Source organism: Pseudomonas sp. CFII68 (assembly GCF_000416195.1).
Classification (GTDB): Bacteria; Pseudomonadota; Gammaproteobacteria; order Pseudomonadales; family Pseudomonadaceae; genus Aquipseudomonas; species Aquipseudomonas kilonensis.
In genome coordinates this window covers 57,672-115,342 of the sequence record NZ_ATLN01000017.1, presented here as the reverse complement: position 1 = coordinate 115,342, position 57,671 = coordinate 57,672, and the positions used below count along the sequence as shown (strand labels likewise).

46 protein-coding genes and 1 pseudogene (1 of these 47 only partly in view) are annotated in these 57,671 nt (G+C 61.0%); 29 read left to right on the top strand and 18 right to left on the bottom strand.

Annotated elements, in window-relative coordinates; translation table 11 throughout:
• Positions 1 to 82: 82 nt before the first annotated feature.
• The 4 genes and pseudogenes from CFII68_RS28110 to CFII68_RS24985 form a co-directional block, all read left to right on the top strand.
• Positions 83 to 1,276 (top strand): annotated as a pseudogene (locus tag CFII68_RS28110) (HAMP domain-containing protein); the annotation flags it as partial.
• 102 nt (positions 1,277 to 1,378) lie between these two features.
• The gene (locus CFII68_RS28105) at positions 1,379 to 2,134 is read left to right on the top strand and encodes a methyl-accepting chemotaxis protein (protein WP_371103353.1); all 756 of its coding nucleotides are present in this window, start codon (positions 1,379 to 1,381) and stop codon (positions 2,132 to 2,134) included.
• Positions 2,135 to 2,229: 95 nt separating this feature from the next.
• Complete coding sequence (locus tag CFII68_RS24980) at positions 2,230 to 3,399, top strand: efflux RND transporter periplasmic adaptor subunit (protein WP_018600532.1); 1,170 nt, start codon at positions 2,230 to 2,232, stop codon at positions 3,397 to 3,399.
• Positions 3,400 to 3,402: 3 nt separating this feature from the next.
• Complete coding sequence (locus CFII68_RS24985) at positions 3,403 to 6,501, top strand: efflux RND transporter permease subunit (RefSeq protein WP_018600530.1); 3,099 nt, start codon at positions 3,403 to 3,405, stop codon at positions 6,499 to 6,501.
• Positions 6,502 to 6,767: 266 nt separating this feature from the next.
• Here CFII68_RS24985 and CFII68_RS24990 read toward each other — a convergent pair whose 3' ends face one another.
• From CFII68_RS24990 to CFII68_RS25005, 4 genes are all read right to left on the bottom strand, one after another.
• Positions 6,768 to 7,616: an ureidoglycolate lyase gene (locus CFII68_RS24990; RefSeq protein WP_018600528.1), complete on the bottom strand. Its 849-nt coding sequence runs from the start codon at positions 7,614 to 7,616 to the stop codon at positions 6,768 to 6,770.
• Between the two features lie 31 nt (positions 7,617 to 7,647).
• Entirely contained in the window at positions 7,648 to 8,388 is a 741-nt protein-coding gene (locus tag CFII68_RS24995; RefSeq protein ID WP_018600526.1) for an SDR family oxidoreductase, read from the bottom strand.
• Complete coding sequence (locus tag CFII68_RS25000; RefSeq protein WP_018600524.1) at positions 8,385 to 9,767, bottom strand: MFS transporter; 1,383 nt, start codon at positions 9,765 to 9,767, stop codon at positions 8,385 to 8,387. The genes CFII68_RS24995 and CFII68_RS25000 overlap by 4 nt, the downstream gene beginning before the upstream one ends.
• Positions 9,768 to 10,046: 279 nt before the next feature.
• Entirely contained in the window at positions 10,047 to 10,997 is a 951-nt protein-coding gene (locus CFII68_RS25005; protein ID WP_018600522.1) for a LysR family transcriptional regulator, read from the bottom strand.
• Positions 10,998 to 11,110: 113 nt separating this feature from the next.
• On the opposite strand from CFII68_RS25005, the gene CFII68_RS25010 reads away from it, so the two are divergent.
• The 3 genes from CFII68_RS25010 (at position 11,111) to CFII68_RS25020 (ending at position 14,483) form a co-directional block, all read left to right on the top strand.
• On the top strand, positions 11,111 to 12,292 hold the full coding sequence (locus CFII68_RS25010) for a fumarylacetoacetate hydrolase family protein (RefSeq protein ID WP_018600520.1): 1,182 nt from the start codon (positions 11,111 to 11,113) through the stop codon (positions 12,290 to 12,292).
• Positions 12,293 to 12,341: 49 nt separating this feature from the next.
• Positions 12,342 to 14,126, top strand: coding sequence for an IlvD/Edd family dehydratase (locus CFII68_RS25015; RefSeq protein WP_018600518.1), 1,785 nt, complete (start codon positions 12,342 to 12,344; stop codon positions 14,124 to 14,126).
• Positions 14,127 to 14,264: 138 nt separating this feature from the next.
• Entirely contained in the window at positions 14,265 to 14,483 is a 219-nt protein-coding gene (locus CFII68_RS25020) for a 4-oxalocrotonate tautomerase family protein (RefSeq protein WP_003200762.1), read from the top strand.
• A gap of 91 nt (positions 14,484 to 14,574) precedes the next feature.
• Here CFII68_RS25020 and CFII68_RS25025 read toward each other — a convergent pair whose 3' ends face one another.
• The gene (locus CFII68_RS25025) at positions 14,575 to 15,252 is read right to left on the bottom strand and encodes a TetR/AcrR family transcriptional regulator (protein ID WP_018600493.1); all 678 of its coding nucleotides are present in this window, start codon (positions 15,250 to 15,252) and stop codon (positions 14,575 to 14,577) included.
• A gap of 148 nt (positions 15,253 to 15,400) precedes the next feature.
• On the opposite strand from CFII68_RS25025, the gene CFII68_RS25030 reads away from it, so the two are divergent.
• A complete protein-coding gene (locus tag CFII68_RS25030) occupies positions 15,401 to 16,282 on the top strand; it encodes a DAPG hydrolase family protein (protein ID WP_018600491.1) in 882 nt (293 codons plus the stop codon).
• 19 nt (positions 16,283 to 16,301) lie between these two features.
• Here CFII68_RS25030 and CFII68_RS25035 read toward each other — a convergent pair whose 3' ends face one another.
• On the bottom strand, positions 16,302 to 16,928 hold the full coding sequence (locus CFII68_RS25035) for a TetR/AcrR family transcriptional regulator (protein ID WP_018600489.1): 627 nt from the start codon (positions 16,926 to 16,928) through the stop codon (positions 16,302 to 16,304).
• A gap of 419 nt (positions 16,929 to 17,347) precedes the next feature.
• Between CFII68_RS25035 and CFII68_RS25040 the strand changes: the two genes are divergently transcribed.
• From CFII68_RS25040 to CFII68_RS25065, 6 genes are all read left to right on the top strand, one after another.
• A complete protein-coding gene (locus CFII68_RS25040) occupies positions 17,348 to 18,430 on the top strand; it encodes a hydroxymethylglutaryl-CoA synthase (RefSeq protein WP_018600487.1) in 1,083 nt (360 codons plus the stop codon).
• Between the two features lie 31 nt (positions 18,431 to 18,461).
• On the top strand, positions 18,462 to 19,658 hold the full coding sequence (locus CFII68_RS25045; protein ID WP_024618313.1) for a thiolase family protein: 1,197 nt from the start codon (positions 18,462 to 18,464) through the stop codon (positions 19,656 to 19,658).
• 10 nt (positions 19,659 to 19,668) lie between these two features.
• On the top strand, positions 19,669 to 20,109 hold the full coding sequence (locus CFII68_RS25050) for a Zn-ribbon domain-containing OB-fold protein (protein ID WP_018600485.1): 441 nt from the start codon (positions 19,669 to 19,671) through the stop codon (positions 20,107 to 20,109).
• A gap of 157 nt (positions 20,110 to 20,266) precedes the next feature.
• The gene (locus tag CFII68_RS25055; protein WP_018600483.1) at positions 20,267 to 21,316 is read left to right on the top strand and encodes a type III polyketide synthase; all 1,050 of its coding nucleotides are present in this window, start codon (positions 20,267 to 20,269) and stop codon (positions 21,314 to 21,316) included.
• Between the two features lie 131 nt (positions 21,317 to 21,447).
• Positions 21,448 to 22,713 carry an MFS transporter gene (locus CFII68_RS25060; RefSeq protein ID WP_018600481.1) on the top strand — a complete coding sequence of 422 codons (1,266 nt, stop codon included), beginning with the start codon at positions 21,448 to 21,450 and terminating at the stop codon, positions 22,711 to 22,713.
• Positions 22,713 to 23,636 carry a hypothetical protein gene (locus CFII68_RS25065; RefSeq protein WP_018600479.1) on the top strand — a complete coding sequence of 308 codons (924 nt, stop codon included), beginning with the start codon at positions 22,713 to 22,715 and terminating at the stop codon, positions 23,634 to 23,636. Before CFII68_RS25060 ends, CFII68_RS25065 begins: the two co-directional genes overlap by 1 nt.
• Positions 23,637 to 23,692: 56 nt before the next feature.
• Here the strand turns inward: CFII68_RS25065 and CFII68_RS25070 are convergent, their stop codons facing one another.
• Entirely contained in the window at positions 23,693 to 25,909 is a 2,217-nt protein-coding gene (locus tag CFII68_RS25070; protein WP_033062328.1) for a TonB-dependent siderophore receptor, read from the bottom strand.
• A 245-nt stretch (positions 25,910 to 26,154) separates the two neighbouring features.
• Here CFII68_RS25070 and CFII68_RS25075 point away from each other — a divergent pair, with 245 nt between their 5' ends.
• From CFII68_RS25075 to CFII68_RS25120, 10 genes are all read left to right on the top strand, one after another.
• Positions 26,155 to 27,381 (top strand): MFS transporter, encoded by a 1,227-nt coding sequence (locus tag CFII68_RS25075; RefSeq protein WP_018600475.1) that lies wholly within the window; start codon positions 26,155 to 26,157, stop codon positions 27,379 to 27,381.
• Between the two features lie 85 nt (positions 27,382 to 27,466).
• Positions 27,467 to 27,982 carry a sigma-70 family RNA polymerase sigma factor gene (locus CFII68_RS25080; RefSeq protein ID WP_018600473.1) on the top strand — a complete coding sequence of 172 codons (516 nt, stop codon included), beginning with the start codon at positions 27,467 to 27,469 and terminating at the stop codon, positions 27,980 to 27,982.
• Positions 27,983 to 28,960: a FecR domain-containing protein gene (locus CFII68_RS25085; RefSeq protein WP_018600472.1), complete on the top strand. Its 978-nt coding sequence runs from the start codon at positions 27,983 to 27,985 to the stop codon at positions 28,958 to 28,960.
• Between the two features lie 99 nt (positions 28,961 to 29,059).
• Entirely contained in the window at positions 29,060 to 31,471 is a 2,412-nt protein-coding gene (locus tag CFII68_RS25090) for a TonB-dependent receptor (RefSeq protein ID WP_018600470.1), read from the top strand.
• 64 nt (positions 31,472 to 31,535) lie between these two features.
• The gene (locus CFII68_RS25095) at positions 31,536 to 32,720 is read left to right on the top strand and encodes an ABC transporter substrate-binding protein (protein ID WP_018600468.1); all 1,185 of its coding nucleotides are present in this window, start codon (positions 31,536 to 31,538) and stop codon (positions 32,718 to 32,720) included.
• Complete coding sequence (locus tag CFII68_RS25100) at positions 32,717 to 33,778, top strand: iron ABC transporter permease (RefSeq protein ID WP_018600467.1); 1,062 nt, start codon at positions 32,717 to 32,719, stop codon at positions 33,776 to 33,778. The genes CFII68_RS25095 and CFII68_RS25100 overlap by 4 nt, the downstream gene beginning before the upstream one ends.
• A complete protein-coding gene (locus CFII68_RS25105) occupies positions 33,772 to 34,527 on the top strand; it encodes an ABC transporter ATP-binding protein (protein WP_018600465.1) in 756 nt (251 codons plus the stop codon). Before CFII68_RS25100 ends, CFII68_RS25105 begins: the two co-directional genes overlap by 7 nt.
• Positions 34,528 to 34,787: 260 nt before the next feature.
• Positions 34,788 to 35,585: a MipA/OmpV family protein gene (locus tag CFII68_RS25110; RefSeq protein WP_018600463.1), complete on the top strand. Its 798-nt coding sequence runs from the start codon at positions 34,788 to 34,790 to the stop codon at positions 35,583 to 35,585.
• Positions 35,585 to 36,271, top strand: coding sequence for a response regulator transcription factor (locus CFII68_RS25115; protein ID WP_018600461.1), 687 nt, complete (start codon positions 35,585 to 35,587; stop codon positions 36,269 to 36,271). Before CFII68_RS25110 ends, CFII68_RS25115 begins: the two co-directional genes overlap by 1 nt.
• 13 nt (positions 36,272 to 36,284) lie before the next feature.
• Positions 36,285 to 37,610, top strand: a complete 1,326-nt coding sequence (locus CFII68_RS25120; protein WP_256211696.1) for a HAMP domain-containing sensor histidine kinase — start codon at positions 36,285 to 36,287, stop codon at positions 37,608 to 37,610.
• 139 nt (positions 37,611 to 37,749) lie between these two features.
• On the opposite strand, the gene CFII68_RS25125 is transcribed toward CFII68_RS25120, so the two are convergent.
• The 4 genes from CFII68_RS25125 to CFII68_RS25140 form a co-directional block, all read right to left on the bottom strand.
• Positions 37,750 to 39,006, bottom strand: a complete 1,257-nt coding sequence (locus tag CFII68_RS25125) for an MFS transporter (RefSeq protein WP_018600457.1) — start codon at positions 39,004 to 39,006, stop codon at positions 37,750 to 37,752.
• Between the two features lie 273 nt (positions 39,007 to 39,279).
• Positions 39,280 to 40,533 carry an OprD family porin gene (locus CFII68_RS25130; RefSeq protein WP_018600455.1) on the bottom strand — a complete coding sequence of 418 codons (1,254 nt, stop codon included), beginning with the start codon at positions 40,531 to 40,533 and terminating at the stop codon, positions 39,280 to 39,282.
• A gap of 95 nt (positions 40,534 to 40,628) precedes the next feature.
• Positions 40,629 to 41,933, bottom strand: coding sequence for a CitMHS family transporter (locus tag CFII68_RS25135; RefSeq protein ID WP_018600453.1), 1,305 nt, complete (start codon positions 41,931 to 41,933; stop codon positions 40,629 to 40,631).
• Between the two features lie 55 nt (positions 41,934 to 41,988).
• Positions 41,989 to 43,071: a 4-oxalomesaconate tautomerase gene (locus tag CFII68_RS25140; protein ID WP_018600450.1), complete on the bottom strand. Its 1,083-nt coding sequence runs from the start codon at positions 43,069 to 43,071 to the stop codon at positions 41,989 to 41,991.
• Between the two features lie 168 nt (positions 43,072 to 43,239).
• On the opposite strand from CFII68_RS25140, the gene CFII68_RS25145 reads away from it, so the two are divergent.
• Complete coding sequence (locus CFII68_RS25145; protein ID WP_003200706.1) at positions 43,240 to 44,130, top strand: LysR family transcriptional regulator; 891 nt, start codon at positions 43,240 to 43,242, stop codon at positions 44,128 to 44,130.
• On the opposite strand, the gene CFII68_RS25150 is transcribed toward CFII68_RS25145, so the two are convergent.
• The gene (locus CFII68_RS25150; RefSeq protein ID WP_139213112.1) at positions 44,055 to 45,296 is read right to left on the bottom strand and encodes an MFS transporter; all 1,242 of its coding nucleotides are present in this window, start codon (positions 45,294 to 45,296) and stop codon (positions 44,055 to 44,057) included. The two genes, CFII68_RS25145 and CFII68_RS25150, sit on opposite strands and share 76 nt — an antisense overlap.
• Before the next feature lie 311 nt (positions 45,297 to 45,607).
• Between CFII68_RS25150 and CFII68_RS25155 the strand changes: the two genes are divergently transcribed.
• Complete coding sequence (locus tag CFII68_RS25155; RefSeq protein ID WP_018600437.1) at positions 45,608 to 46,063, top strand: helix-turn-helix domain-containing protein; 456 nt, start codon at positions 45,608 to 45,610, stop codon at positions 46,061 to 46,063.
• Positions 46,064 to 46,106: 43 nt separating this feature from the next.
• On the opposite strand, the gene CFII68_RS25160 is transcribed toward CFII68_RS25155, so the two are convergent.
• From CFII68_RS25160 to CFII68_RS25170, 3 genes are all read right to left on the bottom strand, one after another.
• Entirely contained in the window at positions 46,107 to 50,531 is a 4,425-nt protein-coding gene (locus tag CFII68_RS25160) for a response regulator (protein WP_033062327.1), read from the bottom strand.
• A 57-nt stretch (positions 50,532 to 50,588) separates the two neighbouring features.
• Complete coding sequence (locus CFII68_RS25165; protein ID WP_018600434.1) at positions 50,589 to 51,746, bottom strand: two-component system response regulator; 1,158 nt, start codon at positions 51,744 to 51,746, stop codon at positions 50,589 to 50,591.
• 148 nt (positions 51,747 to 51,894) lie between these two features.
• On the bottom strand, positions 51,895 to 52,770 hold the full coding sequence (locus tag CFII68_RS25170) for a LysR family transcriptional regulator (protein ID WP_018600432.1): 876 nt from the start codon (positions 52,768 to 52,770) through the stop codon (positions 51,895 to 51,897).
• A 143-nt stretch (positions 52,771 to 52,913) separates the two neighbouring features.
• On the opposite strand from CFII68_RS25170, the gene CFII68_RS25175 reads away from it, so the two are divergent.
• Positions 52,914 to 53,783, top strand: coding sequence for an NmrA family NAD(P)-binding protein (locus tag CFII68_RS25175; protein WP_018600430.1), 870 nt, complete (start codon positions 52,914 to 52,916; stop codon positions 53,781 to 53,783).
• Positions 53,784 to 53,892: 109 nt separating this feature from the next.
• Here CFII68_RS25175 and CFII68_RS25180 read toward each other — a convergent pair whose 3' ends face one another.
• Together CFII68_RS25180 and CFII68_RS25185 are read right to left on the bottom strand one after the other, a co-directional pair.
• The gene (locus tag CFII68_RS25180) at positions 53,893 to 54,507 is read right to left on the bottom strand and encodes a LysE family translocator (RefSeq protein ID WP_018600428.1); all 615 of its coding nucleotides are present in this window, start codon (positions 54,505 to 54,507) and stop codon (positions 53,893 to 53,895) included.
• A 113-nt stretch (positions 54,508 to 54,620) separates the two neighbouring features.
• A complete protein-coding gene (locus CFII68_RS25185; RefSeq protein ID WP_018600426.1) occupies positions 54,621 to 55,403 on the bottom strand; it encodes a helix-turn-helix domain-containing protein in 783 nt (260 codons plus the stop codon).
• 108 nt (positions 55,404 to 55,511) lie between these two features.
• On the opposite strand from CFII68_RS25185, the gene CFII68_RS25190 reads away from it, so the two are divergent.
• On the top strand, positions 55,512 to 56,429 hold the full coding sequence (locus CFII68_RS25190; protein WP_018600425.1) for an amino acid metabolite efflux pump: 918 nt from the start codon (positions 55,512 to 55,514) through the stop codon (positions 56,427 to 56,429).
• 49 nt (positions 56,430 to 56,478) lie between these two features.
• Here CFII68_RS25190 and CFII68_RS25195 read toward each other — a convergent pair whose 3' ends face one another.
• Positions 56,479 to 56,748: a YceK/YidQ family lipoprotein gene (locus tag CFII68_RS25195; protein ID WP_018600423.1), complete on the bottom strand. Its 270-nt coding sequence runs from the start codon at positions 56,746 to 56,748 to the stop codon at positions 56,479 to 56,481.
• Between the two features lie 454 nt (positions 56,749 to 57,202).
• On the opposite strand from CFII68_RS25195, the gene CFII68_RS25200 reads away from it, so the two are divergent.
• Positions 57,203 to 57,671: the beginning of a multidrug effflux MFS transporter gene (locus CFII68_RS25200; RefSeq protein ID WP_018600421.1), read on the top strand. It continues 746 nt past the right edge of the window; the window shows 469 of its 1,215 coding nt (coding positions 1–469); its start codon is at positions 57,203 to 57,205; its stop codon lies beyond the right edge, outside the window.

Sequence of the window (57,671 nt, the reverse complement as noted above, 5' to 3'; positions counted from 1 at the left end):
CTGCCGCAAGATAGCCTCGCCCGTCCTTCAAACAGTGCTGGGCCCAAAACAATAAAAGCCCCTAAGCGCAGGAAACTTCAGCATGTTCTTCGCTCGTCTCTCTATCCAATGGCGAATCACGCTCTTGAGTGGCCTGTGCCTGCTCGCCGTCGTCGGCGCACTGACCGGTGCCTCCCTGTATCAGAACCAGCAAGGCGCGACGCTGCTCAAGCAGCAAAGCAGTCAACTGCTCGGGCGCTCGGCCCTGGAAGGTTTGCAGGCACAGGGCCTGGCCCACGGTCAGCGGGTGGAACGCTTTTTCAGCGAAACGGCGATCTATGGGGAGGGCTTTGCCCAGCAGGTCTTGCAACTGCGCGCCCAAGCGTGGAGCGGGCGACTGACGCCAGGGCAACTGCGCCGGGACCTGATCGCCGCGACCCGCCAAACCCTTCAAAACCGCGAAAAAGTCCTCGGCTTCTACGTGGTGCTGCTGCCCGACGCGCTGGTCGGTGAAGATGCCGCTTTCACTGGCCAACGCGATCTGGCCGGCAATGAAAAAGGTCGCTTTGCCCTGTACTGGTCGCAAAGCCAACCCGGCCATTTGGTGCAAGAGGTGCTCAGCGAAGCCCAGATCAGCGCCAACACCGCACCACCGGGCAGCGAGCCGGAGAATGCCTGGTACGTCTGCCCGCAAACCCAGGGGCGCACCTGCGTGACAGAGCCCTACGCGATCGAGGTCGAAGGCCAGAAGACGTTGATGAGCAGCATCTCCATACCGTTGCTGGACCAGGGTAAAGTCATCGGCGTGGTGGGCATGGACATCAGCCTCGATACCCTCCAGCAACTCGCCGCCAGCCTTGCCAACGACCTGTATCCCGGCCACAGCGAGATCAACATTCTTTCCCCGTCAGGGCAAGTTGCCGGCCATAGCGGCACGGTTGACGGCACCTCCGTCGACGCTCGACAAGCCGTGCAAACCGTCCCCGACAATCCCCCCTGGCAATTGCAGATACGCGTGCCCGAAGCACTTGTGCAAGCACCGGCCCTGCACATGCAGGCACAGTTGGACGACAAGCATCGCCAGGCCAACTGGTTCAACCTCAGCCTGGGCTTGCTGGCTGCCGGCCTGGGCCTGTTGCTCATCTGGCTCACCGCTTACGGCGTGACCCGGCCGCTGCTGCGGGTGGCGCATATGCTCGATGCGATTGTCGACGGCGACGGCGATCTCACCCAGCGCCTGCCCAACGACCGCCACGATGAATTGGGCCTACTGGCGAAGGGCTTCAATCGCTTTCTCGACAAATTGCAGCCCATCATCCGCGATATCCAGCAAGCCTCCCTGGACACCCGCAACACCGCCGACACGTCGGCTCAGGTGGCCCGGGAAGTCAGCGCGGGCATGCACACGCAGTACCGGGAAGTCGAACTGGCGGCAACGGCCTTGCATGAAATGAGCACCAGTGCCCAGGAAGTGGCCCGCCATTCCCACCAGGCGGCCGATGCCGCCACCGTCGCCGAAAGCGCCAGCCGATCGGGGCGTGAACTGTTCGCCAACGCGGTCTCCAGCATCGACAGCCTGGACCGGCGCCTGGAGACCACGCTTGAGCAAGTGCAGGCGCTGGCCGGCAACAGTCAACACATCGGCCAGGTGCTGGACGTGATCTGCGCCATTGCCCAGCAGACCAACCTGCTGGCCTTGAATGCCGCCATCGAGGCCGCCAGGGCGGGTGAACAGGGCCGTGGCTTCGCGGTGGTGGCCGACGAAGTGCGGCATCTGGCGAGTAATACGCAGAATTCGGTCGAACAAATACGCTCGGTGATCGAAGCGTTGCAGCAACTGAGTCAGGACGTCGTGCACAGCACCCAGTCGAGCCGCGAGCTGGCCAGGGACAGCGTCGCTCACGTCGACAAGACCCAGGCAGCACTGCAGCGCATCACCGACGCAGTGGAAGTGATCGAACACATGAACCAGCAGATCGCCAGCGCTGCCCTGGAGCAAAGCGCTGTGGTGGAAGACATCAGCCACCGCGTCAGCGACATTCGCGGGATCAGTGAAACCTTGACCAGCCGCATGGGAGAAGCCTCGCAGGCGAGCCACTCGTTGCGTGCGATGGCCAATCATCAACAGCAACTGGTCGGTCACTTTCGGATTTAGGGGCCATTACACAATTTCACAGAGCGCCTACAAAGCTTCACCCCTGTCGTTGGACTCGATCCCTACCATGGGCAGCTCAATAGTGGGGAAGCACCATGTCCAAGATTCCTTTCGTCACACTGGGCCTGTTGGTCGGGGCGCTGCTGCTCGGTGGCTGTGATAGCACCTCGACCCCAGAGGCATCCGCTCCGCTGGCAAGCGTGCGCGTCGAAACCGTCCAGGCCCGGCCACTGTCGATCAGCAACGAGCTGAGCGGCCGGATCGCCGCGCCGCGGGTGGCCGAAGTCCGGGCGCGGGTGGCCGGCGTGGTCTTGCAGCGGGTGTTTCGTGAAGGCCGCGACGTCAAACAGGGCGAGGTGCTGTTTCGCATCGATCCGGCACCGTTCAAGGCCGACCTGGACAGTGCCGAAGCGGCGTTGCGCAAGGCCGAGGCCAATGCGTTCCAGGCCCGTTTGCAGGCACAGCGTTATGCCCAGTTGATCGATGACAAGGCGATCAGTGGCCAGGATTACGACAACGCCCGGGCCAGCGTGCGCCAGACCGCCGCTGACGTCGCGGCCAGCAAGGCCGCGGTGGAACGAGCGAAGCTGAACCTGGGGTACGCCACGGTGACCGCGCCGATTTCCGGACGGATCGGTCGCGCCCTGGTGACGGAAGGCGCCCTGGTCGGGCAGAACGAAAGCACGCCGTTGGCATTGATCCAGCAGCTGGACCCGATCCACGCCGACCTCACGCAGTCGACCCGCGAACTCAACGACCTGCGCCGCGCCTTTCGCACAGGGCTTTTGCAAGCGGTCGGCCAGGGCCAGGCCAAGGCCACGTTGATTCAGGACGATGGCAGCCCCTATCCGCTGCCCGGCAAATTGCTGTTCACCGACCTCAGCGTCGACCCGAGCACCGGCCAGATCACCCTGCGCAGCGAATTCCCCAACCCCGACCTGGACTTGCTGCCTGGCAGTTTCATTCGCGTGCGCCTGGAACAGGCGGTCAACAGCCAAGGCATCACCGTGCCGCAGCGGGCGATTTTGCGAGACAGCGCCGGAGTCGCCCAGGTGTTGCTGCTGGATGCCGAGCAGAAGGTCAGCCAGCAACCGGTGCAACTGGGCGCCGCGCAAAACGATCGCTGGGTCGTCACGCAAGGTTTGAAGCCCGGCGACCGCCTCGTCATCGAAGGCCTGCAACACGCCCGTCCCGGCGAGCAGGTCCGGGTCGACGATTCCCCACTTCCCCTCGCCCAGGTTCCCGGGCCACAGGCAGGACACTAAGCCATGCCGCAATTCTTCATCGACCGCCCGGTGTTCGCCTGGGTCGTCGCGTTGTTCATCCTGTTGGCCGGTATCCTGGCCATCCCGCAACTGCCGGTGGCGCAATACCCGGTCGTGGCCCCGCCACAAATCGAGATCTACACCGTCTACCCGGGTGCTTCGGCGCAAACCGTGGACGAAAGCGTGGTCAGCCTGATCGAGGAAGAACTCAACGGCACCGACAACCTGCTGTATTTCGAGTCCCAGAGCAGCCTGGGCAGCGCCACCATCACCGCGACCTTCCAACCCGGCACAAACCCGGAACTGGCCCAGGTCGACGTGCAGAACCGCCTCAAGGCCGTGGAGTCGCGCCTGCCGCAAGCGGTGACCCAGCAAGGCTTGCAAGTGGACAAAGTCTCCGCCGGCTTCCTGCTGCTGATCACCCTCACCTCCAGCGACGGCAAGCTCGACGACGTGGCCCTCAGCGACTACCTGGCGCGCAACGTGATGAACGAGATCAAGCGCCTGGACGGTGTCGGCAAGGCCCAGTTGTACGGGGCCGAACGGGCCATGCGGATCTGGATCGACCCGCAGAAACTCGTCGGCTTCAACCTGACCCCGGCCGACGTCAATGCCGCCATCGTGGCGCAGAACGCCCAGGTATCGGCCGGCAGCCTGGGCGATTTGCCGAGCCGCAGCACCCAGGAAATCACCGCGACCATCGTCGTCAAAGGCCAGCTCAACACGCCGCAGGAGTTCGCCGACATTGTGCTCAAGGCCAACCCCGATGGCTCGACGGTGCGCATCGCCGACGTGGCACGGGTGGAAATCGGCAGCCAGGAATACCAGTTTTCCACGCGCCTGAACGGCAAGCCGTCCACTGCCGTGGCGGTACAACTGTCGCCGGGCGCCAACGCCTTGAACACCGCGACCCTGGTGCGCAACAAGATGGACGAGCTGTCGCGCTACTTCCCGGCCGGCGTGGAGTACAAGATTCCCTATGACACGTCGCCGTTCGTCAAGGTCTCGATCACCAAGGTGATCTACACCCTCGGCGAGGCGATGTTGCTGGTGTTCGCGGTGATGTTCCTGTTCCTGCAGAACATCCGCTACACCCTGATCCCGACATTGGTGGTGCCGGTGGCGCTGATGGGCACCTTCGCGACGATGCTCGCGCTGGGGTTCTCGATCAACGTGCTGACGATGTTCGGCATGGTGCTGGCCATCGGCATCCTGGTGGACGATGCCATCGTGGTGGTGGAGAACGTCAAGCGGATCATGGCCCAGGAAGGCTTGTCGCCCAAGGAGGCCACGCGCAAGGCCATGGGGCAGATCACCGGGGCGATCATCGGCATCACCCTGGTGCTGGTGGCGGTGTTCATTCCGATGGCCTTCATGCAGGGCTCGGTGGGGGTGATCTACCAGCAGTTCTCGCTGTCGATGGCGACCTCGATCCTGTTCTCGGCGTTTCTCGCCCTGACCCTGACCCCGGCGCTTTGCGCGACCTTGCTCAAACCGGTCGCCAAAGGTGATCACCACGCCAAGACCGGTTTCTTCGGCTTGTTCAACCGTGGGTTCGACCGATTCGGCGAGCGCTATCAAGGGTGGGTGGCCTATGCGGTAAAACGCAGCGGCCGTTATCTGCTGATCTACGGCGTGTTGCTGGTGGGCATGGGCCTGCTGTTCAGTCGCCTGCCCTCCTCGTTCCTGCCGGTGGAAGACCAGGGCTACACCATCACCGACATCCAGCTGCCACCGGGTGCCAGCAAAAACCGGACGGTGCAGGTGGTGGAGCAGATCGAAGCCCACAACGCCGGCGAACCGGGAGTCGGTGACAGCACGATCATTCTCGGTTTCAGCTTTTCCGGCAGCGGGCAGAACGCGGCCCTGGCCTTCACCACCCTCAAGGACTGGTCGCAACGCGGCGCCGATGATTCGGCGGCGTCCATCGCCGACCGCGCCAACCTGGCGCTGAGCCAGATCAAGGACGCCATGGCGTTCTCGGTGCTACCACCGCCGGTGGACGGCCTGGGCACCTCCAGCGGTTTCGAGTTCCGTTTGCAGGACCGTGGTGGCCTCGGCCATGCCACCTTGATGCAGGCCCGCAGCGAATTGCTCGCCGCCGCCGACAAAAGCCCGATACTGATGAATGTGCGTGAAAGCGCCCTGGCGGAGGCGCCGCAGGTGCAATTGGAGGTCGACCGCAAGCAGGCCAATGCCCTGGGCATTTCCTTTGCCGACGTCGGCAGTGTGTTGTCCACGGCAGTGGGTTCGACCTACATCAACGACTTCCCCAACCAGGGGCGCATGCAACGGGTGGTGGTCCAGGCCGAGGGCGACCAGCGCAGCCAGGTCGAAGACTTGCTGAAGATTCATGTGCGCAACAACAGCGGAAAAATGGTCCCGTTGTCAGCCTTCGTCCAGGCCCGCTGGACCCAGGGGCCGGCGCAATTGACCCGCTATAACGGTTATCCGGCGGTGAGCATTTCCGGTGAGCCGGCACCGGGCTACAGCACCGGGCAAGCCATGGCCGAAATCGAACGACTGGTGGCCCTGGGGCCGACGGGCCTGGGCCAGGAATGGACCGGGTTGTCGTTGCAGGAACGTTTGTCCGGCAGCCAGGCACCCATCCTGTTGGGCCTGTCGCTGCTGGTGGTGTTCCTGTGCCTGGCGGCGCTGTATGAGAGCTGGTCGATCCCGACCTCGGTGTTGCTGGTGGTGCCGCTGGGTGTGCTCGGCGCGGTATTGGCGGTGTCGTTGCGCGGCATGCCTAACGACGTGTTCTTCAAGATCGGGCTGATCACCATCATCGGCCTGTCGGCGAAAAACGCGATCCTGATCATCGAGTTCGCCAAGAGCCTGTACGACGAAGGCCACGACCTGATCGACGCCACGCTCCAGGCTGCACGCCTGCGCCTGCGGCCGATCATCATGACCTCGCTGGCCTTCATCCTTGGGGTGGTACCGCTGGCGATTGCCACGGGCGCCAGTTCGGCAAGCCAGCAGGCCATCGGTACCGGAGTGATCGGCGGGATGATCACCGCGACGCTGGCGGTGGTGTTTGTGCCGGTGTTTTTTGTGGTGGTGATGAAGCGTGTCAGGCGTGTTGATCCCAAGGGATGATGCAAACTGACCCACCGCTATCGCGAGCAAGCTCGCTCCCACAGTGGATCTTCAGCGGGCACAATATCCGCGTACATCCGCAATCCTCTGTGGGAGCGGGCTTGCTCGCGAAGAGGCCAGCACATTCAACATCTTCATTAACTGTGACGCCGCCTTCGCGAGCAAGCCCGCTCCCACAGGGGCCTGCGAGGCACATGAATTTTGTGCCTGTCGAAGATCCACTGTGGGAGCGAGCCTGCTCGAGATGACGGCAACGAGCCCGATGATCAGTCCGCCTGCACCGTGACCTGACGCTGCTCGCCCAACCCCTCGATCCCAAGGCGAATGGTCTGTCCCGGCCGCAGGAACACCGGGTTGGGCTTGATGCCCAGGCCAACACCCGGTGGTGTGCCGGTCGAGATGACGTCGCCGGGTTGCAGGCTCATGCACCGGCTCAGGTAGGCAATCAGTTGCGGCACGCTGAAGATCAGCGTTCGGGTATTGCCGTTCTGATAGCGGTGTCCGTCGACCTCCAGCCACAGGTCCAGCGTATGCGGGTCGGCAATGTCGTCCCGGGTCACCAGCCACGGCCCGAGGGGGCCGAAGGTGTCGAAGCCCTTGCCCTTGTCCCAGGTGCCGCCGCGCTCCAGCTGCCACTCGCGCTCGGACACATCGTTGATGACGCAGTAGCCGGCGACATGCTCCATGGCATTGGCTTCGTCGATGTAGCGCCCGCCTTTACCGATGACCACGCCCAGTTCGACTTCCCAGTCGGTCTTGAGCGAGCCGCGCGGGATCTGGATGTCGTCGTTCGGCCCACAAATGGCACTGGTCCATTTGTTGAAGATGATCGGCTCCTTGGGCACCTCCATATTCGACTCGGCCGCATGGTCGGCGTAGTTCAAGCCAATGCAGATGAATTTGCCGACCTGGCCGACGCAGGCACCGATGCGCGGCTGGCCGGCCACGATCGGCAGGCTGCGCGGGTCGAGGGCGGCGAGCGCTGCCAGGCTGTCCGGGCCAAGGACCTGCCCGGCGATGTCCGGCACATGGCCCGAGAGGTCGCGGATCTGATTGTCGGCATCCAACAGCCCGGGTTTTTCCGAACCTTTTTCGCCGTAGCGCAATAGTTTCATGTCGTGCTCCTGCTCAAGTGAAGACCGGGGTTCAGATGCTCATGCCACCGTCGATGATGTGGATGGCACCCGTGGTGTAGGCGGACGCATCGCTGCCCAGGTACAACGCCAACTGCGCGATCTCTTCAGTGTGGCCGATGCGGCCCATGGGCTGGCGGTCGAGAAATTGCCGGTAGACCTGCGCCTCATCGACGCCCTGCTGCGTGGCCTGATCGGCGATGCGCTGGCGCAACGAGGGTGAATCCACGGTGCCTGGGCAGATCGCGTTGCAGCGGATGCCCTGGCTGACGAAGTCGATGGCGACGGCCTTGGTCAGGCCCACGACTGCAGCCTTGCTGGTGGCATAGGCGAAGCGATTGGGCACGCCCTTGACGCTGGAGGCCACCGACGACATGTTGATGATCGAACCGCCGCCACGGCCCAGCATGCCCGGCAGGAACACATGGATCATCCGGTACATGGCCGTGACATTGAGGTCCATCGAACGTGCCCAGGCGGCTTCGTCGCAGTCGAGGATGTTGCCGCTGTGCACAAAGCCTGCGCAGTTGAACAGCACGTCGAGCCCACCGATGCGTTCGCAGGCGGCGCTGATGGCAGCGGGCGACGTGACATCCAAGGGCATGGCGGTAATCCCTTCGATCCCCGCCAATGCCTGGATATCGATGTCAGTGGCGAACACCTCGGCACCGGCTCGGGCGAAGGCAATGGCGCTGGCCAAGCCAATGCCCTGCCCCGCTGCCGTCACCAGTACGCGCTTGTTTTGTAGGTTCATGCGGTCTCCAGTTGGGCTGCCGTGGTGGCGTGCTTGGGTGTCCTGCCGAGCATCGAGGCGGGAATGGCCAGGATCAGTCCACCGCTGACCAAAAGACACAAGGCCAGTACATAGGTGCCGTTGTTGATGTTGCCCGTGAGGGTTTCGGCCACGGCGGTGATCATCGAACCGGTGAAGCCCGACAGGTTGCCGATGGCGTTGATCATGCCAATGCCGGCAGCGGCAGCGACGCCCGACAGCACGGTGCCCGGCAGGGTCCAGAAAATCGGCATCAGGCTGAGGATCCCCGAGGCGGCGACGCTGAGAAAGAGCACCGACAGCACCAGGTTGTCAGCGAAGAAAGCACTGAGGATCAGGCCGACACCGCCAATGAAGGCTGGGATCGCCGCATGCAGGCGCCGCTCGCCGGTGCGGTTGGAGTGCCGGGCGTTGAGCAGCATCGCCACCATCGCCACCGAGTAGGGGATGGCGGTCAGCAAACCGATGTGCAAGCTGTTGGTGATGCCGGTGCTCTTGATGATCGACGGCATCCAGAACGCCAGGCCGTAGAAGCCGGTGTTGAAGGTCAGCAGGATCAACACCAGCAACCACACCCGAGGGTTGAAGAACACTTCGCTCAAGCGCGTGGCCTTGCCCTGGTTGTCGGTTTGCAGGTTGGCCTTGAGCAGGGCTTTTTCCGCGACCGACAGCCATTTGGCTTTGTCGATGTTGTCGGCCAGGCAGACGATCACCACGAACGCCATGATGATCGAAGGAATGCCTTCGATGAGCAACATCCATTGCCAGCCAGACAGGCCATGCACCCCTTGCATGCTGTTCATCAGCCAACCGGAGAGTATCCCGCCCAGGGTCAGGCTGACCGGCAACGCCAGCAGGAACCCGGACATCACCCGGCTCTGCCGGTGGGTCGGGAACCAGTAATTGAGGTACAGGATCACGCCGGGGAAAAAGCCCGCTTCACAGATGCCCAACAGAAAGCGCAGCACGTAGAACATGGTGCTCGATTCGACGTGGAACAAGCCCGCCAGCGGCACGGTGTAGGCCACGGCCATGGACACCACCGCCCAGGTCAGCATGATCCGGGCAATCCAGAACCGCGCGCCAAAGCGATGCAGCAACAGGTTGCTGGGGACTTCGAAGAGGAAATAGCCCCAGAAAAACATACTGGCGCCCAAGGCATACACGGTGTTGCTGAATTGCAGCTCGTTGAGCATGTCGAGCTTGGCGAACCCGATGTTCACTCGATCGAGGTACGCCGCCATGTAGCACAACAGCAACACGGGCAGGATCCGCCAGATCACCTTGCGGTAGGTCCGGTCTTCGAAATCCAGTTCGCAGGCGGGAGCCTGCGCGGGCAACTGCTCGGAGATGGTTTGCATGAGGTAACCCCTGATTGTTTTTATTGGGTCACGTCGAATGAGCGAATCATCCGGCGATTGAACGAGGACTCTACTGTCGGGGAACGATTCTTTCCCAATGGCATTTTTGGATTAGTTGATAACGAGGCGTTATCAACTAATCCTCAAGTCCATGGAACCTGTAGCGAGTTATCCGTGGGAGCAAGGCTTATCTTGCCCGCGATGAAGACGACGCGGTTTGAGGGAAAACGCGGCGCCTGCATCGCGGGCAAGCCTTGCTCCCACAGACTTATCTTGCCCTTAAGCAGGCTGCATGGCGGCCAGGCGGGCGTTGTCCTTGAGGATCTCGGCGAACTCCAGCGCCGCGCCCACCAACGGCTCATCCTTGCGCGTGAGAATGCCGTAGTCCTGCGGCACCAGGTGCAACGGGGTATCGAGAGTCTTGAGCTGGCCGCTTTCGAGCAGCGGATCGACCATCGCATTGGGCAGCATGCCGATCATGGGCCCGCGTTGCAGCACCTGGAGGAAGGTCTGCATCGAAATGGTGTCGATGGTGTTGCGCGGCATTCCCACCCCGGCCTCGGCGAAGGCCAGCTCCATGCGTGCGCGAATCGGCGTGCCGACCGGATAGAGAATCCACGGCAAGTCCACCAACTGCTGCAAGGAGACCGGGCCCGCGCCGGCCAACGGATGGCGATAGTTGACCACGATGCAGAACGGTTCCGGGGCCAACGGCTGGAAGTCATAGCGCTGCTGCTGGCTTTGATCGGTAAAACGGGCCACCGCCAGGTCAAGCGTCTTCTCTTCAAGCATCTCCATCAGGTGGTTACTGGTCTGCTCCACCACTTCAATCGACAGCAACGGCCAGCGCTGCTTGATCTGCAGGATCGCCTCGGGCAACGCCACCGCAGTGGCGGCAAAGATCCCGCCGACCTTGAGAAAACCGTGCCCCCCCTCGCGCAAGCTGCTGATCTGTTCGACGAACGAGCGCGCATCATTCAAGGCAATCTGCGCATACCGCAGTACGTGTTCGCCCAAAGCCGTAGGCGGCATGCTCCGAGGCAACCGCTCGAACAAGGCAAAGCCGAGCAGGCTTTCGATTTCCTTGAGCATCTTGCTGATGGCCGGCTGGCTGAGGTTCATCTGCTGCGCCGCCAGGTGCATGTTGCGGGTGCGCCCCAACGTGTCGATCAGCAGCAAGTGGCGGAATTTTAGCCAGCCGCAGAAGCTGGAGAAGGACAGATCTGACATGGCGATTCCTCAGGCCGTCGATAACCCGACGTTATCAAATACTGAATATATCTCATTGGAGTTTATCGAGCGGCCACCCTAGCGTGAAGGCTTTACGAACAGGAAGACTTGCCATGTCGCTACTGCTTAATCCCGAGAACACCCTGCCCGTCGATGGCGTGGCCGGTACCCTGATTGGTCGTGCCTGGGTGCCAGGCCGAATCGCCGGGCCTTCGCCCATTGCGTTGCGCAGCGACGGTGTGTTCGATCTCTCGGATCGTTTTGCGACATTGAGCGATCTGCTGGAAACAGAATCGCCGCTGGCCGCCGTGCGACAGACGCCCGGTACCTTCATCGCCAGTGTCGAAGCCCTGCTGGCCAACACCGGCCCTAATGCCGACCCGAGCAAGCCGTCGCTGTTGCCGCCACTGGACCTGCAAGTGATCAAGGCCGCCGGCGTGACCTTCGCCGCCAGCATGATCGAGCGGGTGATCGAGGAACAGGCCGGCGGCGACGCGGCGAAGGCCGAAGCCGTGCGCACCACGGTGCACAGCGTGATCGGCGACAACCTGCGCACGATCGTGCCGGGCTCCGAGCAAGCCATGCGCCTGAAGGACTTGCTCATCGAACAGGGCATGTGGTCGCAGTACCTGGAGGTCGGCATCGGCCCGGATGCGGAAATCTTCACCAAGGCACCGGTCCTGGCCGCCGTGGGCAGCGGCAGCCGCATCGGCATTCATCCGATATCGCAATGGAACAACCCGGAACCGGAAGTGGTGCTGGCGGTGAACAGCCGGGGCCAGATCCACGGCGCCACCCTGGGCAACGACGTCAACCTGCGGGACATCGAAGGCCGCAGTGCGCTGTTGCTGAGCAAGGCCAAGGACAACAACGCTTCCTGCGCCATCGGGCCGTTCATTCGCCTGTTTGACGAACACTTCAGCCTGGATGACGTCCGCTCCTGCGTGGTCGATCTTAAGGTACAGGGCGAAGACGGCTACCGCCTGCAGGGTTCGAGTTCCATGAGCCAGATCAGCCGTGACCCGCAGGACCTGGCGGGCCAGACGCTCAACGCCAATCACCAATACCCGGATGGTTTTGTGCTGTTTCTCGGTACCCTGTTCGCCCCCACCGAAGACCGTGACCATGCCGGCAGCGGTTTCACCCACAAACGCGGTGACGTGGTCAGCATCAGCAGCCCGTTGCTCGGCAGCCTGCATAACCAGGTGACCCACAGCTGCGATGCCGCGCCCTGGACCTTTGGTGTCAGCGCCTTGCTGCGTAACCTCGCCGCCCGAGGCCTGCTGGAGCGCTAAAACGCCACGACCGTGACCGATTCATCCAATTACAAGAGAGAAATGAATCATGAGTGACACGTCAAAACGCCGCCTGCGCAGCGAGCAATGGTTCAATGACCCGGCCCACGCGGACATGACCGCCCTGTATGTCGAACGCTACATGAACTACGGCATGACCCGCGAAGAGCTGCAATCAGGACGCCCGATCATCGGCATCGCCCAGACCGGCAGCGACCTGACCCCCTGTAACCGCCATCACCTGGAACTGGCCCAACGGGTCAAGGCCGGTATTCGTGATGCCGGCGGCATTCCCATGGAATTCCCGGTGCACCCGATCGCCGAACAGTCGCGCCGCCCCACTGCCGCGCTGGACCGCAACCTGGCGTACCTGGGGCTGGTGGAGATTCTTCACGGTTACCCATTGGACGGCGTGGTGCTCACCACCGGCTGCGACAAGACCACCCCGGCCTGCCTGATGGCGGCGGCAACCACCGACCTGCCGGCCATTGTCCTGTCCGGCGGGCCGATGCTCGACGGTCACCACAAGGGCGAACTGATCGGCTCCGGCACCGTGCTCTGGCATGCGCGCAACCTGATGGCCGCCGGCGAGATCGACTACGAAGGCTTCATGGAAATGACCACTGCGGCATCGCCGTCGGTGGGTCACTGCAACACCATGGGCACCGCCTTGTCGATGAACGCCCTGGCCGAAGCCCTGGGCATGTCGCTGCCCGGTTGCGCGAGCATTCCGGCGCCCTATCGCGAGCGCGGGCAAATGGCCTACGCCACCGGCAAGCGCATCTGCGAACTGGTGCTGCAAGACATACGCCCGTCACAGATCATGACCCGCCAGGCCTTCGAGAACGCCATCGCCGTCGCCTCGGCACTCGGCGCTTCGAGCAACTGCCCACCGCACCTGATCGCCATCGCCCGACACATGGGCGTCGAGTTGAGCCTGGACGACTGGCAACGGATTGGCGAAGACGTGCCGCTGCTGGTCAATTGCATGCCGGCAGGCAAGTACCTGGGTGAAGGCTTCCATCGGGCCGGCGGCGTGCCAGCGGTCATGCACGAACTGCAAAAAGCCGGACGCCTGCACGAAGACTGCGCCACGGTCAGCGGCAGGACCGTCGGCGAAATCGTCAGCAACAGCCTGACCAGCAACGCCGATGTGATCTATCCCTTCGATACCCCACTCAAGCACCGCGCCGGCTTTATCGTGCTCAGCGGCAATTTCTTCGACAGCGCGATCATGAAGATGTCGGTGGTGGGCGAGGCGTTTCGCAAGACCTACCTGTCCGAACCCGGTGCCGAAAACAGTTTCGAAGCCCGGGCCATCGTGTTCGAAGGGCCGGAGGATTACCACGCCCGCATAGACGACCCGGCGCTGGACATCGACGAGCGCTGCATCCTGGTCATTCGCGGTGTCGGCACCGTGGGCTACCCCGGCAGTGCCGAAGTGGTGAACATGGCCCCGCCGGCGGCACTGATCAAGCAAGGCATCGACTCCCTGCCTTGCCTGGGCGACGGCCGCCAGAGCGGCACCTCGGCGAGCCCGTCGATCCTCAACATGTCCCCGGAAGCGGCCGTGGGCGGCGGCCTGGCGTTGCTGAAAACCAATGACCGGCTGAAAGTGGACCTGAACACACGCACCGTGAACCTGCTGATCGACGACGAAGAGATGGCCCGGCGCCGACTCGCGTGGACGCCGAATATCCCGCCTTCGCAAACGCCCTGGCAGGAGTTGTACCGGCAACTGGTGGGGCAACTGTCCACCGGGGGCTGCCTGGAGCCGGCGACGTTGCATCTGCGCGTGATCGCTCGTAGTGGTGAGCCGCGTCATTCGCACTGAGTCCAGACGGACGATTGTTCACATACGTTGAATGCTGATGCCAACCCAGAGGGATTTATTCCAAGGGCGTAAAGGAGAAAGATGCGCGCCAGGGGCCTTCGCCCTGCCGCATCTTTCTCACACCCACGGAGCCGATCCATGCCATTTGCCAACTACAAATTCCCCGAAGGGATCCTGGACCACGCTCGCAAAGAAGAGATCATCCATCGCACCACAGAAATGTTCGTCGAGTACTTCGGCGAGGGCGTCCGTCCGTTCACCATGGTGCTGGTCGAAGAGGTGGCAGACGGCGGATGGGGGCGCGCGGATGAAACGCTGACGCTAGCGAAGATGGGGCTGCCTGCCAAAGGACAATAGCGCCTGTGGAGCATCAACGATGCATCGCGCTCCCCGTTGGCGACTGTGACGGCACGCGTCGCCATCGGTAGCCCCCAATAACCATGGACCGTCAGCTTGCAGCGTCGTGCGCAGTCGCCGCCACTGCCTGGAGCCCACCAAGGGCATAGCTCATCATGTGGTCGATCAAACCCTGCGGCTCGAGACTCAAGCCTTGCAGCACATGCTGCTTTAACGGCTGATGGGCGATAAGTAAAAAAAGACAGGGGGCGAAGACGCTGATGGCGCTGCGCAAGGTTGTCGGGTGATCCGCTGGCAAGTTCATGATTTGCCCCAGCAAGCCACGCAGTATGTGCGCCTTGGGAAACGACTGCTCCTTGAGTACCACCTCAAACTCGGGAGAAGGCGAAAGCACTTCGCGCGTGAGCACTTTCAGCGCCCAGCCATCCGGATGGTCGTGCAGGCGCTCGACCAGCACGGTGATGAGGGCACGTAATTTGTCTTGCGGCGACCCTGGCCGCTCGTTAAGCGAAACCAGCGTTTCCATGCGCACCAACCGAGCGTGGGCTTCGAGCAATACCGCGCGGTACAGGCCCTCTTTGTTTACGAAGTGATAATTCACCGCCGCACTGTTGGCTTGCGAACGTTCGCAAATCTGCTTGCTGGTGGTGTTGGCCAACCCTTGTTCGGCAAACAACTCACCCGCCTTTTCCAGAATCTGCAACCGCGTTGCCTGCCCATCGAGTCGCGAAGCACGAGGCAGGGAAGGCTTGCCAATGGCATTGTCCATGAGCTCATCTCTTTATAGTTCTAATTCAAATTTGACTTTTTATTTCGGCCTACCTATTTTGGTCCCGTCATTGTCCCTTTACAACACCGCGCGAGGACTTCGCAGCCGATGCTGCGGGCTTTTCACGCACTACCAAGGAAATACCGTCATGGAAGCGCGCGTAATGACACCTTTCACCTACTTCTCATTGCCAATGCAGAAGCAGTTCCTGGCCAATCAGCGGGCCATCCAAGGCAAACCCTACGCCGACTTTTTCCGCTCGAAGATCAGCGTGCCGCTCAGCGCCGTCGAAAAGATACAGCAAGGCCCCATGCCCTTGGCTGACACCTTGACGCCCAGCGTTGAAGACCTTAACCGCATGCTCGCCGCTGATTTCATTAGCGAAGAGGCCGGATACGCCCTGCTGCCAGGGCCGATGGCCTACGTGCAAAGTCGCAAGTTTTTCCCCAACTGCACAGCTGAAATGCTCAAGTGGTGGTTCATGTGGCATCCGCTGGAGGCTGAACGCTACACCCTGTGGTTTCCTTATGCCCATGTGGAAAACCCCTGCGTTCATCACGAGCGACTCCTGGACGATACCCTGAGCTTCGAGGAGCGTTTGTACGGCAATACCTTTTGCGCCTCTGAGTACGTCGGTGACCGTCTCATGCACCTGCACATTGATTTCAGGGACCCCTGCGAGCTGGGCTTCTGTCCGGACCTGTACCGCGAATCCAAAATAGACGGCAGCGTCAGCGCCTTGATGAGCCTGGCCCACGAACCGCAAGTGCCGGTGTCGCTGATGGCGCACTTGTTCAAGGAGTGTCCGGAGGGTTTGTACCTGACGAGCCGCTACTGGGTCGGCAGCCACCCTGCCATGCAGCGTTTTCCAGGCGCCGAGCGAGCCGCTCGGCTACTGGAAGAAAACGGCCTGGGAGAAGTGGAGCTGGAAACCCTGGCTTATGAATTTGCGGTGCATGACTTGTGTGAGTTCAACCACCTGGCCAGCATCCTGCCGAGCCTTCATGCACGATTCAGCGGCACGAAATAAGCGCAACCCCTCCCGATAATCAGGCTTCGGCGGCGTCTTGAACCGCCGCCGAAGTCGAGCGCATTGCCCCGTTCAGCAGCAGTGTCGTGAACTCATTGATATCTGCTTCCACCTCCAACTGCTCAGTCAAAAGCCGGTACCAGCAAAACCCAAAGATCATGTCCAGGAGCAATTCACGCGACGTGTCCTTGGGCAACTCGCCCTGCTGAATAGCATTTTCCACCAGCTTGCGAGGCAACTCCCTACGTCGCTCCATGAATTCATCTTTCAGTTTGGGCAGCGTGCAGGGATCGAGTTGCGCCTCAGCGATGACACACCGAAAAGCCTCCCCGCAAATGGTTTCTCGCCAGACCTTCCAGAGATTGAGCAGCAAGAAATTGAGGTTCTCCTTGAAAGAGCCTTTATCAGGCTCTTTGCGAATCTGCTCGCTTTCACTCTCGTAGACCTCGGCGATCAAGGCTGCCTTGTTACCCCACCACCGGTAGATTGTCGGTTTGCTCGCGCCAGCGCGACGGGCCACCGCCTCGATGCTCAGCCCCGAGTAACCGCACTCCTTGAGGGTTTCTATGGCAGAAATGATGATCGCTTTGTGCGTGTGAGGGCTCCTCAATGAGCCAATGGAGCTCCGAGATGGTTTACGGGCCATAAATCAAAATCTCCAATATGGCGCTTGACAAAAGAGACTCAGGGTATAGGATTCTCTCGAAAAGCAATGAAACGGATCGTTTCGTTTTGTATGTTTATTTGATCTCAGCTTCTGCTTAGCAGGGGGTCTCTTGAGCGCTTATTACCTCTATATAGGGAGATACGAGAAGGAAAGTCATAAATTTTTAACGCTACCTTAACGATACGGTACGTTTCGTATCATACATAATGATTGTACGAAAACAAGCCTATTGTTCATAGGTTGACCGGTAGGTTCTGTCGCTTGGACCTGCCGATTTATGAGGCATGGGACCGCCATTTATCACTTTGCGAGCACCAATAGATAGTTTCTAAATATTTCATGCACCTGTCACGGCGTTCTGCCAGCAGGTGAAAGAACGGAATCTGGAGGAAGTACACATGAATAAAGTAGGAATTGTGAGCTATGGCGCGGGCATCCCGGTCTGCCGGCTCAAGGTGGACGACGTGATCCAGGTGTGGAAAAACACCGATTTGAGCTTGGTAAAGAGTCAATTGGGCATCCTTGAAAGGGCTGTGCTGCAACCTGATGAAGACGTCATCACCTTGGGCGTGCTAGCCGCGCAACGCGCGCTGGACAAAGCACCGCCTTGTTCCCTTGAAGCGCTTTATCTTGGCACCTGCACCAATCCATATGACTCCCGGGCCTCGGCCGCGATCATCCTGGAAATGCTTGGCTGCGGCTATGACGCCTTTTGCGCAGACGTGCAGTTTGCCGGCAAATCAGGCACCAGCGCCCTTCAGATTGCATACGCCTTGGTGGCATCGGGCATGGTGGGCAACGCGTTGGCAGTGGGCGCCGATACGATCAACCGCAACACCGCCCCCGGTGATTTGACAGAGTCTTACGCCGGAGCGGGCGCCGCGGCCCTGCTGTTGGGTACAGAAAATGTGATCGCGCACTTTGACGCAAGTTTTTCTTGCGCGGCGGATGTCGCTGACAACATCAGGCCTCAAGGGGACCGCTATATCCGGTCGGGAATGGGACTGGGCTCGGACAAGAACAGCATCGGCCTTGAAGACCAGACTCGCCGTGCTGCCTCGGGCTTGATGGCCAAGATCCATGCGCAGGCCGCTGATTTCGATTATGTCGTCTTCCAGCAGAACCTGGTCTCAACCCCCTACTCTCTCGGCAAGCACCTGGGATTCACGACGGCGCAAATCGAACCTGGCATCTATGCCCAGAACGTCGGTGATGCCGGGGCAGCGAGCCCTTTGCTGGGTTTGGTCAACGTCCTCGATCAAGCGCGTCCCGGTGAAAGAATCCTGGTGGTTTCCTATGGGTTTGGTGCGGGCAGCGATGCCATTGCCTTGACCGTCACCAATGCCATCGAAGCCTATCAAAAGACCAACGTTCCGCTGCGCACGCTGCTGGAGGATAAGTACTACGTGGATTACGGGACGTCGATCAAGTACGAGTTCAAATACTTGCGGCCCGACTATGCCCTGACGGCCTATCTCTGATTCCAATCCATCCAGCAAGGAGCACCTTTTTATGAGCGCACGACGCGTTGCTATCGTTTCGGCTGCCTATACCCCTAAACCGGGAAGTTCCAGAGTTCGTCAGACTTTCAAGGAGATGATCGTCGAGTCCGCCTACCAAGCACTCAACGCCATCAAGATGCATCCCCGCGAACTCCAGGCAGTTGCCTATGGCTACCACGGTGAAGGTATTTCTGAATACGGAGGCCTGGGCCCGACCATTTCCGATGCCCTGGGTATCAGCCCTGCCCCCACGTTCATGAGTACTGCCAACTGCACCAGCAGCTCGGTGTCTTTCCAGATGGCTCACCAAATGGTCGCCTCAGGTGAATACGACATCGTCCTGTGCGGCGGCTTTGAAAAAATGACCGACCACATCAACTACGCCGAATACATCGGCTCCAGCACTGAATGTGAATACGATTATTTTCTCGGCATCTCACACACAGACGCCTTCGCCCTGGCGACCGCCGAGTATTTTGAAAAGTTCGGTTATGCAGGACGCGAAGCGGATGTATTGGCGACGTTTGGGCGGCAGATGCGTATCTATGCCCATAACACCCCCACGGCTACCCGCTATGGCGTGCCGATTCCGTCCCTCGAAGCACTCAAGAGTAGCGAAGCCTGTGGCTCGATGCTGGCCTGGGGTGAAGCCAGCGGTTGCGCCATCCTGGTGGCCGAACACCTTGCGCACCGTTACACCACCCAACCGGTATTTATCCGTGGCTGTGCCTACACCGGCGTATCGCACTATTTCGGCACGCGCTATCACAACCCGACGCTGCAATTTCCGGGGCTGCCAAAAGATGTAGGCATGGCGGTTTCCGCCAACTCGATAGCCTGCGCCGAAATCGCCTACAAAAAAGCTGGTATCACTGCAAAGGATATCGATGTGGCGCAAGTCTACGACTTGCTGGGCGCCGGGTTGATTCAAATGGAGTCCATGGGCGTATGTGGTCCAGGCCAGGCAGGCGACTTCGTATTGGAAGGCGGCATAGCCCTTGATGGGCAACTTCCCCTGAACACTGACGGCGGCAACATCGGGCGCGGCCACGCCTCCGGTTGCGATGGGATTTTGCACATTACTGAGTTGTTCCGACAGCTTCGCGGCGAGTCCAACAACCAAGTCAAAGGCGCCCGTATTGGCGTCTCGCAAAACCTGGGCGGTTACGCCGCGCACAACAGTGTCATTGTGCTTTCCAACGATTAAGGAGCCGACCATGTCCCTTTACCCTGAACAAATTCACCGCATGACCACTGCCAGCATGTTGCGCGAATGGCGCGAGCACGGCGGCAAATACCGTCTCGAAGGCAGCCGTTGCCAGGATTGCGACGAGATCTTCTTCCCCCGGCGCACCGTGTGTGGCGCGTGCAATTCGTTGAATGTGGAACCGTATCGCTGCGCACGCACCGGCACGATCCAAGTCAGCGCTCATGCCGAGAATCCGATACTGGCGGCCATGGGCTATGGCGAAACCGTGCCCCGTTTCATGGCGATGGTGCGCCTGGATGATGGCCTGGTGATTGCCTCGGAAATCGTTGATGTCATCGATCCCCGGCAAGTCGTCAGCGGTGCGCCCGTGCGCATGGTTATTCGCAAACATGTCCGGGAAAGCAACTTGGCCTGGCAATATGCCTATAAGTTTGTCTTGGTGAAATAACCAACAAGGCGTCCGCTACACCCCGCTCTTTCGATAACAACAGTCAAGTTTTTGGCCTCCCAGCCCGCTGCTTTGATTCTGTCTTTCAGAGTCCTGCTTTGCAGTCATTGCCTTAAATGTGCTTCTAACTTTATTGGCTTCTAGCCGAGGACTTGTCATGTCTACTCTTTGCAAACCCAGTCTGTTGTTTCCGCAATACAAGATCACCCAGCAACAAATGATCGAGCATCTGGAGCAGTTGCATGATGATCATCCACGAATGGCACTTGCCAAACGAATGATTCAAAACACACAGGTCAACGAACGGCACTTGGTCCTGCCTATCGATGAACTGGCGGTGCATACCGGCTTTACCCATCGCAGCATCGTTTATGAGCGCGAAGCCCGCCGCATGTCGTCCATCGCGGCGCGCCAAGCCATTGAGAATGCCGGGCTGACCACCGACGACATTCGCATGGTCGCGGTGACATCGTGCACGGGTTTCATGATGCCTTCGCTGACGGCCCACCTGATCAATGACCTGGGCCTGCGAACGTCGACCGTACAACTGCCCATCGCTCAATTGGGCTGCGTGGCAGGCGCTGCGGCGATCAATCGAGCCAATGATTTTGCCAGCCGGGCGCCGGACAACCATGTCCTCATCGTCTCCCTGGAGTTCTCATCGCTCTGCTATCAACCCCAGGACACCAAGTTGCACGCGTTCATATCGGCGGCGTTATTCGGCGATGCCGTATCGGCCTGCGTCATGCGCGCCGATGACAAGGCACCTGGTTTCAAGATCGCCAAGACCGGGTCTTACTTCCTGCCTGATAGCGAGCACTACATCAAATACGACGTTAAGGACAGTGGCTTTCACTTTACCTTGGACAAAGCCGTCATGAACTCCATTAAAGATGTCGCACCGATGATGGAGGAATTGAACTACGAGGCCTTCAATCAACATTGCGCCCAAAATGACTTTTTCATCTTCCATACCGGCGGACGGAAAATTCTTGATGAACTGGTCCTGCAACTGGACCTGCATCCCGGTCGGGTCGCGCAGTCTCGCGACAGCTTGAGCGAAGCCGGGAACATCGCCAGCGTGGTGGTCTTCGATGTGCTCAAGCGCCAGTTTGACAGCGGGCTTGTCGATGGCGCGACAGGCATGCTGGCGGCCTTCGGCCCCGGTTTCACCGCGGAAATGGCCGTGGGCAAGTGGGTCGCCTGACAGCCCCGTAAAACACCGGCACCCAGCCAGGGGCACACCTGCCCCTGACTGCAGGCGTATCGATCGCAGGCGTTCACCTTGCTCGAGAGGGCTTCGAAAGCACTAGGGAAAGAAGGGGAAGGAACATGGAGATGAAATATCTGGTCGCTCGACCTTGGGGCGGCTATGAAAGACGCATGATCACGCTTCTGTCGCTGAGCTTCGGGCTGGTAGGACTGGACAGGTTCATTATCATGCCGCTGTTCCCGGTGATCATGCGTGACTTGGCCCTGGACTATCAGGACTTGAGCATGCTGTCAGCCATCCTGGCATTTGCATGGGGAGGCTCTGCCCTGTTCATGGGCGCCGCCATCAGGGTACTGGGCCCCAAGAAGTTGCTGGTGCTGTCGATCACCCTGCTATCGCTCCTGGCCGGTGCGTCTGCATTGATCACCAGCCTGATGGGCCTGGTGCTCTTGCGCGCCTTGATGGGTGTCTGTGAAGGTGCCTTCACTCCAGTCAGTATCATTGTCACCGATGAAGTCTCGCAGCCTTCCCGGCGCGGACTCAATCTAGGGATTCAACAGGCCTTGTTCCCCATCATCGGCCTGTGCCTCGGGCCGCTGCTGGCGGGCGTCTTGCTGGAAATATTCGGATCCTGGCGCGCCGTGTTCGCCATCATTTCGTTACCCGGCCTGTTAGTGGCCTGGTACCTCTATAGAACCTACCAACCGACCCAGGCGCCCAGCGCGGTGTCGATTGCACGCACCTCCAAAAGTCAGTGGAGGACGGCCCTGTCCAGCGGGAATGTGCGGCTCAATATTGCCTTGATGCTTTGCATACTGACGTGCCAGTTCGTTCTGTGTGCCCTGCTCCCCAGCTACCTGACAGACATTCTGCACCTGAGCAATTTCTCCATGGCCATGATCATTTCTGCAATTGGCCTGGGTGGTTTTTTTGGCCAGTTGGTCATTCCCGGCTTGTCCGACCAACTGGGTCGCAAGCCCGTGGTTTCCATCTGTTTCATGATCAGCGCGCTGTTAGTGGGTTTATTGATCATCAGCCCACCGTTGCCCTGGCTACTGTTCCTTCAATTATTTTTCTTGTCCTTTATCAACTTCAGCCTGATCTGCATGACGGTCGGTCCACTGACCAGCGAATCAGTGCCGCCCAGTCTATTGGCCACCGCGACGGGCCTGGTGGTGGGCTGCGGAGAGATTCTTGGAGGGGGCGTCGCGCCTGTCGTCGCCGGCTACATCGCCATGACGTGGGGGCTCACCGCAATTCTGTTCCTGGCACTGGCCGGAAGTATCACGGGGGGCTTGCTGTCCTTACGGCTCAAAGAGGCAAACCCGGCGTTCAACGGACTCAAGGACTACGCCCCCCTGTCCGCACGCTTGACCCTGGAGGATAAGTGATGACCCATTATGTAATGTTGCTGGACTCTCCAGTGCCGCGAGGAGGCCTTGGCGTATTTGACTTCAAGTCCGGGCAAAGCCGGGAGGTGCGTCCACCCCAGGGAAATCTGTATGAAGCCCTGGCCCATTGCGCGGATCGGAATATGGACTGGGAGTCCTATCTCAAGGACCTACCGTCCACACCCTACCCGCTTACGCCTGCGGCGGTGAAATACCGACCACCGCTCAAACCCGATAACAACTTATTGGTCCAGATCAGCGAAATCACCCTCTGTACCGCCAAGACAGAACAAGCCTGGTATTACAAAGGTAACGGCCGACTGCTCAAGACCGACGGCGACCCTTTGCAGGTGCCTTATCATTCGCAAAGCATCAGTAGCGAACCGTGCATTGTCTGCCTTTATTGGGTCGACCCGTTTGGTGCGCTGCGCTTCATTGGTTTTACCCTGGGCAACGATATTCACGATCATGTATTGCACAGTCGTGACGCCATTTCTTCAACGCATGCGCACTTGCGTACCTGTGCGATTGCCCCGGCATTGATCGTGGGGGAATTGCAGGCTGACTTGGCCATCAATGTCCAGATAGAACGCGACGGCCAACCTTTGACGGCAAGTCACCACCGGATGAGTTTGCATCGCTGGCAGAGTTTGCGCCGATACTCAGAGGAGTTCCTGGAGAAACATGAGCAGTTTCTCGAGCCTGGGCTGGTTCATTACGTGTTTCACAGCTTGAGCCATCGCACCGCGAATGTGCCGCTCCAGCACGGTGACTGGCTCAGCATTGACTGCCCCGAGCTGGAATTGGCCATGAGCAATCAAATCGTCGAAGAGGAATTGGTTTCGCTGGTGCCCTTGCCTGCGCGACGCGCTGCTGACCGTGACGGTATCGACCGGCCCCTGCCTGTGCCGAAAAAGTTCTGATCGATCGCTATAAACGAGGGGGGTGGCCCTTGGTTTGAGCCACCCTTGCCTGCTTCTTAAAAATCGACCGTGGCCGACAGCTGCAATGTGCGCGGAGAACCGGGAGAGAACGCCCCATACGAGGCGACACCCGACCAGTATTCGCGATCAAAGACGTTTTGAACCGTGGCTCGGAAAGTCGTAGGCCGACCTTCGATCTTGGTGGCGTAGCGAGCCCCCGCATCAAAGCGAGTCCAGGCATCCAGCTCCTGGGTATTGGCCTGGTTCACGTATTGGCTGCCGGTATAAATCGCACCACTGGTGAGAGTAAAGCCCTCCATCCACGGGGTGTCCCATTCCGCCCACAGGTTGGCTTGTACCTCAGGCACGCCCACCGGTTTATTGCCACGGTTGGCCGCGGTGGCGGAATCCGTCAGTTCGCCGTCGAGCAGTGTGACTCCGCCCATCAGGCGTGTGCCGGGGGCCACTTCGCCGAATACGCTCAGTTCCACGCCACGGTTGCGCTGTTCGGCCTGCACCGAGAAGACATCGTTCGCGTCGATCTCGCCACTGGGCTTCTCGATCTGGAACAGCGCCAGGGTGGTCATGAAGGTGCCGTGCTCGTACTTGACGCCCATCTCGTGTTGCTTGGATACATAAGGTGCGAACATTTGCCCGGAATTGGTCGCGTTAGCTGGCGCAGCGTCACCCTTACTCAGACCCTCGACATAGTTGTAGTAGAGCGATACGTCTTCCCAGGGTTTGACGACGATACCGAACATCGGCGTGGTTTTGCTTTTGTCGTAAGACGGAGTGAAAACGGCGGTGTTGTAATTTTCCGACTTGACGTTCTGCCGACGCAACCCCAGGGTCAGTTGGACACGGTCATCCAATGCCGACAAGGTGTCGGTCAATGCGAAGCCGGACAACTGCGACTCGGATACGCGCAGCACCCTGGGCGCATTGATGGCTGGCTTGGGCGCGTCCACCGGGTGATAAATGTTCGAGGAGACATTCGGCCCGTTGTTGATGCCCCGGGACAGCTCATCCTGATAAGTGGTCGCCATCAGCGTGGTCGTGTGGGTGATAGGGCCGGTATCAAATATCCCGCGTACCCCCACGTCGGCTGTCGAGCGATCCACGTTGAATTTGTAATATCCCGGCCTGTTGACGATATCGCCGGCACTGTTGAGTATTCGTGGCACCTGGTCTGACATCCGCTTGACGTCCGACCGGCCGCCACCGGCGTGGGCAAACACCGTGACCGCGTCCGTCAGGTCGTATTCACCCCCGAGCAAGGCCGACTGCTCCTGGGTATCCGACCAACCCCATTTTTGCGACGCGTTGGTGCGACCGTCAGGGGCTGACGGAATCTCAACATTGGAGTTGAACGGCCGTGAGGCGCCTTCGAAACTTTCTTTCTGGCTGATGAAATCGAGGTTCAAACGCAAACGCTCGCCGCGATAATCGAAGGCGATCGCGCCGATGTTGAGTTCGCGTTCCTGGTCATCGACGGCCGTGTCGCCGCCCTGGAGGCTGCCGTTGAAGCGCACCCCGAACTGGTTTTCCGAGCCGAATCGACGGCTGACGTCCAGGTGTCCGCCCACGTAGGAATCAGACGCATAACTGCCAGTAAAGCGCGTCAGGTCTTCGTCCAACGGCCGCTTGGGAACGATATTGATCACCCCGCCCACCCCGCTGTTCGGCGACATGCCATACATCAGCGCGCCCGGCCCCTTGAGCACTTCGACCCGTTCGGCGTAGTCGGTAAACACCCGGTAGTTGGGCGCCACGCCGTATACGCCATCGTAGGCCAGCTCGCCGAGGTTACCCTCGCCGATTGGAAAACCACGAATGAAAAACGAGTCGACGATGCCGCCCACCTGGCCCGTCGAGCGCACCGAAGGGTCTCGCTGCAAGGCATCGGCCACGGTCACGGTTTGCAGGTCGGCCAGGGTCTTGGCGGTGTAGCTGGTCACGCTGAACGGTGTGTCCATCACGTCCTTGTTGCCCATCATCCCCAAGCGCGCGCCGCGTGCCACTTGACCACCGGCCAACACGGGTGGCAGTGCACCTGGGCTGTTGTCGGTACCGGTGATAGTGGTCGCATCGAGGGTCAAGCCTTGCCCGTTGCCGACCACCGCAGCGTTCGAGATTTTATCGGCGGCGGGCTCCTGCTCGGGGGTTGCCGCCCAGGCGGTGGCGCTTCCTGCGACCAGAACGAAACTCAGCATGGCGGTACGAATCGCGACGGATAACGCAGACTCACCACAAGGTCGACTTGCAACAGACATGGCTTAAGGATCCTTTCCAACGAGAGAAAATGGTAATCACTCCTATTGCCAGTCGACCTGCGGAAAAGTATCACCTCCCAGGGTTTATTTTTTCAGGCTGCGCCAAAGCACTCACGCATACCGACGCTGCAGCGGTATCGACACCTTGCAACCTCTCGTGCAGCCGGGCATCTTGCCGACCCTGTCATCGCCTGCAGCACACGCTGCCCTACCCGCTTGCTGGCGTTTAACCACCGAGGCTGATCATGTCCCACACAGGTGTCGTCCAGGGTTCGAACGTCAGGGTCCTGATTTATCTTCTGTTCGCGATCCAGCTCATCTCCATGGGCGCGATGGAAATGAGCGGGCCATTCTGGCCGGTTCACCTGCGCGGGCTGACGTCCTCGGCGTCGGTTTTCAGCTTCGCCAGCATTGCCGTGTATGTCGGGCCGATGCTGGGCATCCTGCTGACCAGTGCCTTCTGGGGCCGTATCGGTGATCGCTACGGCCATAAGTGGATGATGATCCGCGCCCTGGCAGGCTTGTCGCTGACCCAGCTCGGGCTGGCGCTGTGCAGCGATATCTGGATCATTCTGGTCCTGCGCTTCTTGCAGGGCGCCTTTGCCGGATATATCGCCCCGGCGCAGGCCTACGGCGTCAGTATCGAAGCCCCATCGCGGCGAGCGCGGCTGTTCGCGATTCTGCAAATATCCACCAATGTCGGCTCATTGCTCGGCGCAGTAGTCGGGGGGCTGATCCTCGACTACGCGACGTTCTTCTGGATCAACCTCACCGCCTCGGCGTTGTGCGCAGCGTGCACGGTGGTGGCCGCCGTGACCTTGCCGGATGTGCCGCCCGTGAAGAAAGTCCCGGCCAGCCTGGCCCCGGCAGCGACGAGCCGTACCGACAGCCCCTGGCAAGGATCACCGTTGCGGTCATTGTTGTGCGTCATGGGCATTCTGTTGTTGGCGCGGATGCTGCCGCAAACGTCATTCGCCTTGTATGTGAGCGCGGTATTCGACGTCAGCAACTCGCTCGTCGGCCTGTGCTACGGCTTGCTGGCGCTGGGTTTCATTCTGTCGGCCACGGCCTGGTCGCGTTATTTCGAGCACCGTACCCAGCAGCAGACCTTGCAGCGCATCCTCTACATCGTGCTCGGTTGTGTCGCCCTGACCGCCCTCGCGGGAGGCACGCGCAACGCCATCGTATTTGTCATGGCCTACTTCATCTGGGGGGTGCTGCTGGGTGCCACCACGCCAGTGCTGATGGCCCTCATTTCGAAATCCGCCGACAGCTCGCGACAAGGCCACGTGCTGGGCATTGCCCAGGGCACCACGCAATTCGCTTCGATCGCGGGCATTTCGATCGGTGGATTGCTCAGCCAGGTCTACGGGTTGCAATACACCTACCTGTTCGTTTGCCTGGCCTATGTGCTGGCGCTGATCCCCGTCATTGCATTGCGTTACGGGCCCGCGAGCCGTCCGCGTAGCTGAAACAGGGTTGCTGAATGCCGCTTGCGTCGCGGGTAAGTTGTCCATTAGCATTGGGAATACTTCTCAATTGCAAAAAGCTGCAGCCATGAGCGAAACCCTGCCCGCGAACAACGACAATCATCTGCGCGTGATCGAAGCGCTGTACGCTGGTCATCATGGCTGGCTGTACGCCACGCTGAAGAAAAAGCTGGGCAACGCCATGGATGCGGCGGACCTGGCGCAAGACACCTTCACGCGCATTCTGGCCTCGCAAGTCACCGCCATTGACCAACCCCGGGCCTACCTGAGCTGCGTGGCCAAGGGCATCCTCGTCAACTGGTATCAGCGCAAGGCACTGGAACGTGCCTACCTGGAGGCGCTCGCGCATTTGCCGGCCCAGGAAGTGCCGTCCCCCGAATTGCGTTTCCTCGTGCTGGAAACCCTGCACGACATCGACGCCATGCTCGACACCCTCCCTGCGCCGGTCAAACGGGCATTCCTGCTGTCGCAGATCGGCGGCCTGAAATACGACGACATCGCCCAGCAGTTGAACGTCTCGCTGATCACGGTCAAACGCTACATGAAGCAGGCGTTCGTGCAATGCCTGATGCTGGTGGACTGAATGCTCACCCGTCGCCATGAGCCACCGCTCGACCCCAAGGTCCTCGAAGAGGCCGCCGAGTGGCTGATGCGCTTGAGTGAACGCGAGCTCAGCGACAGCGAGCGCGCCGAATGGGAGTGCTGGCGAGTCAGCAGCCCCGAGCGCGGCCGGGCCTGGTCCCGCGCGCAGATGTTGCAAAACAAGCTCGGCGGTTTGCCACGCTCGTTGGCGATGTCGGCGCTGGATCGCCCAAGCAGCCCCGAACGGCGCGCGGCCCTCGGCAAACTGGCGTTGCTGCTGGCAGTCGTTCCCGCCGGCTGGGGCAGCTGGAAACTGGCGCAATCGCAGCAATGGTCCGCCGACTACCGCACCGCCATCGGCGAGCGCCGCGAGTTGACCCTGGCCGACGGTTCTCACATCACCCTCAATACCGGCACGGCCATCGACGTCCTGTTCGACACCCAGCAGCGGCTCATCCAGGTGCGTGAAGGGGAAATCCTGGTCCAGACCGCACCGGATGCTTCGCCACAGGCCCGCCCCTTCCTGGTCAGTACCCGCGAGGGTCGGATGCAGGCCTTGGGCACGCGGTTCACCGTTCGCGAACTGCAATCACGCACCCATCTGGCGGTACTCGAAGGCGCTGTGCGGATTGAATTGGCCGATGCGCGCCAGGCCGCGCCGATCATCGTCAACGCCGGGCAGCGCACTGACTTCTCGTCCCAGGCCTTTGGCCGGCTGACCCCGACAGATCGCAACGTCGGCGCCTGGACCCAAGGCATGCTGATGGCCGACAAGATGCGCCTGGCGGATTTCGTCGCCGAGTTGGCGCGCTATCGCCGAGGCTTCGTGCGCTGTGACCCGGCCATCGCCGAGCTGCGTGTTTCCGGTGCGTTTCCTATCAGCGACACCCAACGCACGCTCAACATGCTGGTCCAGACCTACCCGGTTCTCGTCACCGGCCACTTGAGCGGTTACTGGCTGACGCTCACCCCAGCCTGACCCCACAGAAAATAGTTGCTGCGCAGGTGATACTTTTTTTGATCTCGACTGGCAAAGAAAGGAATAACCATTTCATCTCGTCCATAGGGTCATCCATCCATGCTCGTTGCACGGCCCCTGCGTCCGGATCGTCCGTCCAAGCCCGTCATTCGCAGTGTGCTGTTGAGCCTTGCCTTGAACACGCTCATCGGATCGTTCGCCTTGGCCGCCGTGCCTGTGCAACTGGAAGCCATCGCCCCCCGAACCTATGACATAGCCCCCGGGCCGCTCGGCGCCGCCCTGTCGAGCTTTGCGCTGGCCGCCGGCATTGCCTTGTCGTTCCAGCCGTCGATCACCGAAGGCCTGGTCAGCCCGGGACTTTCCGGCACCTACACCGCAGCGCAAGCACTCACGCGCCTGCTGGCCGACAGCGGCGTGGAGATGGTTGCGCGTGACGATGGCAGTTACACCCTGGTGCTGCGCCAGGTGTCCTTGCCGGCGATCAGCGTCGATGCCGCCGGCAGACGCAATACCGGCCTGCCGCCCACCGACGCCAGCGATCAGGTCGCCCGCGGCGCACGCCTCGGCCTGCTGGGCAACGCCGATGTGATGGATGCGCCGTTCAGCGTCAGCAGCTACACCTCGACGATGATCAACGATCAACAGGCGGTCACCGTGGGCGATTTGCTGGAGCGCAATGCTTCGGTGCGCGCCACTGGCCAGGCGGGCGGCATCGTCGACTCGTTCTTCATCCGCGGTTTTCCGCTGGGGGAAGGCAATCTCGGTGAGTTGGCGTTCGACGGTGTGTATGGCGTGGCGTCCAACTACCGGGTGTTCACCGATTACGCCGAGCGCATCGAACTGGTCAAGGGCCCCGCCGCCCTGCTGTATGGCATGTCACCCAACAGCGCCGTGGGCGGTGTGATCAACGTGGTCCCCAAGCGCGCCCTCGACGAGGACCTGACCCGATTCACCAGCCGCTACGCCACGGATTCGCAACTGGGCGGCCACCTCGACGTCAGCCGGCGTTTTGGTGAAGAGCGCCGGTTCGGAATCAGGTTCAACGGCAGCCTGCAGCAGGGCGACACGGCCATCGACAAGCAGTCCCGAGAGGTCGGTACCGGCGCCATCTCCCTGGATTACCAAGGGGATCGCCTGCGCACGAGCCTGGACCTGATCAATCAAAAGGAAGCGTTCGACGCCGCATCGCGGCCCTTCAGGATCGCCCCCGGCGTGCAGATTCCATCGGCCGCCAACGGCCGGACCAGTGTCAGCCAGGATTGGGGCCGCTCCCAAGCCCGGGACAAGTCGGCGTTGCTGAGTGGCGAATATGACCTCAGCGACCAACTGACGCTGTTTGCCCACGCCGGTGGCGGAAAGTCCGAGGTCGAGCGCATGTCCGACCAGACCCCAACCATCATCAACGCGTCCGGCGACACGTCATCAGATCCCGGCTATTACCAATTCAAGGTCCGGCGCTACACCGTCGACGCCGGCGCGCGCCTGGGCTTCGACACCGGGCCGGTCAGCCACCGCGCGGTGCTGCAAGTCAGCCGTTATCGCGACGAGTTGTCCCGGGGCATTATTTCCGGCCCCGTCATCCTCTCGAACATCTATCACCCGATCGACCGGCCCCGGCCCAACCTCGCCGAACCCAACACACCGAAAGTCTCCGAGAGCCAATTGTCAGGCGTCGCCCTCGCCGACACCCTGTCGGTGCTCGATGAGCGCCTGCAAGTCACCCTCGGGCTGCGCAGGCAGAACGTCCAGTCGGAAAACTTCAACACCACCGTTGCCATCCCGTCCTACGACAAAAGCAAAACCACGCCGCTGTTCGGTATCGTTGCCAAGCCCTGGGAGCATGTCGCGCTGTACTACAACTACATCGAAGGCCTGAGCAAGGGCGACATTGCGCCGTCCGCTGCAACCAACGCGGATGAGGTTTTCTCACCCTACATCTCCCGCCAGCAGGAGATCGGAATCAAGCTCGACTACGACCGTTTCATGGCCACGCTGGCGCTGTTCCAGATCAAGAAGCCCAGCGGTGAATTGTCGAACAGGGTGTTTTCGGTCCAGGCCCAGCAACGCAATCGTGGCGTGGAACTGAACCTGTCCGGCGAGGTGGCCCGAGGCACGCGCCTGCTCGGTGGCGTGACGCTGCTCGATGGGGAGCTGACCCGCACCGGCGTGGCCGCCAACCGCGGCAACACACCGGTGGGCGTCCCCAAGGTCCAGGCCAACCTCTGGGCCGAGTGGGACACCCCGGGCATTGAAGGGCTGACGCTGACCAGCGGCGCGATCTACACCGCCAGCCAGTACGTCGACCAGGCCAACACCCAGGCACTGGATGCCTGGACCCGCTTCGATGTCGGCGCCCGCTATGCCACGCGCATCGCCGAGCGGCCCACGACTTTTCGCGCCACGGTACAGAACGTGTTTGACCGCGCCTACTGGTCAGGGGTCGCCTCCTATGGTGCGTTTTCCCAAGGCGCACCGCGCACGCTGCTGTTGTCCGCCACCGTTGATTTCTGAAACCCGCGGGCCGGGCTGGCGGTTTGCGCCGTTGTCCCGGTCGGCTTCTGTAAAGGCCTGAACCATGGTTACCGTTTTGCGTCATCACACGCTCGCCACCCTGCTGTTCGCCGGGTGGCTCGGCTTGTCGTTGCTTTCCCTGGCGCCACGCAACGCTGTCGCCGCCGAGGCGGATCCAGCCCTGGGCAGCGTGACCGACCTGCTCGGGCGCCAGGTCAAGGTCCACCTTCCGGTCCGGCGGGTGATCCTCGGCGAAGGCCGCCAGTTGTACCTGGTCGCGGCGCTGGACACACAAAACCCCATCGAACGCATCGTCGGTTGGCGCAAGGACCTGATCCAGTCCGATCCGGACACCTACAGCGCCTACCTGCGCGCATTTCCCGCCATCGCCAGGATTCCGACCTTCGGCGGGTTCGAGGACGGCACCTTTGACATCGAGCAGGCGATCTCCCAGCGTCCGGATGTGATCATCCTCAATATCGAAGCCCAGCACGCCACCGAGGATGCGCGCTACATCGAGAAGCTCGACGCCTTGGGCATCCCGGTGGTCTACGTCGACTTTCGCAACAACCCGATGCAGAACACCGAGCCGACCATGCGCCTGTTCGGCCAACTGTTCGGCAAACAAGCCCGTGCCGAGGCCTTCATCGAGTTTCGCAACCAACAGATTCGGCGGGTCACCGACGTCATTGAAGCGCACCACCCCGCCCGGCCAAAGGTCTTCATCGAGCGCATCGGCGGTTACACCGATGATTGCTGCCTGAGTTTTGGCAACGAGAACTTCGGCCTGTTCGTCGAAATGGCCGGGGGCGACAATATCGCCAAAGGCATCATCCCCACCACGTTCGGCCAGTTGAATGCCGAGCAAGTGCTGGTCGCCAACCCGGCGCAGGTGGTGGTCACCAGTGCCAACTGGGAAGCCTTTGCCCCCGGTGGCCATTGGGTCGGCGTCGGCCCGGGCGCAGACATGGCCCAAGCCAGGAAAAAACTGGCGTGGTACACCCAACGACCGGCCTATGCCGGCATCAAGGCCCAGGACGACCAGGCTTTCCATGCCATTTGGCACCAGTTCTACAACAGCCCCTATCAGTTCGTGGCCATCCAGCAATTGGCCAAATGGTTTCACCCGTCGTTGTTTGCCGACCTGGATCCGGATGCCGCGTTCCGCCAACTGCATGAGCAGTTCTTGCCGGTCCCTTATGAGCCGGGCTACGCCGTCAGCCTGCGCCCGGCAGAGGTCACGCCATGAGCTCGCTGAACGAAGCCCTGGTGGTTCAACGCGACACCTACCGGCGCCTGGTGCTGCGCAAGCGCCTCATCCTCGGTGGGCTCGCGCTGCTGCTGATCTGCAGCGTCCTGCTGGATCTGGCCCTCGGGCCGGCGCGCTACAGCCTCGACGAAGTGCTCGGTGCACTGTTTTCGCCAGCCAACGCATCGCCTCAGGTGCGTGTGGTGATGTGGGACATCCGTTTGCCCGTGGCGCTGATGGCCGTTGCGGTCGGCGCCGCGTTGTCGCTGGCCGGCGCGCAGATGCAGACGATCCTCAACAACCCGCTGGCCAGCCCGTTCACCCTGGGCATTTCCGCCGCCGCCAGTTTCGGTGCAGCCATGGGACTGGCGTTTGGCGTGGCGTTGTTCCCGCTGGCGGCACAGTACATGGTGCCGGTGAACGCGTTCATCATGGCCATGTTGTCGGCCTTGCTGATCCACTTCCTGAGCCTGCGCCGCGGTGTCAGCGCCGAGACCATCGTCCTGCTCGGCATCGCCCTGGTGTTCACCTTCAACGCGCTGTTGGCACTGGTGCAATTCTTCGCCACCGAACAAGCCGTGGCCGCCGTGGTGTTCTGGACAATGGGCAGCCTGACCAAAGCCACCTGGCCCAAGCTCGGGGTGATCTGCCTGGTGATCCTGGTCACCCTGCCGATTTTCGCCCGGCGCGCCTGGGCTTTGACCGCGCTGCGCCTGGGGGATGACAAGGCCGCGAGTTTCGGCATCAACGTGCGCAGCCTACGCTTTCAGACGCTGATCATGGTCAGCCTGCTCGCCTCATTCCCGGTGGCCTTTGTCGGCACCATCGGCTTCATCGGGCTGGTCGGCCCGCACATCGCGCGAATGCTGATCGGTGAAGACCAGCGGTTCTTCCTGCCAGCGTCTTTGTTGACCGGCGCATTGATTCTGTCCGCCAGTTCGGTGATCAGCAAAACCCTGATCCCCGGCGCCATTTTCCCCATCGGCGTGGTCACGTCGCTGATCGGCGTGCCCTTCTTCATTTCCTTGATTCTCGGCGGGAAGAAAAACTCATGGTGACGATCCAGCTGGAGAACCTCGGTGCCCGCTACGGCCAGCGCACGATCATTCACGGTGTGACCACGGCAGCCTTTGTCGGCGGCCAGGTGGTGGCGGTGGTCGGCCCCAACGCAGCGGGCAAATCCACCTTGTTCAAACGCATGGCCGGATTGATCGAAGGCCCCGGACAGGTCCTCTTGCAGGGTTCGAAAAAGGGGCCGCAAGGCATTAGCTACATGCCTCAGGGCTTGAACGCCAGCGCCCGGTTGACGGTGTACGAATCGGTCCTGCTGGCGCGCAAACAACTCACGCCGGGCTGGGCCGTCCATGATGATGAGCTGAAGCTGGTGGACGACATTCTCGCCGCGCTGGGCATCACCGAATTGTCGTTCCGCAACCTCGGTGAACTCAGTGGCGGGCAGCAACAACTGGTGTCGATCGCCCAGACCTTGGTGCGCGAACCGGAAATCCTGCTGATGGATGAACCGACCAGCGCCCTGGACATGCACCGGCAGGTCCAGGTGCTGGGCTTCATGCGGGCCCTGGCGCGCAAGCGCCAAGTCATTGTGTTCATCGCCATCCATGACCTGAACCAGGCGCTGCGCTTTGCCGACCAGGTACTGGTGATTGCCGACGGTACCGCCCAGGGCAGCGGCCCGAGCGCGGAGGTGATTACCGAGTCGATGCTTCGCCAGGTCTACAAGGTCGAGGCGCGGATCGAACGATGCAGCCGCGGACAGCACCACATCCTGATCGACGATATCGTTTGAGCGCAGACCCGTGGTCAGAGCTTGCTCGCGCTGCTGTAGGAGCTGGCGAAGCCTGCGATCTTTTGGTTTTGATCTTTCGCTTGCGACTCAATTGTCTGGGACAAGATCGCAGCCTCGTTGCACTCGACAGCTCCTACACAGCTCCTACAACGGCCGAGCGGGAGCAATCTCTGGCTTTCGACAGATAACCGTAAGCATCCAGTAAGGGAAAACGCTCAACGATAGGCGCGCACTTCATCCTATTCCGTTGGAGCCCCCCAATGCATTTGCTGCGCTTAGCCGTTTCGACAATCCCGAGTGTGTTCCTGCTCGCCGTGGCCACTTCAGCGCTGGCCGCACAGGCGACCGAGTCTGATAAGGCCGAACCGTCTTCGTCCTGGGGACTGGGGGTCGGCGCAATCAGCAGCCAGCAGCCCTATACCGGCATCGATCGTGACAACAAGGCGATACCGCTGATCTACTTCGAGAACGAATACCTGCGGGTGTTCGGTCCAAACGCCGAGGTCAAGCTGTCCCAACTCGAGATCGGCGACACCCAGCAAATCGATTTCAGCCTCATGGGCCAGTACGACTTCAGTGGCTACGACGCTGACGACGCGCGGGTCTTCGATGGCATGAGCGACCGCAAAAGTGGCTTCTGGGCGGGGGCCAAAGTGGAGTGGCACACCGGTCTGGTGGACGTGCGCGCCGAGTGGCTCTCGGACCTGTCGGGCAACAGCAAGGGGCAGCGCTTCAACGTGGGCCTGGAGCGAACCTGGCGGCTCGACGACCACATCACCCTCACGCCCCATGTGACGGCGATGTGGCAGGACAAAAAATACGTCGATTATTATTTTGGCGTGCGCGACAGTGAGGCCCGCATCGATCGTGCGGCCTATGATGGCAAGTCCGCCCTCAATACCGAATTTGGCGTCCGGGGAAACTACATGTTCGATAAACACCACTCTCTGTTCCTCGATATCAAAGCGACGAGCCTCGCCAGTGAGATCAAGGACAGCCCACTGGTAGACAGCTCTACCGAAAACAGCGCGCTGTTCGGCTACCTGTACCGTTTCTGATGAGCCGCATTCTGCTGGTCGAGGACCACGAACGATTGGCGCACCTGGTCTGCACGGGCCTGGCGAATGCAGGGATCGCCGTCGATGTGATCAACCGCATGGATGGCGCGTGGGCGGCCATCCAGCGTGTGCCCTACCAGGCGCTGATCCTCGATCGCGGTTTGCCGGACGGCGACGGGCTCGTCTTGTTGAAGCGTCTGCGCAGCGCCGGGCTTGGCATCCCTTGCCTGGTGCTCACGGCGCGGGATGCCCTGCATGATCGGGTACAGGGGCTCGATGCCGGCGCGGATGACTATCTGCCCAAGCCGTTCGCCATGGATGAAATGGTCGCGCGCGTGCGAGCGTTGCTGCGACGCCCCGTGGACTGTCGCCCACTGGCGCCCAGCCATGGCGACCTGAGCCTGCAACCCGACACCGGCAGCATGTGCTGTGCCAATGAAAGCATTGCCCTGGCACCGGCGGAAATGCAGATCATGTTGCTGCTGTTGCGCAAACCTGGGGAGGTCGTCCGCCGTCAGACGATAGAGGCAGCAGGCTGGGGCTTGAGCGAGGCGGTCACGCCGAACGCCCTGGACGTGGCCCTTCACCGTATCCGCCGCAAGCTGCTTGCCATCGGCTCCCGCCAACGCATTGTCAACTTGCGAGGTCTTGGTTATGCGCTGCGCCAGGTCGACGTGGCTGAGTAGCCTCAGATTCAAGGTGCTGCTGGCTTATATTGCCGGCGTGGCGCTGAGCATCCTGCTGATCGTGTTGACGGCGCTGGCCCTGGTCACCTCCCAGAGCGACATCCTGCTGGTCATGAACATGACCGAGCGCACCCAGGAGCTGGCGGAAAAACTCCAGTTCGATCCTGCTGGACGCCCGGTCGGATTCGATCGCAGCGAGGCCGATCGAATCTGGACCTATGAAAGCATGCAGCAAGACATCGGATACCGCGTGCTGGACGCCTCGGCAAACGTGGTCCTGGCGTCTACCGAAGCAAACTTCTGGCCGGCAAGCACCGCGCTGCATCCTTCAGATCACGAACCGTTCAAGTTCGAGCGCCAGGGCATCCTGATGTATGGCGCCACCGCGCCGGTCGAACACGACGGCAAGACCTGGTTCCTGCAACTTGCCGTCAGCGAACGGCTGATGGACCTCTTCCACGGTGCATTCGCGTTGCCATTCATGGGTGCCGGTATCGTCCTGTTCAGCCTGGTGCTGCTCTTCGTCTTTGCCGCCTGTGCCTATATCACCCTGGGCTATACGCTCAAACCCTTGCGCGAGGTGTCCGAGTCGGCCGCGGCGATCTCGCCTCGCTCCCTGCATTCACGCTTGCAGGTCAGCAGCGTACCGTCCGAAGTCGTGCCACTGGTGGACAGTTTCAATCGGGTCCTCCAGCGCCTGGAAAATGGCTACCGGATCCAGCAGGAATTTCTCGCGACCGCGGCGCACGAGCTCAAGACACCGCTGGCGCTGATACGCGCGCAAATCGAATTGATGGAGGACTGCCACGATCGCAACGCGCTGCTCAACGACGTGGCCCACATGACCCGTCAAGTCCAGCAACTGCTGCTCCTGACCGAAGCCAGTGAGGCCCAGAACTACCTGTTTGCCGAAGTCGAACTGACCGATGTCGCGAGGGAAGCCAGCGACTATCTGCAGCGCATGGCCGAAGCCGCCGAGGTACGCCTGGTGCTGGCGCAGGCGCCTATCTCTACTGACCCATGGCAGGCGGATCGCAGCGCCCTCTTCACCTTGTTGAAGAACCTGCTGGAAAACGCCATCCAACACGCCCCTCGAGGCACCGAGGTTCGAGTGGACATCGGCGCGGATCACCTGAGCGTACGAGACTGGGGCCCCGGGGTGGATCGGGAGCAACTGCCGCACCTGTTCGTTCGCTTCTGGCGCGGGGCCCATCGCCGCGACCATGGCGCCGGCCTGGGCTTGACGATCTGTCAGGAAATCGCCCAGGCCCATGGCTGGACGCTCTCTGCCAAGCGAGCGGAGCCAGGCTTGTTGCTGCAGCTGTCTCGACGGGGATGACTGGATTCAGATGCCGGGCGTTCTCAATTCCCCTGTGGGAGCACGCTTGCTCGCGATAGCAGTGGTCCAGCAGGCATCGATGTTGGATGTGCCGCCGTCATCGCGAGCAAGCTCGCTCCCACATGGGTGATACCCGGCCTCAGGCAACCCCACCGTCAGGTACCGGTAGCGTGCCGGGCTGTGGAGCGCGGCTGGGCATGAAAGTCTCGGGCATCGCCAGCAACAGACAAAATGCCAACGCAGCAATCGCTGCCAGGGTCAGGAACGCCGCGCTGTAGCCAGCCCCTTGCACCACAAAGCCGGCCAGGCTGTTACTCAACGCCGCGCCGAACCCGAACACCGTCGACAGCACCCCGAGGCTGACGTTGAAACGCCCGGTGCCCTGGGTCAGGTCCTTGACCACCAAGGGGAACAGCGCGCCAAACAGCCCGGCACCGATCCCATCGAGCAGCTGCACCGCCACCAACCAATAGGGGTCGTCCGAGAGCACGTACAACACACCTCGAATGGGCAGGATCAGGAAGCCGGCCAGCAACAACGGCTTGCGTCCCCAGGCATCGGCCTTGACGCCGACCAGCCACGCCATGGGTACCATGACCAATTGCGCCGCGACGATACAGGCCGACGTCAGCGGCGTGGCCAGGTGTGCATTGGCCTGGGCGAGTTTCTGGCTGACCAGCGGGAGCATCGCCGCGTTCGCCAGGTGAAACAGCCCGCAGCAGATGGCGAACAACAGCAGCGTGCGGTTATCCAGCAACACGCGCAGCGCCGAGGGCGTCGGGCCCTGCACCGACTGGCCGGCCTCCAGGCCCCGGGCCACGTCATGGTCGATGGCCTCGGCGGACACGCAACTGACCGCCACGATGCTGGCCAATGCCATCGCGGCCATCAGGTAGAACACCGCAATGGGACCGAACAGCCAGGCGAACCCACCCGCCAGCAGCGCTGCACAGGCATTGCCCGCGTGGTTGAATGTCTCGTTGCGCCCAGTGCGCCGCGTAAAGGCCTTGGCGCCAGTAATGCCCAGGGAGATGGCGGCAATAGCCGGCGCAAAGACCGAGGCCGCCACAGCGCCAAGCGCCTGGGTCAGCGCCACCAGGCCGAACGAAGACGTGAACGGTAGCACCAGGCAACCCAGCGTCACCATCAAGGCGGCCACAGCCACCACGGCACGTTTGCTGCGCACCCGGTCGATCAGCGCTCCGGCGGGCGCCTGGGCAACGAGCCCGACCATCGCCGCCACTGTCATCACCACGCCAATGCTGGCCGGGTCCCAGCGATGCACCGCCAGCAGGTAGATCGCCAGGTAAGGACCCAGCCCATCGCGTACATCCGCGAGGAAAAAATTCAGGCCATCCAGGGAAAGGTTGTTACGTCGGTCTCGGTTGCGATCCATAGCGGCCTCGACGGGCATTGCCCCAAAGAAAATTGACGCCATGATGTCGCAAAGCATCGAACCGGGCCACTGAGAAGACCGTCGCCAGAGATTGCTCCCGCTGGGTCGCGCCTGTAGGAGCTGTCGAGCGAAGCGAGGCTGCGATCTTTCCAGAAGCACTTGAATCTCAAGCGAAAGATCAAAAGATCGCAGGCTTCGCCAGCTCCTACAGAGCCGAGCGGGAGCAATCTCTGGCCACAGGTCCATCGTTGTTTCTTAGGTGAACCGCATGCCCTACCAAAGGGCGACATCATAGGTAAAGTAGACCCGGTTGCTGTCACGGCCACGGGAAAAGTCCGAGCGATAGACATAGTTACGCAGCTTCACCCCCAGCCCCTTGAACGTGCCCTGCTGCACCACATAAGCGATCTCTGCGTCTCGCTCCCACTCTTTGACCGTGGTGTTGGACTTGCCGTCGTTGCCGCTCAGGTAGCGGGTGGAAAATGTCAGGCCGGGCACACCGAGGCGAGCGAAGTCGTAGCCGTACCCGAGCATCCAGGTCTTCTCGTCTTCCTCGATGAACTTGCCGATCCCGACGTTGCTGAAGGAGTACACCGTGGCGCCGCTGACATAAGGCAGGCCCGCCTCGCCACTGAGGGTTTGATAGCCGGCGCTCAGCGTGTGGCCGACCACGGCGTAGGACAGTGATCCGCTGAGCATGTCGTTGTCGATCTTGCCGCCATAGGCCGAACCCGAATCGACGCTGTTGAAGTAGCGCAGGTCGCTGGTCAATACCCCAGCGCCCAACGGCAGATCATGCTGGATGCCGGCAAAATTCTGTCGATAGAAATTCTCCAGTTCACCATAGAAGTAGCTCAGACGGATGTTTTTACCCAACTTGTAGTCGGCACCGGCATAGCTGAAGTCACCGGACTTATCGCCGCCGTAGCCATCGGGCACGATGGGCATGCTGTCGCTCGAATCGCGCAGCTTGAAACGTTCCAGATGTCCGCCGGTGACGGTGAGGTTGTCGATGTCAGTGCTGCTGATCTGGGTGCCCTGGTAAGTCTGGGGCAACAGCCGCGCATCGTTGTAGACCAGCACCGGGGTCTTGGGCAGCAAGGTGCCGTACTTGAGCGTGGTCTTGGCCACTTTGGCCTTGGCGGTCATGCCCGCGCTGGCGAACTCGTCGGCGGCGCGACCGTCGTCATGCACCGGCAGCAGGCCGGTGCCGCTGCGACCACGCCCGGAATCGAGCTTGACCCCGAGCAGGCCCAGGGCATCGACCCCAAAGCCAATGGTGCCCGGCGTAAAGCCCGATTGGTAATCCAGCAGGAAGCCTTGGGCCCATTCGGTGCGCTCACTCTTGGCGGTCCTCGCCGCCCGTGCGCTCATACCGTGCTCATCGCGAAAATTTTCGTTGAAGTAAACGTTGCGCAATTGCAGCTTGAGCTTGCTGTCGTCGATGAAACCTTCGGCGCTGGCCGAGGCCAGGGGCAGCAGCCCAAGGATTGGAAACAAAGCCCCGCGGGTAAGCAAAGTGGTCATGTCGAGCTACTCGTTGTTGTTATTTGGCGTGCAAGCCAGCGCACACCCGCTTGCGAGGGCATGTCTGGCAGGGAAGCTAAAGTGTGTCGGGTGAATCAGGAAAACAGCGTCAGCGCCCCGGTCAGCAGGGCCAGCGCGGTAATCACCAGGGACGTGAGCACCGCCCATTTGACGGTGGCTTTCTGGAAGTCGCCCAGGTCGCGGTCGACCATGCCCACCAGCAACAAGGTCGAGGCCACCAGCGGGCTCATCAGGTGCACCGGCTGGCCGAGAATGGACGCCCGGGCAATTTCGACCGGATCAATGCCATAGGCCGCCGCGGCGTTGGCCAGGATCGGCACGACACCGAAGTAGTAGGCATCGTTGGACAATACGAAGGTCAACGGCATGCTGGTAATCGCCACTACCAGCGGGAACAGATGGCCCCAGGAAGGCGGAATCCAGTCGACCAGGGTTTGTGCCAACGCATCGACCATTTTCGTCCCGGAGAAAATCCCGGCGAAGATGCCCGCGGCAAACACCAGCAGGACCACGGTCATGGCGTTGCCCGAGTGGGCGAGAATGCGCTCCTTCTGAATATCCAGCTGCGGATAGTTGATCATCAGCGCCAGGACGAAACCAATCAGGAACAGGATCGCCGAATGCATGAGCCCCATCACCAGCGCGACCATCACCGCGACCACCAACAGCAGGTTGACGTAGGCCAGTTTCGGACGCTTGTGTGGCGTGTCCTCCATGATCGCGTTGATATAGCAGTTGCCGCCGCCGCTTTGCAGTTGGACGTTGCCGATGCGCTTGCGCTCGGCACGGCCCAACAGGAAAGCCGTGAACACCACCCATGCGGCCCCACCGATCATGGTCGGCAGCAACGGCACGAAGTACTCACCGGCATCCAGGCCCAGCGCTGCGATCGCCCGGGTCGCCGGGCCGCCCCAAGGGGTCATGCCACTCATGATGCTCAAGGAGAGCATGGAAACGGTCGCCAGGATCATCGGGTTCATGCCGATGCGCTTATACAGCGGAAGCATCGCGGCACAGGTGATCATGTACGTCGTCGTGCCGTCACCGTCCAGCGCCACCAACAGCGACAGCAGCGCCGTGCCCACGGCGATCTTCATCGGGTCGCCATTGACCCGCTTGAGGATCTTGCGGATCAGCGGGTCGAACAGACCGGCGTCGATCATCAGGCCGAAAAACAGGATCGCGAACAACAGCAGTGCCGCTGACGGCGCGACCATCTTCAGGCCATCCAGCATCATCTTGCCGGTGGTCCCGCCAAAGCCGCCGAGCACGGCAAAGACGATGGGCACCACCGTCAGGGCGACGATCGGCGACAGCCGTTTGGTCATTATCAGGAAGGTGAAGACCACCACCATGGCCAAGCCAAGTAAAGCGAGCATATGTCAGATCTCTTGTTGTTATTGAGTCGCTGATGCAATGACGAGGTCTGCCTGGCTATCCGGCCAGGCGCCGGGAAGCCGTGGCGTAGACGAAACCAGAGAAAAGTCGGCGGGCGGTGCGTACCACCGAGGCTCGAATGGTCTCACCCTTTTCGCCGGTGTAGGACAACACCACATCGATACCGCCGCTGGGGTGCTCGATGCGAACCTGCTGCAAACGTGGCTCGCTGCCGCCACCGATCAGGTTGGCCGCGACACTGCCGTTGGTCACGCAAGCCGTCGCCAGGCCGATAGAGCCGGTGATTGCCAAGGCGCGGTGACAGTTGTGCGGCATGAAGTAGCGCACCTGGAGGGTCCCGCCAGACTTGGCCGGCGACACCAGGACCGGCTTGGGGATCACCATGTCGCTGACGTCACCCAGGCCCATCGCCAGGCCGGCTTTGAGCCGCAAGGACTCCAGGCGCTGCATGAACGCCTTGTCGGCGTCCAATTCAGCGGGGCTTTCGTCACCGCGCTTGCCCAGTTGGCTGGCCTCGACGATCAGCATCGGCATCGCCATGTCGATGCACGTCACCGCAATGCCGTCGATCATGTCCAGGGGTTGCCCGGTCGGGAAGAGCTTTCCTGTCTTGCTGCCCGCGGCATCGAGGAAGGTCAGTTGCACCGGAGCGGCCGTGCCGGGCACGCCGTCGATGGCGGTGTCGCCTTCATAGCTAACCTTGCCTTCCGGGGTTTGCACCTCGGAATTCACGAAAGTCCCGGTATTGAGGTTGCGAATGCGCACCCGGGTCAGATCGCCGGTAGCCTTGACCAGCCCCTGCTCGATGGCGAACGGGCCGACGGCGCAGAGCATGTTGCCGCAGTTGGGCGCGGTGTCGACCCGACGCTGGGAAACCATGACTTGGACGAACAGATAATCGACGTCGGCTTCCGGGTGCAACGATGGACTGACGATTGCCACTTTGCTGGTCTGTGGGCTGCCGCCGCCGATGCCGTCGATTTCCAGTTCGTGGCCGGAACCCATCAGGTTGATCAGCAATTCGTCACGTTCGGCGATGGCGACCGGCAGATCCCAGGCGAGAAACACCGGGCCTTTTGACGTACCGCCGCGCATCAGCACACAAGGAATTCGCTTCATGAACATTAACTCTTGTTGATCAATCTGGATAATTGATGTTCTAGGCACAAGAGTGGCAGGGTTTAAAAAGTGTTTCCAATGCAAAGATCGGAGTGATTATTGCGTTTCACAAATGAATTAAATTACGATGATTGTGCGGCGCCGTGCCCCTTCTTGGTGAGATAAAACATGGAATATGAGCTCCAGGACATACGATCTTTCGTGAAAATCGCCGAACTCGGCAGCTTCCACGAAGCCGCCGACGCGCTGCATCTGTCGCAACCGGCCTTGAGTCGACGGATGAAAAAACTCGAGGAAGGCTTGGGAACCGCTTTGCTCGATCGCACCACCCGAAAGGTCAGCCTGACGAGTGTCGGCCGTGACTTCCTGCCCAAGGCGCGGCGCCTGCTGGATGATTTCGACGACTCGATTCTCAACATCCGCGAGCTGGCGGAGCGACAGATCGGCCGGGTGACCTTGGCGTGCATTCCCACGGCAGCGTTCTATTTCCTGCCTTCGGTGATTCGCCTCTATAACGAGCGCTACCCGAAAATCCGCATCCGCCTGCTCGACCTCAGCGCCAACGAAGGGCTCGAAGCGGTACTGCGCGGCGAAGCCGACTTCGGCATCAACATGATGAGCGGCCAGCACCCGGACATCGAGTTCGTACCCCTGGTCAACGAACCCTTTGTGCTGGCCTGCCGGCGCGATCATGAACTGGCTGAACGCAGTGCGGTTACCTGGTCGGAACTCAGTGATTATCGGCTGATCGGCGTCGGTCGCCTGAGCGGCAACCGCATGCTGCTGGATCACGCGCTGTCGGGCCTGAGCTGGCGCCCGCAATGGTTTTACGAAGTGCAGCACTTGTCGACGTCGCTGGGATTGGTCGAGGCCGGCCTCGGTGTGTCGGCGATGCCCAGCCTGGCTATGCCGGCCGGGGATCATCCAACGCTGGTCAGCGTGCCGCTGATCGAGCCGGTGGTAAACCGCTCGCTGGGCCTGGTCTACCGCCGGGGCGCATCGCTCTCCCCGGCTGCGGAGAAGTTTGTCTCGATCCTGCTTGAGCAGTGGCCGCAATGAAGCGAGAGCCTCCACACCGCCAACGCGGCGAAGCTGATCAAGGCGCCTAGCAAGCTGACCGCCATCCAGCCCCACAGCGCATAGACCTGGGTCGCGGCCACCGCGCCCAGTGCGCTGCCCACCGAGTAGAAGCACATATAAGCGCCGACCATGCGACTTTGCGCGTCGGGCCGTGCCGCGAAGATCAAGCTCTGGTTGGTGACATGCACGGCTTGCACCGCGAAGTCGAGCAACACCACGCCGCACACCAGTGCGATCAGGGAGGTCTCGGTAAACGCGATAGGCAGCCAGGAAAACGTCAGGAGCCCCAGCGACCAGCCCGTGACACGCTGCCCAAAACCTTGATCGGCCCAACGACCGGCCCTTCTGGCTGCCAGGGCCCCGGCGACGCCGGCCAGGCCAAACAGGCCGATGGCCGTGTGTGAAAGCGACAGCGGCGCGGCGCTCAACGGCAGCACCATGGCGGTCCATAACACCGAAAACGCGGCAAAGATCAGCAAGGCCAGCAGCCCCCTGATCCGTAGCACTGGCTCGCTCATGAACAGTTTGAACAGCGACCGGATGAGCGCCCGGTAAGGCTGCCGGTCAGGTGGCGACACGGCAGCAGGCACCACTGCCCAGAACACCGCCGCGATGGTCAGCATCAATCCCGCGGAAACGAAATAAACCCCGCGCCAGCCCGCCAGATCGGCAATCACTCCAGAGGTAAACCGGGCCAGGAGAATACCCAGGACAACGCCACTGGTGACGGTTCCCACGGCCTGTCCACGCTGGGAGGGCGAGGACAGCACGGCGGCATAGGCCACCAGCACCTGGACAACCACCGCCAGCAAGCCCATCACGATCATCGCACCCAACAAAGCCAACCAGTGCCGGGCTGCGCCGACGGCCGCCAGCACAAGCGCGGACAACACCAATTGCGCGAAAACCAGCCGTTTACGGTTGACCTTGTCCCCCAACGGGACGATGAACAGCAACCCCAGCGCGTACCCCACCTGAGTGGCCGTGACCACCACCCCGATCAATCCTGAAGCAACGCCCAGGCTTTCGGCCATTGAGGCGAGCAAGGGCTGGGCAAAGTAGACATTGGCGACGGCCAATGCACAGGTCACGGAAAACAGTAGTGTGAGCGCCGGCGAAAGCCCTGGGTAATGCTGTTCATTCAAAGAACCCGTTGCCCCCCTGCAGGAGCTGCCGAAGGCTGCGATCTTTTGATCTTTCCCTTGGGATTCATGTGCCTGGGGAAAGATCGCAGCCTCGCTTCGCTCGACAGCTCCTACGCGGGAGCACGTGCCCCCACCAGGGTGATTTCCCGAAGGCTGCTGGGTGAAACAGTCGGCATCTGCTGTCATGCACGCCTCCTTGGCGCTAAACTGGTTTCAATTAAAAACCTGACTGGATTGTCACCCGATCAGGTTTCAATTTGCAACCACAGACATCGACCGGACTTGCGATCCTTTTTCAGAAGGTCAATAAAATGGAAAACGCTTCACCGCAAAACAGCGAATGCCCGGTAGCCAGGACACTGGACGTGATTGGCGATCGCTGGTCGCTCATGATCATCCGCGACGCATTCGACGACATTCGCCGCTTCAGCGAATTTCAGAAGAGCCTGGGCGTGGCCAAGAACATTCTGGCTTCGCGACTCAAAGCGTTGGTCGAGGTCGGTGTGTTCGACGTTCGACCCGCGTCCGATGGAAGCGCCTACAAGGAGTACGTCCTGACGGACAAAGGCCGGGAAATCTTTCCGGTCGTGGTCAGCCTGCGACAGTGGGGCGAACGCTTCCTGTTCGAGCCGGGAGAAACGCGTTCCGTGCTGTTGGACAACACATCCGGGCAGGCCCTCATGCCGATGGAGGTACGTTCGGCGAGTGGCGAAATACTTGGACCGTTTGACTGCCACAAGTTGAGACTTGTTGCCGGCGAATCGTAAAGCGACAGCAGGATCGCCTCATGCCTGAACGCTTCCGACGTCATCACCTCGCGGCCTTTTGACTCAATCCGGTCAGGTTTTCCAGCAGTTCCAGCGCCTGGTCGAAATCGAAGCGCTCGGCATGCTGGACGACCCGACGCAACTGCTCGGCCAACCTGGGATCTGACGTCAGCCCCGGTAACGGGTGCAGGACAGTCAACGCTTGCGTGTCACTCTCGGCCAACAAGTCCCTGACTTGGGCCAACCGCGCCTGCAACTCTGCGTCTGAATGCGACACGGGCAGCGGCTCGCTGAATGGCTGCGGGTCCGCTAGCCCCGCCAGCCCTTCCAATACCTGATTCAGGCAATGCTCCACCGCCAACAACCCGGCAGCCACGACCTGCTCCTGGGCGCCGGCCAGGCAAGCCTGCTCCAGGGCGATGGCAGCATCCGCAACGGCCCTGGCACCGATGTTACCCGCAGTGCCACGCAGGGTATGGGCCAGTCGTGTTGCCGCCGAAGGATCTTCGCCGCCTCGTGCGGCCAAGAACTCGGTTCGGAAAGCACCTTGGCTGGAGCCGAACTTGCGCAGCAGGCGCAGGTAGAGTTCGACCTTGCCCATACAGGTGGCCAGGCCAGCCGCCAGATCAATACCGGCAAGTTCGACGGGCAGCCCCATGGGGACCACTTTGGAGAGCGGTGAGACTTCGGTCACATGGGCAGTACGACCAGGCCTGGGGTGAATCCACTTGGCCAGGGTGACGAACATGCCCTCGACGTTCAGCGGTTTGGAGATATGGTCGTTCATGCCGCAGGCCAAGGCCCGCTCGCGGTCGCCCGCCATGGCGTCGGCGGTCATGGCGATCACTGGCAGCCCAGCCCAACGCGACTGCTCGCGAATCCTGCGGGTTGCGGTATAACCATCCATGACCGGCATCTGACAGTCCATCAGTACGCCGTCGAAATCATCATCGCGCGCCAACAGGTCGAGTGCGTCTTCACCATGGATGGCCACGTACAGCTCGATGCCAGCGCTCTCCAGCAGTTCGCAGGCCAACTCGCGGTTCAGCTCATTATCCTCGACAAGCAGCAGCCGGGCGCCATGCAGGCTGGCCACGGCACTGGCACTCTGTCCAGATCGTTCGCCGGCCCGGGTATCGGCCTGGGGGGGCTTGCCGAGCACCGTGCCGATCGCCTCAAGCAGCGTGGACGGCGTCACCGGTTTGGTCAGCACCACCGGTAACTGGATACCGTGCCGGCTAGCCTCCTCACGTGCCTCTTCGCGCCCGAATGCGGTAACCATGATGACAGACGGTGTTTGCGCCAGATTGGCAGCGTGCATCTGACGCACCGTCTCCACGCCGTCCATGCCGGGCATGCGCCAGTCCATCAACACCAGGTCATAGGGCAGTGTCTTGCGTTCCGCCTCCACCAGCATCCCCAACGCCACGCGCCCACTCTGCGCCACGTCCACCTCCACACCAAAACTGCGCGCCATGCTGGAGAGAATCTCGCGCGCGCTGGCGTTATCGTCGACCACCAGCACGCGAATGCCGAGTAGCTCATCGGCAGTAAACATGCGCCGCGGCTGAGCGTCGCGCTGCACGCCGAGGCTCACCTCGAAATGGAAGATAGAGCCTTGACCGAGTTCGCTCTCCACCCAGATACGTCCGCCCATCAGCTCCACCAAGTGCTTGGAGATGGCCAGGCCCAGACCGGTGCCACCGTACTTGCGAGTGGTGGAACTATCGGCCTGGCTAAAGGGTTGGAACAGCCGACTGCACTGCTCGGGGCTCATGCCGATGCCGCTGTCGCGCACCCAGAAATGCAACTGTGCCTGCTCCTCGCCGGCACCCAGTCGCTCCACGCCAACCACAACCTCGCCCTGCTCCGTGAACTTTGCCGCATTGTTGCCCAGGTTGATCAACACCTGGCCCAGGCGCAACGGATCGCCGATCAACGCCGTCGGCAGCCCCGCCGGGGTGCTGAATAGCAGTTCCAGGCCTTTGTCCTCGACCTTCAGGCCAATCATGCTGACGAAGCCGTCGAGCACGTCTTCCAAGTGGAAAGGAATGTACTCGAGGTGCATCCTGCCGGCCTCGATCTTGGAGAAATCCAGGATGTCGTTGATGATCCCCAGCAGATTCTCTGCCGAGCGGTGTACCTTCTCGATGTAGTTGCGCTGCCGATGGTCCAGCTCGGTGCGCAGGGCCAGGTGGCTCATGCCAATGATGGCGTTCATCGGGGTGCGGATCTCGTGGCTCATGGTGGCCAGGAAGTCGCTCTTGGCCCGGGTCGCTTCCTCGGCGATCTCCCGCGCCAGGTGCACCTCAGCCTCGGCAGCCTTGCGATCGGTAATGTCGAAGTACCAGTTGGCGCGAATCACTCGCTCGCGCTGCTCCAATGTCACCGCCGAAACCAGCACATCGAAGCGCTCCCCCTCACTCCGCTGGAAAGTAGCCTCGAAGTTAATCACCGCACCCTGCTCCGCCGCCTCGACGAAGCGCTGGTGTGCCTGATGATCGACCCAGAAGCGCTTCGGATCGATCCCTTCGAGTTGAACGATATCGACGCCGAACAGGTGTTCAAACTGCGGGTTGCAGTAGGTCGGACGGCCTTCAATGTCCCTGATCAGCATGGCTACCGGGCTGCTGTCGAGTACCGCACGCAATTGTGCTTCGCTGACCTTGAGCGCTGCCTGCAACTGGCGACGCTCGCTGACGTCGCGCACCGAGGCGCACACGCATACCCCCCGGCCTTCCAGGCTCGGCAGGCGCGACAGGCCGATCTCCACCGAAAACAGACTGCCGTCCTTGCGCACACCCTGCAGGTCGTCCAGGCCGGCGCCCATCTGCCGAGTATCACCATGTGCCATGAAGCCATTGCGCAGCTCGACGTGGCGACCGCGACTCGCGACCGGCACCAGACGCTCGATAGCCTCGCCCACCAACTCGCCGGCGCTGTAGCCGAACAACCGATCCAATTGCTGGTTGGTCCGCAGGATGCGTCCGTCAGCGCCCACCACCAGCATGCCGTCCGGTGCTGCCTCGATGATCCCGCGGTACCAGGCCTCGGTGGCGCGCAGTGCCGATTGCTGGGCTTCGAGCTCCTGAGCCTGATGCTCCAACAGCAGCGTTTGCCCGGCCATTTCATCGGCTTGACGACGGGTCTCCTCCAGCAATGCCTGGACGGCCTGATTACGTTCCAGGATCGCCATCGCCGCTGCCAGGCGAGGGACGGCTTCCTGGAGCAGCAGTGACTGTTCATCATCCAAGGCTTTTAATCCGGCGAGTTCGAGCACGCCCAGCAGCCGCTCGCCACGCAGGATCGGTTGTAGCAACAGACAAGTGGCCGGAATCTCGCCGAGCTGCGAGTGCAGGCGCCAGTATTGTTCCGGCAGCGCCTGCATCTGGCGGGCTTGGCGATCGACCGCGCATTGGCCCAACTGGCCATCGCCGAACATGACCTGCACCTGCGGTGGTCGCTCGGAGTCAGTGGCATAGCCGCCCATCAGCACCAGTCTGGTGGCGTCCGGGTGGACGCTATAGAGAACGCCCTGGCAAATACCGAGCTGGTTCGCCATATGCTGCAGGAACACCTGCGCCAGTTCGCCAGGCGCCCCTGCCTGCTGCAGGTCGATCTGCAACTGGGCGATTTGCGCCTTGACAGACCGCTGGCGCTCCAATTGTTGAGACTCGATCTGCAGTTTGGCGATCGCCCGCGCCAAGTCGCCGGTCTCATTATCCAAGTCAGTATGCGGAATCGGTTGGTCGAGCTTTCCTGCAGCCAACTGATCCACGGCGACTCGTACTCGGTTGAGTGGGTTACGGATCGACTGGCTGACCAGCCAGAAAAGCAGTAGCGCCAGCGCCAAGCCGCCGAGCAGCAACGTATAGGTCAGCGTTGTACTGCGCTCGGCAAAGTCAGCGATGTCCTTGGAGGTGTCGCGGATCGAGGCCTCCTTGACCTCAGCGATTGCGTGCAACAGGGCATCGGCCTGCTGATCGAGGCGTTGGAACTCGCTGCTGTTGAGCAGCAACAATGCCTGGCCCTGGCGACCCAGATCAATCAATGCAAAGGCCCGCTCTGCCTCCCGCAGCAACTGTTGCAGCAGCACATCGAACTCGGCGAGGCGCGCCAGGTTTTCCGGGCGCCTCAGGGTTACCTTGGCCTCGGCCAGCGACCGGTGTAGTAGGGTTTGAGTGTCATGCAAGTGTTGCAGCGACTCGATGCGCACGTCCGCGCTGTCCGTACCCACTGCACGCTGCAGTGTCTGCACCAGGTGCGGCAGTTGCACTCGAGCTTCTTGCAGGTGCTCCATGCCCACCAATTCCTGGCTATAGAGATTCTGCATGTCTCGCTTCAGCGACTCTTGAGTACGCAGGCTTTGCACGCCAAGTACCAAGACCAATAGCAGTAGCGTGGCAAAGCCGAGGATCAGCTTATGGCGAAGCGCTAGACGCTCAAGCAGAGTGCGTAATTTGACCATGACATACCCCAATGACCACAATGAAGAAGCTGGCGAACGTTGCTGGTAGTGCTTCGTTCAAGGTTCCTGGGCGATACGCTCCAGGGCAGCCAACTGCTTAGCCATGTCCTGATCGCTGTCGGCGAAACGCTCGGCAATGGCCTGGAACTGTTCGACATGAGCCAGGAAGGCATCACAAATGTCTGGATCGAAATGCGAGCCTCGCCCCTGACGAATGATCTCGACGGCCTCCTCGTGGGGCATCCCTTCTTTGTAAACCCGTCGACTGATCAGGGCGTCATAGACATCCGCCACCGCCATCAGCCGGGCGCTGATGGGAATGTCGTCACCCGCCAACGCCTGCGGGTATCCACTGCCGTCCCATTTCTCCTGGTGGCTGTAGGCGATCTCCTTGGCCAGGCTGAGGAAGTCCACCGCAACACCCAGTTGGTCTTCGGCACGCTGGATAGCATCGCGTCCCAGCGTGGTATGGGTCTTCATGATCTCGAACTCCTCTGGGGTGAAGCGCCCCGGCTTGAGGAGGATATGATCAGGAATGCCGATCTTGCCGATGTCGTGCAATGGCGCCGACTTGAACAACAGGCGGATCGTTTCGTCGTTGAGAAAATGCCTGAAACGAGGATGGTCGCGCAGCCGCTCGGCCAGGACCTTCACGTAGTGCTGGGTCCGCCGGATATGGTTGCCGGTCTCGTTATCGCGAGTCTCTGCCAGTGAGGCCATGGCCTGGATGGTCACGTCCTGGATGGCCATGACCTCGCGGGTACGCCGCTGCACCTCTTTCTCCAGATAGTCGTTCTGATCACGCAGGAAGTCCGCCGCAGCCTTGAGCTTGAGCTGGGTATCCACTCGCGCCAGAACCAACGGTGGACTGATCGGCTTGGTGATGTAGTCGACCGCCCCCAGCTCCAAGCCATGGATCTCATCCTCGATCGCCGCCAGGGCGGTGAGGAAGATGATTGGAATGTCGCAGGTGCGCGGATCATGCTTGAGCTGGCCCGCCACCTCGTGACCAGACAGCCCAGGCATCATCACATCAAGCAGGATCAGGTCCGGTAGCGAGCCACCCTGCAGCACTCGCAGGGCCTTCTCACCGCTGTTCGCAGCCTTGACCCGGTAGCGATCCTTGAGCAGATCGGTCATCAACAGCAAATTATCAGGCGTGTCGTCGACCACCAGAATGGTGGCCTGGGGATAGTGACTCTGTTCGGCACTCATGGCTAGCGGCTCCCTTGCCAGAGATGTTGGCATCCCTAGGGGGACTTTTTTTGTCCCCTCAATGGAGGTGAGCTTAGCGGTACTTCTGCGAGGCTGCCGCCCCCTTCACCGGCTCAGCGCGCACCTCCCTGCCTTTTGCAAAGAACGTCTATCCCTTCAGTACCAACGACATGTCCGGGTACCTGGCGCACATGAAATCGACAAATGCGCGTACCTTCGGCGCAGCAAGACGCCTGGACGTGTGCAAGACCCAGAGTTCGGCTTCTTTCCCCGATACCGTGCCCCACTGGACCAACTCGCCACTGGCCAACTGGCTCCATGCGATGGACTGTGGAATCAGGGCAGCCCCACCTCCGGCGATGGCTGCATCGCGGATCATCAGGAACGAAGAGAACCGCAGCCTGGGGATCGGCTCCAGAATCAGGTGACCGCCGTCGAGTGTCCAACGGGTCGGCTCGAAACTGGACACCACAATGCCGGGAACTGACCGGATGGCGCCGGGTGCAGGCCGAGGTAGTCCAGGCGCGGCCACCACCACCAGCCGGTCCTTGGCGAAGCAACGGCCGACCAAGCTGCTGTCCGGGCTGGGGTTGATCCGGATGGCGACATCAAATTGTTCCTCGACGAGGTCGACCACGCGATCCTCCGCAATGACCTCGATCGTGACGTCAGGGTAAGCCGCACAAAACGCTGCGCCGATGCCGCCCATCGCAAGCTGCGAAAACAGGACCGGGGCAGCGACACGCAAGCGTCCGCGAGGCGTCGATACGCCCTCCTTCGCCGCCGCCATGGCTTCCGCCACCTCGGCCAACGGCCCTTCGGCCCTGCTCAGCAGCAGCTCTCCAGCCTCGGTGAGCTTCAGCCCACGTGCACTGCGCTCGATCAGCCTGACGCCCAATTGCTCCTCAAGGTCGGCAATGCGGCGCGACAAGGTTGCCTTGGATATTCCGCTCGCACGGCTTGCCTTGCCCAGCCCCTCATTCGTTGCCACGAGGGTGAAATCGACCAGCGCGTTCAGGTTCATACTGTTCCACTTTTGAAACGGAGTGCCTACATCCTGGCGTCTTCGTTTTGTTTCTGCAACGGAATATCGTTTGATCATCGCAACGGGCCGACAAGGCCGTAGCGGACTTTTCCGGCTACCCACCCTTTTGCAGGAGATTCAACATGAGCATTCTCGTTACCGGCGCCACGGGCACCATTGGTTCACTCATCATCCAGCGCCTCGCCGACGCAGGCGCCGACGTCAAAGCCCTCGTGCGCCAGCCTGGCAAGGGAACATTCCCGGCGGGCGTGACTGAAGTCGTTGCCGACCTCACCGATGTCCCTTCGCTGCGCGAGGCGCTGGTATCGGTGCGTACGCTGTTCCTGCTCAACGCCGTGACGCCCGACGAGGTGACACAAGCCCTCATCACCTTGAACCTCGCTCGCGAGGCTGGCATCGAGCGCATCGTCTACCTGTCGGTGATTCATGCCGACAAGTTCACCCACGTACCGCACTTCACCGGCAAGCATACGGTCGAGCGCATGATCGAAAGCCTCGACATGGCCGCAACCATCCTGCGTCCGGCTTACTTCATGCAAAACGAATTGATGGTCCAGCAGACAATTCAGAACTACTCGGTGTACCCGATGCCGATCGGCTCGAAGGGCGTCTCGATGATCGATGCCCGCGACATCGCCGACATCGCCGCTGCCGAGTTGCTGCGACGCGACAAGGCACCTTCGGCCCTGGACCGTGTAACCCTGGAGCTGGTCGGCCCACAAGCACTGACCGGTGCCGCCGCGGCGAAGATCTGGAGCTCCGCCCTGGGTCGCGAGATCGCCTACGGCGGTGACGATGTGGCCGCCTTCGAAGCACAATTGGCCGCGTACGGTCCCGCCTGGCTGGCTTATGACATGCGCCTGATGATGTCCGGTATCCAGACATTTGGCATGCAGGCTGCTGAAGGAACCGTGGAACGGCTGCAGGCGATCCTGGGGCGTCCGTTGCGCACCTACGAAGACTTCGTCCGCGAGGCTATCGCCGGGGTTTGAACCGCCGGGGCAGTACTGTCAGGTCATCCTCGTCCAGCGTTGGGCCTCGGTCAGCGGATGACCGACCTGGCGTGCAACGAGGAAGTCTTGCTCCAGCAACGGCTACTCGCTAAGCCAGCTGGCGAACCCCCAGAGACAAAATCAAACCACCACACAGTCGATCAATTGCTTTTTTCCTCCCTTGATAGGCGCAAGCAATCCTCGGCTGTGAAAGCGCAATGGCGACCATTCCATACCAGGCAATTGAAACCACCACCACAACTGCCAGCATCGACAAAAACGTGCCTGGCGACACGTGGGCGGGCGCCGCTGCTGAAAAAACAGCGGCATAGAAAGCCATGGACTTGGGGTTGCCAATGTTGGTGACCAGCCCCTGAATAAAGGACTGGCGGCAACTACCGGCGACGGCATCATTCAGCGGGCCAGGCGCATTCCTCCCCGCGTTGATCAGCAGTCGGAATCCGAACCACATCAGGTAGGCTGCGCCCAGAACCTTTACAACCAGCGCAGCCCAAGGGAGCGCAGCAAATACAACCCCGAGACCCGCAATCGCACAGGTGGACCAGAACAGGTTGACCAGCACGATTCCCGCCACCAAGGCCAACGCTTCAGAGCGCGTAGCAGCCACCGCCTTATGGACCACCGCGACGAAATTCGGTCCAGGAATCACGACACCAGCCAGGTAGACCAAAAAAACTGTCAAGACAGCGGAACCGTCGATCATGTGCGTCCCTCGCGAGATCTGTAGGCGGTGATCGTCACCAAAACAAGAGTTTTACACAACACCTACAGATCCGGGGCTTTTTACACACTCGGGGGATTGAAAGCGTTGGAGCCCTAAGCCTGCCGCACCGGGAAGTAGCGACTGGGGACTTCCCCCAGCAGCTGTTTGAAAACCGTTGTGAACGCACTTGAACTGCTATAACCCAACGCCATGGCGACCTCGGTGACCGGCTGACCTTTCCCCAGACGAACGATCGCTTCGAGCAGGCAGGCTTGCTGTCGCCATTGGAGATAACTGATTCCGGTGTGCAGTCGAAAATGGCGGGTAAACGTCCGGCGACTCATCCCCGCACGGCAGGCCATATCGTCGATACCAACCTCCAGCGAAGGCTGGGTCAGAAACTCGCGACAGACCATCGCAAGGCGTGGTTCTGCCGGCAACGGGGCATTGAGCGAAAGCGCAGGCATGCTGGCGATCTCATGGAGTAGCAGCCCCATCAAATGCCCATCACGTCCCTGGATGGCATATCGCGCGGGGACATCGATTGCTTTGACCAGCAATTGCCGCAACAACGGCGACACGTCCAATACCTGACACTGCCCCGGCAACCCCAGCCGCTGGGCCGCTTGTTTGCGGATATAGGTGTTGTGCAGGGTAACGGGGCCACGCATCTGCATGGAGTGGGCGAGTTGCGCCGGAACCCATATACCGCGTTGGGGCGGAACGACCCAGTTGCCGTCATCGGTAAACACGGTGATGACCCCGCTTGCGGCATAAGCGAACTGACCACGTGGATGGTGATGCATTGGGAACAGCGTTGCGTCTGCGTAGCCACGTTCGGTCACGACGGCATCGCGCGGTGTGTTCTGGTAGGTATGTAGGGTGGTTTCTCGCATGGCCCGATTCTAATGAATATTGGCCTGTGACTGAAAGCAGGCCAGGTCAATTGCTTGCATATTCTTCACGCACGAACACTTCCGTTCTGCGCTGGAGAAAGACTGACAATGCAAAAGAAGCATCTATTACTCGCCATTCTGGTGACGGCCGTCTGGGGGTTGAATTTCCCCGTGACAAAACTCGGACTTGCCGGCATTGATCCGCTGCTGTTGACTGCGTTGCGTTTCGCGCTGGCCGCCTTGCCTTGGGTATTTTTCGTGGAGCGTCCACGCGTTGCCTTCCGATGGCTGGCCGCCTACGGGCTGATTTTTGGCGTGGCCATGTGGGCGTTGATCAACCAGGGAATTGCCATGGGGGTGCCACCCGGTACAGCGTCGCTGCTGATCCAGTGCAGTGCATTCTTCACTCTGGGCTGGGGTGTACTTTTCTTTGGCGAACGCCTGGGGCAGCCTCAACGGATTGGCAGCCTGCTGGCAGCCATAGGGTTGGGAGGGATCGTACTGTGCAGCCCTGGCGACTCGTCGAAGGCCGGTTTCGCACTCGTCATTGGCAGCGCAATGGCGTGGAGCATCGGCAACGTGATCATCAAAGTATCGAAGGTGCGTGAGGTCTTCGCTTTCGTGGTGTGGGCCAGCTTGTTTGCACCCATCCCGCTCTTGCTGTTGACGTGGCTGTTGCATGGCTCAGCGCCCTTCAACGCACTCCCTTCGCAGCTCAATGCAACGACGTTGCTTTCGCTCGCGTTCCAGGTCTACGCCGCGACGCATTTCAGTTACTGGGGATGGAACCTGCTATTGCGTGAATACCCACTGTCACGCGTAGCGCCGTTGTCACTGCTGATCCCGGTGTTTGGCATCTTCAGTTCAATGGCGATCCTCGGCCAATACCCAAGCCCCTCTGATTGGGGGCTGATCTTGCTGATTCTACTGGCGATTGCCTTGAGCTCAGGACAATTACAGGTGCTGCGTTGCGCCATCGTACGTGTTGATTGGACGAGGATGAAACGGCAGAAAGCAGGCGATTAATGCGGTCGGCCGCCTTGGGTTTTGGATTCAAGCCGTCGAGGCACTACCACTACTCCTCGGCAGGCCTCATATGAAAAATCGTATAAGGCAGGATCAGCGTATCGGCGACGATACTGAAAGGAAGATCAACGATTGCAAAAGGTGCCAGAGCACGCGCGTATACGTCGTTGTCGTTCGTCGAAGCCTTGATGATCTCGATATCGGTCGCCGCACCGCAGTAAGGATGGCGGCCGCAGAGCTGTCCCATGCCAAAGGTTTCGTTGGCCGTGGCGCATCCACCCAGCAACGCCATCGCCAAAGCCATTACTACGATCCGCATGACGCGCCCTCCCCCAGGAAAGGCCGGACTGTAGCATCAAAGCCGCCCCAACGGCTCGGCGCTCAAGGCAAGGCCCCAGCAGGGTCGCGAACCACTCGATGAACACCCCGAGCGCGGCTGCACCGATAGGAACGTTGTGGTGACTGTATTCAGACGGCCGTTTAGGGCATCGTTCGATCCGGACCTACCTGATACCGAGGTCACGACGCTTGAAAAGCGTCGATCTCACACCTTTCCCATCCGCTCTACCTCGCCCCCCACTTATTGGCAACAGTGAATCCTGCCTGCGCACGCCAGATATTTAACTTGACGCAAGAGATTACGATCATCATATTCATGAAAATATTATGAGCGTCATGTGCAAGCCTACGTCACGGCGCCGAGATCGCGAACCACAGTCTTGGCGTTTGGCAATCAACGTCTTTGCCCGCCAACCAAACACAGGAGAGGCTGTATGGAAGCCAGAACTTCATTGGCAATTGCCGCTACGCAACCGCACGCCTCCACCCAACCATTGACCGGCAAAGTCGTGGCGCTGCTTGCAGGCCTGGCGGCGATCAGCATGCTGTCTACCAACATCATTCTCCCGGCGTTTGCGGATATCGGCGAAGACCTGGGCGTGACCGCGCGCGAGCTCGGCCTGACGCTGTCCAGCTTCTTCATCACATTCGCCTTGGGCCAGTTGGTGGTCGGGCCACTGGCCGACCGCTACGGGCGGCAGAAACTGGTGCTCGGCGGCCTCTCAGTGTTCGTGGTCGGCACCGTCATCGCCGGCCTTGCCACCACCCTTGATGTGCTGATCGCCGGACGCGTCGTCCAGGCGTTGGGCGTGTGCGCAGCCTCGGTGCTGTCGCGTGCCATCGCACGGGATCTGTTTGAAGGCGAGACGCTCGCCCGGGCCCTGTCGCTGACGATGATCGCCA

Bases quoted from the DNA above. Each gene is read 5' to 3' on its own strand.
- CFII68_RS25105 (WP_018600465.1), top strand. From the start codon at position 33,772: ATGGTGACGATCCAGCTGGAGAACCTCGGTGCCCGCTACGGCCAGCGC.
- CFII68_RS25170 (WP_018600432.1), bottom strand. From the start codon at position 52,770: ATGAACCTGAACGCGCTGGTCGATTTCACCCTCGTGGCAACGAATGAG.
- CFII68_RS25155 (WP_018600437.1), top strand. From the start codon at position 45,608: ATGGAAAACGCTTCACCGCAAAACAGCGAATGCCCGGTAGCCAGGACA.
- CFII68_RS25115 (WP_018600461.1), top strand. From the start codon at position 35,585: ATGAGCCGCATTCTGCTGGTCGAGGACCACGAACGATTGGCGCACCTG.
- CFII68_RS25000 (WP_018600524.1), bottom strand. From the start codon at position 9,767: ATGCAAACCATCTCCGAGCAGTTGCCCGCGCAGGCTCCCGCCTGCGAA.
- CFII68_RS25160 (WP_033062327.1), bottom strand. From the start codon at position 50,531: ATGGTCAAATTACGCACTCTGCTTGAGCGTCTAGCGCTTCGCCATAAG.
- CFII68_RS25100 (WP_018600467.1), top strand. From the start codon at position 32,717: ATGAGCTCGCTGAACGAAGCCCTGGTGGTTCAACGCGACACCTACCGG.
- CFII68_RS25095 (WP_018600468.1), top strand. From the start codon at position 31,536: ATGGTTACCGTTTTGCGTCATCACACGCTCGCCACCCTGCTGTTCGCC.
- CFII68_RS25110 (WP_018600463.1), top strand. From the start codon at position 34,788: ATGCATTTGCTGCGCTTAGCCGTTTCGACAATCCCGAGTGTGTTCCTG.
- CFII68_RS25130 (WP_018600455.1), bottom strand. From the start codon at position 40,533: ATGACCACTTTGCTTACCCGCGGGGCTTTGTTTCCAATCCTTGGGCTG.
- CFII68_RS25050 (WP_018600485.1), top strand. From the start codon at position 19,669: ATGTCCCTTTACCCTGAACAAATTCACCGCATGACCACTGCCAGCATG.
- CFII68_RS24980 (WP_018600532.1), top strand. From the start codon at position 2,230: ATGTCCAAGATTCCTTTCGTCACACTGGGCCTGTTGGTCGGGGCGCTG.
- CFII68_RS25025 (WP_018600493.1), bottom strand. From the start codon at position 15,252: ATGGACAATGCCATTGGCAAGCCTTCCCTGCCTCGTGCTTCGCGACTC.
- CFII68_RS25090 (WP_018600470.1), top strand. From the start codon at position 29,060: ATGCTCGTTGCACGGCCCCTGCGTCCGGATCGTCCGTCCAAGCCCGTC.
- CFII68_RS25125 (WP_018600457.1), bottom strand. From the start codon at position 39,006: ATGGATCGCAACCGAGACCGACGTAACAACCTTTCCCTGGATGGCCTG.
- CFII68_RS25020 (WP_003200762.1), top strand. From the start codon at position 14,265: ATGCCATTTGCCAACTACAAATTCCCCGAAGGGATCCTGGACCACGCT.
- CFII68_RS25010 (WP_018600520.1), top strand. From the start codon at position 11,111: ATGTCGCTACTGCTTAATCCCGAGAACACCCTGCCCGTCGATGGCGTG.
- CFII68_RS25190 (WP_018600425.1), top strand. From the start codon at position 55,512: ATGCAAAAGAAGCATCTATTACTCGCCATTCTGGTGACGGCCGTCTGG.
- CFII68_RS28105 (WP_371103353.1), top strand. From the start codon at position 1,379: ATGCACACGCAGTACCGGGAAGTCGAACTGGCGGCAACGGCCTTGCAT.
- CFII68_RS25040 (WP_018600487.1), top strand. From the start codon at position 17,348: ATGAATAAAGTAGGAATTGTGAGCTATGGCGCGGGCATCCCGGTCTGC.
- CFII68_RS25015 (WP_018600518.1), top strand. From the start codon at position 12,342: ATGAGTGACACGTCAAAACGCCGCCTGCGCAGCGAGCAATGGTTCAAT.
- CFII68_RS25180 (WP_018600428.1), bottom strand. From the start codon at position 54,507: ATGATCGACGGTTCCGCTGTCTTGACAGTTTTTTTGGTCTACCTGGCT.
- CFII68_RS25065 (WP_018600479.1), top strand. From the start codon at position 22,713: ATGACCCATTATGTAATGTTGCTGGACTCTCCAGTGCCGCGAGGAGGC.
- CFII68_RS25140 (WP_018600450.1), bottom strand. From the start codon at position 43,071: ATGAAGCGAATTCCTTGTGTGCTGATGCGCGGCGGTACGTCAAAAGGC.
- CFII68_RS25085 (WP_018600472.1), top strand. From the start codon at position 27,983: ATGCTCACCCGTCGCCATGAGCCACCGCTCGACCCCAAGGTCCTCGAA.
- CFII68_RS25175 (WP_018600430.1), top strand. From the start codon at position 52,914: ATGAGCATTCTCGTTACCGGCGCCACGGGCACCATTGGTTCACTCATC.
- CFII68_RS25195 (WP_018600423.1), bottom strand. From the start codon at position 56,748: ATGCGGATCGTAGTAATGGCTTTGGCGATGGCGTTGCTGGGTGGATGC.
- CFII68_RS25070 (WP_033062328.1), bottom strand. From the start codon at position 25,909: ATGTCTGTTGCAAGTCGACCTTGTGGTGAGTCTGCGTTATCCGTCGCG.
- CFII68_RS25165 (WP_018600434.1), bottom strand. From the start codon at position 51,746: ATGAGTGCCGAACAGAGTCACTATCCCCAGGCCACCATTCTGGTGGTC.
- CFII68_RS25145 (WP_003200706.1), top strand. From the start codon at position 43,240: ATGGAATATGAGCTCCAGGACATACGATCTTTCGTGAAAATCGCCGAA.
- CFII68_RS25075 (WP_018600475.1), top strand. From the start codon at position 26,155: ATGTCCCACACAGGTGTCGTCCAGGGTTCGAACGTCAGGGTCCTGATT.
- CFII68_RS25135 (WP_018600453.1), bottom strand. From the start codon at position 41,933: ATGCTCGCTTTACTTGGCTTGGCCATGGTGGTGGTCTTCACCTTCCTG.
- CFII68_RS24985 (WP_018600530.1), top strand. From the start codon at position 3,403: ATGCCGCAATTCTTCATCGACCGCCCGGTGTTCGCCTGGGTCGTCGCG.
- CFII68_RS25055 (WP_018600483.1), top strand. From the start codon at position 20,267: ATGTCTACTCTTTGCAAACCCAGTCTGTTGTTTCCGCAATACAAGATC.
- CFII68_RS25005 (WP_018600522.1), bottom strand. From the start codon at position 10,997: ATGTCAGATCTGTCCTTCTCCAGCTTCTGCGGCTGGCTAAAATTCCGC.
- CFII68_RS25080 (WP_018600473.1), top strand. From the start codon at position 27,467: ATGAGCGAAACCCTGCCCGCGAACAACGACAATCATCTGCGCGTGATC.
- CFII68_RS24995 (WP_018600526.1), bottom strand. From the start codon at position 8,388: ATGAACCTACAAAACAAGCGCGTACTGGTGACGGCAGCGGGGCAGGGC.
- CFII68_RS25060 (WP_018600481.1), top strand. From the start codon at position 21,448: ATGAAATATCTGGTCGCTCGACCTTGGGGCGGCTATGAAAGACGCATG.
- CFII68_RS25185 (WP_018600426.1), bottom strand. From the start codon at position 55,403: ATGCGAGAAACCACCCTACATACCTACCAGAACACACCGCGCGATGCC.
- CFII68_RS25045 (WP_024618313.1), top strand. From the start codon at position 18,462: ATGAGCGCACGACGCGTTGCTATCGTTTCGGCTGCCTATACCCCTAAA.
- CFII68_RS24990 (WP_018600528.1), bottom strand. From the start codon at position 7,616: ATGAAACTATTGCGCTACGGCGAAAAAGGTTCGGAAAAACCCGGGCTG.
- CFII68_RS25030 (WP_018600491.1), top strand. From the start codon at position 15,401: ATGGAAGCGCGCGTAATGACACCTTTCACCTACTTCTCATTGCCAATG.
- CFII68_RS25035 (WP_018600489.1), bottom strand. From the start codon at position 16,928: ATGGCCCGTAAACCATCTCGGAGCTCCATTGGCTCATTGAGGAGCCCT.